The sequence below is a fragment of the Streptomyces sp. NPDC031210 genome (assembly GCF_055570395.1).
On the sequence record NZ_JBVIHH010000015.1, the window covers coordinates 1 to 56,687 of the forward strand.

Sequence of the window (56,687 nt, forward strand, 5' to 3'; positions counted from 1 at the left end):
CTCTCCCCAGTCCCCCCCTGCCCGGATCCCCCCTCGCCAACCACCCCCCCCCCCCCCCCCCCCCCCCCCCACCCCCCCCCCCCGGCTGCCGAGGTGCGTGCGCCCTGGGGAGCGCCGGAGTCCCTAGGACAGGAACGAGTTGATCTCGATGGTCTCGTTGCGGCCGGGGCCGACACCGATCGCGGAGATCGGGGCGCCGGACATCTCCTCCAGCGCCTTGACGTACGCCCGCGCGTTCTTGGGCAGGTCGGAGAAGGTCTGCGCCTTGCTGATGTCCTCGGTCCAGCCCGGCAGCATCTCGTAGACCGGCTTCGCGTGGTGGAAGTCGGTCTGCGAGTACGGCAGCTCCTCGACTCGCTTGCCGTCGATCTCGTACGCCACGCAGACCGGGATCTGCTCCCAGCCGGTGAGCACGTCCAGCTTGGTGAGGAAGAAGTCCGTCAGGCCGTTGACGCGGGTGGCGTAGCGGGCGATGACGGCGTCGAACCAGCCGCAGCGGCGGTCGCGGCCGGTGGTGACGCCCCGCTCGCCGCCGATGCGGCGCAGCGCCTCGCCGTCCTCGTCGAACAGCTCGGTGGGGAAGGGACCCGCGCCGACCCGGGTGGTGTACGCCTTGAGGATGCCGATGACCCGGGAGATCTTCGTCGGGCCGACGCCCGCGCCGGTGCAGGCGCCGCCCGCGGTCGGGTTGGAGGACGTGACGAAGGGATAGGTGCCGTGGTCGACGTCCAGCAGCGTGCCCTGGCCGCCTTCGAAGAGCACGACCTTGCCATCGTCGATGGCGTCGTTCAGGATCAGCGTGGTGTCGGCGACGTAGCCACGGATCTGGTCCGCGTAGCCGAGCATCTCCTCGACGACCTGGTCCGCGACGATCGCGCGGTGGTTGTAGAGCTTGGCAAGGACCTGGTTCTTGTAGTCCAGGGCCGCCTCGACCTTCTGGTGCAGGATCGACTCGTCGAAGAGGTCCTGCACACGGATGCCGGTGCGGTTGATCTTGTCGGCGTAGGTCGGGCCGATACCGCGGCCGGTCGTGCCGATCTTCCGCTTGCCGAGGAACCGTTCCGTCACCTTGTCGACCGTGATGTTGTACGGCGTGATCAGGTGAGCGTTACCGCTGAGCAGCAGCTTGGACGTGTCGACGCCGCGCTCGTTGAGTCCGCTCAGCTCGGAGAGCAGGACCGCGGGGTCGACGACGACACCGTTGCCGATGACCGGGGTGCACCCCGGCGAGAGGATTCCGGAAGGGAGAAGGTGCAGTGCGTACTTCTGGTCGCCTACGACGACCGTGTGGCCGGCGTTGTTGCCGCCCTGATAGCGCACCACATAGTCAACGGACCCACCGAGCAGATCGGTGGCCTTTCCCTTGCCCTCATCACCCCACTGAGCACCGAGCAGCACAAGTGCGGGCACAGGCGTACACCCCTTCCGGGCGGGGCATGTCCAACGTGCGGGGATGGCGTCGGCGTGCGTGTTCACGCGGACGTCATCGCTGGAGCCGTTGGACCGGTGCCCCGGAATAGACGAAGCCCCTGGCGCAATAGCGCAAGGGGCTCTTGCACCGAGATGCTACCTGAGGAAGGACCGAGGTGTCGGCGCAGCCTTCTGGGCACTCCCCCGCAGACTCCGTTCGGGGGTACCCCCTGCTCGTGGTCATCGACCCGGCGGCCCGCAGGACGGACGGCGAGTCCGTACGGATCGCGAAGGATGTCCTGTGCGCGGGCGCGGGAACGAAAATCTGCCTTCCCGAAGGGCCCGAGGAATTCGCCCGGGCTCTGGCCCGGCGCGGGCACCGCCGGCCGGTGGTGATCGGGGACGACCGGGCACTGCTGCGCGTCGTGGGCCTGCTCCACAAGGAGCGGGTGCTGGCGCGGGTGGCGGTGGCGATGGTCCCGGTGGGCGCCCCCGCCGCCGTGGCGCTGAGCCGCGCGCTGGGCGTGCCCACGGACACGGTGGCCGCCGCGCGGACCGTCCTGGACGGCGGGCAGCGGGCGATGGACCTGCTCACCGACGACAGCGACGGCATCGTGCTGGGCGGGCTGCGGATTCCCTGCGGGGGCGACGGGCCCGGGCCGGCGCAGGGGCCGGGTGTGTCCGGTGCGGCGTATCGGGGCTATCCCGGATATCCGACGTATCCGGGGCATGGAGCGGACGGCGGGCGCCCCGGAGCCGGCACCGTGGACACGGTCGACGGCCACCGGCCGTGGTGGGAGCCGGCCGCGCGGACCGCGCGGACGGCGCTGTCGCTGCTGGCGGCCCCGGCGGCCGGGCGGTGGGGGGCGCCGCGGCCGGGCGGGCGGGTGCCGCCGCAGCGCCTGCGGCTGCGGATCGAGGCGGACGGCGTCCTGCTGGCGGACCTGGACCGGCCGGTGCGGGCCGTCTCGGTGACGCCGGGCGGGCGGGGTGAGGCCGAGTCGGCGGAGCCGGGCGGGACGCGGCCCACCGGTGAGGGCGGCGGCGGGCTGGCCGAGGTCGTGGTGCACCGGCACGGCGACGCGCGTCCCATACGCGCCCGCGCCCGGGCGGTGACGGTGTCCGGACCGGACTTCCACTACCGGGCGGACGCGCTGGTCGGCGGCCCGGTCAGGACCCGTACGTGGACGCTCCAGGAGGCGGCCTGGCGGCTGACGCTGCCGCGGTAGGGAGCCGGGGGCGCGTCCCCGGTCGCCACGGCGCGCACCTCCCGTCACTTCATCCACAGCCTGTGGATGAAGTGCCCTCCCCGGCACGGGACCGCCGCGGGCGGCGCTCAGCCGCCCGGCGTCACCAGCCGCGCCTCGTAGGCGAAGACCGCCGCCTGCGTACGGTCGCGCAGGCCGAGCTTCACCAGGATCCGGCTCACATGCGTCTTCACCGTCGATTCGGCGACGACCAGGCGGGCGGCGATCTCGCCGTTGGACAGGCCCTGGGCGACCAGCACCAGCACCTCCGTCTCGCGTTCGGTCAGGTCGCCGATCCGTTCCTGGGCCGGGGCGCGCGGGGTGCCCAGGCGGGAGAACTCCGAGATCAGGCGCTTGGTGACGGTGGGGGCGAGCAGGGCCTCCCCGGAGGCGACGATGCGGACGCCGTCGGCGAGCTGGCCGGCCGAGGCGTCCTTGAGCAGGAAGCCGCTCGCTCCGGCGCGCAGCGCTTGGTAGACGTACTCGTCCAGATCGAAGGTGGTCAGGACCAGGACCTTGGCGTCCGCGTCGGCGGCGACGATCTCGCGGGTCGCCTCCAGGCCGTTCATCTCCGGCATCCGGATGTCCATCAGCACGACGTCGGGCTTGAGGAGCGCGACCTTGCGCACCGCCTCGCGGCCGTCGACGGCCTCCCCGACGACCTCGATGTCCGGCATGGCGTTCATCAGGACGGAGAAGCCCTCGCGGACCATGACCTGGTCGTCGACGATCAGTACGCGGATCATGCGGTCCTCCCCCCGGGCGCCGGCTCCCCCGCCGCCCCGTTCGCGACCGGGATGAACGCGGCGACCTCGAAGCCGCCGTCCTCGGTGTGCTCGGCCGTCATCTCGCCGCCCAGCATCTGTACCCGCTCGCGCATGCCCAGCACGCCGTGTCCGGCGCCCGGGGACGGCTTGGCGAGGCGGCTGGGGGCGCCGTTGACGATGCGCAGGCCGATCCCGCCCAGGACGTAGGAGATCTCCACCCGCGCGTCGGCGCCGGGCGAGTGCCGCAGCGCGTTGCTCAGCGCCTCCTGCACGATGCGGTAGGCGGACAGTTCGACGCCCTGCGGCAGCGGCCGGGCCGCCCCGGTGATCACGGCGTCCACGGTCAGCCCGGCGCTCCTGACGCTGGCCAGCAGCGAGTCGAGATGGGCCAGCGTCGGCTGCGGGGCCTCGGGGGCACCGCCGGCGAAGGCGTCGGGGTCCTCGGAGCGCACCACGCCCAGGATGCGCCGCAGTTCGGTGAGCGCGGCGACGGCGTTCTCGCGGATCGTCGCGAAGGACGTGGCGAGCTCCGGCGGGGTGTTCTCGACGCGGTACGGAGCGGCCTCGGCCTGGATGGCGATCACGGACATGTGGTGCGCGACGACGTCGTGCAGCTCGCGGGCGATGGTGGCGCGCTCCTCCAGCAGTGTGCGGCGGGAACGCTCCGCCTCGGTGACCGTCTGCGTCTCGACGACGTGCCGGCGTTCCTCCCGCCAGGCGCGGACCGCGGCGGCGGAGACCAGCACGACGGCGGAGAACACCGCCACCGGCGGCAGATCGGACGTCCCACCGCCGAACAGCGTCGACAGCACGGCTCCCACGGCGAACGTGACCACCCACATCTCCACGGCCAGCCGGGGGCGGGTGCGCAGCACGACGAGGGTCATCACGGCGAGGTGGGTGGCGAACGCGCTCCCCGAGAGGGGGTTGGAGCCGTAGGAGGAGGCCACCACGTCCCCGGCCGGCGCCAGGACGACCGCCAGCAGCGACAGCCAGAAGGCGCCCACCGGGCGGAACAGGGTGATCACCGGGGGCACGGCGACCAGCAGGGACAAGCCGGTCGTCAGGACGCCGCTCAGCGGACCGGCGTAGTAGGTCATGGTGAAGGTCGCCAGGAAGACCAGGGTGGCGAACATGACGACGGCGGTGTGCGGCAGCCAGCGCGCCCAGTGGCGGATCTTCTCCGGCAGCCAGGGCACCCACCGGGACACCTTGGCGTCCTCCAGCGGCGGCAGCGGACGGAAGGCGAAAGCGTCGACGAACAGGTCCTGGCGCAAGCGGTGCAGCGCGCCACGGGCTATCCGGGCCTCGGAGCGCAGGGTGCCCTGCGCCTGGGTCTTCTGGTTCACGGTGACAACGGTAAGCAGCGGGAGCGGTGGTGGCGTCCCCATCAGTGGGGATCTGCGGGGGTCCTTCTCAGGGACTACGGGGGGTGAGGGGTGCTGGGGGTGCGGGCCCCGGCGTCGGGGGCCCGGTGCCGGGGGCCGTCACCGGCCGTCGTCGAGGAGCAGGGCCAGCAGGGTGCGGAACGGGGCGGTGCCGGGGGTGACGGGGGCGTAGTGGCCGACGCCGGGCAGCTCCAGGAGGGTGGTGGCGGCGGGGCCTGCGGCGGTGGCCTCGGCGTAGCGGCGGGAGATGTCCAGCGGGACGTCCGGGTCGTCGGTGCCGTGCAGGAGCGTGACGGGGACGCCGGGGGGCGGCCGGCGGGCGGGATCTGCCGCGGCGATCCGGGCGGCGAGTTCGCCCTGGCCGGGGGCCCGTCCGCGGTCGAACAGCTCGGCGACCGCGCCGTCGCCGAGGCTCAGCTCGTGGGCGCGGGTGAGGTCGGCGACCGGGGAGACGGCGATGACGTGGGTGGCGGGGGTGCCGGGGCGGGTGGCGGTGAGGAGCGCGAGGTGGCCGCCCGCGGAGTGGCCCACGAGGACCAGGCCGCGGGCCGGGCCCGTACCGGCCGCCGTGCCGGGCCCCGTACCGGCCGCGGCCGTCCGGACGGCCACGGCCACGTCGTCGAAGGTCCGCGGCGCGCCGCCGCCCGCGCCGACCCTGCGGTACTCGGCGAGCGCGACCGGCAGCCCGTGCCCGGCCAGCGCGGCGGCGAGCGGCGAAAGGTGGGTGCGGTCGTAGGCCGCGCGCCAGAACCCGCCGTGCAGCAGGACGACCAGCGGGCCGGGCGCGGCGACCGGACCGGCGCCGCCCTCGCCGTGCGGGCCGCCGTCGCCGTGCGGATCGTAGAAATCGACGATCTGGTCCGGGTGCGGCCCGTAGGCCACCGTGCGGTCCGGCGCCACCGGGGCGAGCCCCAGCAGCGCCGGCTCCTCGTCCGCAGCGCTCACCCGCCGTCCCCGGACGGCCCCGGCGCCACATCGGGCAGCGCGCGCAGCACCTGCCCGAGCACCCACGCCGCCCGCTCCGCGTCCGCGAAGGAGGTGTAGAGCGGGGTGAAGCCGAAGCGCAGCACGTCGGGCCGGCGGAAGTCGCCGACCACGCCGCGCCGGATCAGCTCGTCCATCACCGTGCCGGCGAGCGGGGTCCCGCTCTGTTCGAACGCGGCGGAGAGCCGCGGCGAGCATTCCAGCGACACCTGGCTGCCCCGCCGCGCGTGCTCCTTGGGGGTGATCGAGCGGACCCGGTCGGGCGGCGCGTAGGCGTCCACGCAGTCGAGGAAGAAGTCGGTCAGCGCCAGGCTCTTGCGGCGTACGTCCTCGATGGACACGCCGTCCCAGACCTCCAGCGCCGCCTCCAGGGCCAGCATGGACAGGATGTCGGGCGTGCCGACCCGGCCGCGCGCGATGCCCTCGGCCGGCTCGTAGCCGGGGGCCATGCCGAACGGTTCGGCGTGCGAGTTCCAGCCGGGCAGCGGCGAGTCGAACCGCTCCTGGAGGCTCTCGCGCACATAGAGGTACGCGGGCGAACCCGGGCCGCCGTTGAGGTACTTGTACGTGCAGCCGACGGCGAGGTCGACGCCGTGGGCGTCCAGACCGACCGGCAGGGCGCCGGCGCTGTGGCACAGGTCCCAGACCGCGAGCGCCCCGGCGGAGTGCAGCGCGGTGGTGATGCCGGGCAGGTCGTTGAGCCGGCCGGTGCGGTAGTCGACGTGGTTGACCAGTGCGAGCGCGGTCCGCTCGGTGACCTCGTCGGCGATCCGCGCCGGCTCGACCGGACGCACCGCCAGGCCCGTCATGCGCGCCGCCGACCTGGCGATGTAGCCGTCGGTGGGGAAGGTCGTCGCGTCGACGAGGATCTCCGTGCAGCCCTTGCCTGCCATGCGGATGCCGCCGACGACGGCCTTGAAGATGTTGACGCTGGTGGAGTCGCCGACCACGACGCGGCCCGGGCCGGCCCCGAGCAGCGGCGCGATCTTGTCGCCGATCCGCTCGGGCGCGGTCCACCAGCCCGATTCGGACCAGGACCGGATGCGCAGCTCGCCCCACTCGCGGGCGATGACATCGGCTATCCGGCCGGGCACGGCGGCGGGCAGCGCGCCGAGGGAGTTGCCGTCGAGGTAGATGTCGGCGTCGCCGGACACCTGGTCGGGCGCGACGCCGAGCAGGAAGCGGTCACGGAGTGCGGCGAGCGGGTCGGCGGCGTCCCACCGCTCGGCGCGGGCGGCGTGTTCGGCCCGGTCGGCGTGCCGGGGGGCGTCGGCGAGGTCGGCGGCCACGAAGTTCTCAGGGGTCTCAGACATGGCTGCGCGCCGTCCACAGCTCGGGGAAGACGCTCTTGCGGGCCCGCTTCTCCAGCCAGGCCACGCCCGCCGAGCCGCCGGTGCCCATCTTGGCGCCCATGGCGCGCCGGGTCGCCACCAGGTGGTCGTTGCGCCAGCGCCAGACCAGCTCGGCGACGTCCGTCAGGGCCTCGCCCAGCCGGACCAGGTCGGATTCCTGCGAGCCGGCGTAGACCTCGGCCCACGCGGCTTCGACGGCCGGGTCCGGTTCGTAGCGCTCGGCCGGATCGCGCCGGAGCACGGCGGAGGGGATGGCGTAGCCGCGGCGGGCGAGCAGCCGCAGCACCTCGTCCCACAGGCTCGGCTCCTGGAGTGCCTTCTCCAGTTCGGCGTGCTCGCGCGGCGCACCGCGGTGCGGCACCAGCATCGACGCGGACTTCTCGCCGAGCAGGAACTCCAGCCGCCGAAACATCGCGGACTGGAATCCCGAGCCCTCGCCCAACGCGTCGCGGTAGGCGTTGAACTGCGCCGGAGTCAGCCGGGCCAGCGGCTTCCAGGCGGCGTTCAGCGCTTCCAGCTCGTAGGTGGAGCGCTTGAGCGCGTCCATGGCGACGGTGAGGTCGTCGCGGCGCAGCGCCTCGGAGGCGGTGTGCCACTCGTGGACGATGACGGTGAACCACAGCTCCATGACCTGGGTGGTGACCAGGAAGACCATCTCGCCGGGGTCGTCGGAGAGCGGATGCTGGAGGTGGGTGAGCACGCCCGCCTGGACGTAGTCCTCGTACGGGGTGGTGGTCCGGCTGCCGATGCTCAGATCGGGGGCGAAGGACGGGTCCGTCTCGGAGGACGCGCCCGCGCAGGCGGCGGGACCGTTTCCGGTTCCCTTCGCGGGGCCGTTCTCGGGCTCGTTCTCGGCGGATGGCCCGTTTCGGGCAGAAGGCTGCGACATGAGGGACTCCTCAGTGCGAACTACCGGGTAGCGGTCCGCCCCTTCCTTGTCGGCTCGGGAGCCCCGGTCCCCTCGGGCGCGGGATGGCCCGGCCCACGGAAATCATCCGTGCTCGGCCGCGACCGCGCAAGGCCGGCCGCGATCACGCGGCCGGCCCGTTGAACTGCCCGGCGGGGCGGCCGGCCACCACGTCGCGGCCGGTGCGCCCCGGTAAGGGTCCGCCGCCCGTCAGCCGAGGGTGTCGGCCGCGGTCGGCGAGGAGTCGCGCAGGAACGCCGAGCAGCGCTCGTACTCCTCCTGCTCGCCGATCGCCTGGGCGGCGCGGGCGAGGGCGTGCAGCGCCCGCAGGAACCCGCGGTTGGGCTCGTGCTCGAAGGGCACCGGGCCGTGACCCTTCCAGCCGGCCCGGCGCAGGGCGTCCAGGCCGCGGTGGTAGCCGGTGCGGGCGTAGGCGTACGACTCGACGGTGCGGCCGCCCTCGAACGCGTCGTCGGCGAGCTGGGCCCAGGCCAGGGAGGAGGTCGGGTACTTCGCGGCGACATCGGCCGGCGCCGTGCCCGCGGCGAGCAGCTCGCGGGGCTCGGGGTCGTCGGGCAGATGGGTCGGGGGCGGTCCCCCGAGAAGGTTCTCGTGAATGGCCATGACCCAAGTCTGCCCGGTCCGCGGCCCGGAGCGGGCAGCGGCCGGCGTCCGGAGGTGGGAAGTGCCTGGTGGGCGGGCCGGGATCGGGTCTTCGGCGGGGCCCGTCGGCCGCCCCGGGCGGCGTCGGCCACCCGACCGGCGTCGGCCACCCGACCGGCGTCGGCCACCCCGGCTACCGTCCGCCGCCCCGGCTACCGGCGTTCGCCGGCCTCGGCCGAGGCGCCCGGGGTCGCCGGGCGGGATTCTCCCGGGTCCAGCGGCGGTGCGCTGACCCCGCAGTGGTAGGTGCATTCCGGGTGACACGGCTCCTCGGTCGCCGTGCCGCGCAGCACATCGCGCCGTACGGTCAGCCAGGCCAGGAGCGCGCCGGCCAGCAGGACGCCCGCGCACAGCGGCATCGCCCGCCGGAACGCCGCCGCGAACTCCTCCGCCGAGCGGTAGGTGTCCGGGCCCATGCCCACCAGCAGCGGCAGCGCGGCCACCGCGACCAGCCCGGCGACGCGCGCCGCCGCGTTGTTGATGCCGCTGGCCAGGCCCGCCCGGCCGACGTCCACCGACGCCAGGACCGTTGAGGTGAGGGGCGCGACCAGCGTGACCATCCCCGCCCCCAGCACCACCATCGCCGGCAGCACGTCGACCGCGTAGGAGGCGCCCGGCCCGACCCGCGTCATCAGCAGCATCCCGGCCGCGCACAACACCGGGCCGACGGTCAGCGGCAGGCGCGGTCCGATGCGCTGCGCGAGCGCGCCGGAGCGGGCGGAGAGCAGCAGCATCAGCACGGTCGTGGGCAGCAGCGCGGTACCGGCCGCCAGCGCCGAATAGCCCGCCACGACCTGGAGCTGGAGCACGGACAGGAAGAAGAAGCCGCCGAACGCGGCGTAGACGCACACCGTCACGGCGTTGACGGCGCTGAACTGCCGGATGGTGAAGATCGCCGGGGGCAGCATCGGATCCGCCCGCCGCCGTTCGACGCCGAGGAAAACCACCCCCAGCAGCACCCCGGCCACGGCCGGCCCGACCACCGCGACCGTGGCGCCCCCGCCCGGCGCCGCGATCAGCGCGTACGTCACCCCGGCCAGCGCCAGCGCCCCCAGCACCGCGCCCGGCACGTCGAAACCGCGCCGCGCGGGGGTCTCGCGCAGCACGGTCTCCGGTACGTGGCGCAGCGCCACCGGTACGCAGAGCGCGGCCACCGGCACGTTCAGGAAGAACACCCAGCGCCAGCCGGGCCCGTCCACCAGCCAGCCGCCGACGAAGGGTCCGACGGCCGCGGCCACCCCGCCCAGGCCCGACCACGCGCCGACCGCCCGGGCGCGGTCGTCCGGATGGAACACCGCCTGGATCAGCGCGAGCGAGCCGGGGGTGAGCAGCGCCCCGCCGACGCCCTGGAGCGCACGGGCCGCGATCAGGACCCCGGCGTTCGGCGCCAGGCCGCACAGCAGCGAGGCCGCCGCGAACCAGATCACGCCGATCACGAAGACCTGGCGCCGGGCGGTCGGGGTCCCCGCGGCCGAGCGACGCCGCGACCGGGGGAGGTCGCCCAGCGCGCCGCCCGGCAGGATCAGCGCGGCGAGGGTGAGCAGGTACGCGGTCAGGGTCCATTGCAGGGCGGCGAGGTCGGCGTCCAAGTCCACGCCGATCCGGGGGAGGGCGACATTGACGACGGTGCTGTCGAGCATCGCCATGCCCGAACCCAGCACGGCGGTCAGCAGCACCCAGCGGCCCTGCGGCGAGGACAGGCGGACACCGCCGGCCGGGCTCGGATCGGTCATACGTCGAGCATGCCCGCACCAGGGGCCGGGCGCCCACCCCGGCGCTCCGCAGCCCGGCACGCCGAAGGGCTCCGCACCCTGACCGGATGCGGAGCCCTTCGTGAATCGCGGGGTGCGGTCGGCCGTGCCGCCCGCCCGCTTACTTGAGCTTGGTGCCCGTGGAGCGCAGGTTGGCGCACGCCTCGGTCACGCGCTTGGCCATGCCGGCCTCGGCCAGCTTGCCCCAGCTCCGCGGGTCGTAGGTCTTCTTGTTGCCGACCTCGCCGTCGACCTTCAGCACACCGTCGTAGTTACGGAACATGTGGTCCGCGACCGGGCGGGTGAAGGCGTACTGGGTGTCGGTGTCGAGGTTCATCTTCACGACGCCGTTCTCCAGCGCGGTGGCGATCTCCTGCTCGGTGGAGCCGGAGCCGCCGTGGAAGACGAAGTCGAACGGGGCGGCCTTGCCGTACTTGGTGGCGACGCCGTCCTGGAGGTCCTTCAGCAGCTCGGGACGGAGGACGACATTGCCCGGCTTGTAGACGCCGTGGACGTTGCCGAAGGAGGCGGCGAGCAGGTAGCGGCCCTTCTCGCCCAGGCCCAGCGCCTCGGCGGTGCGCAGCGCGTCATCGACCGTGGTGTAGAGCTCGTCGTTGATCTCGTGGGTGACGCCGTCTTCCTCGCCACCGGTCGGGGTGATCTCGACCTCAAGGATGATCTTGGCGGCGGCGGCCTTGGCGAGCAGCTCCTGGCCGATGGCCAGGTTGTCCGCGAGGGTCTCGGCCGAGCCGTCCCACATGTGGGACTGGAAGAGGGGGTTCAGGCCCTTGGCGACGCGCTCCGCGGAGATGTCCAGCAGCGGACGAACGTAGCCGTCGAGCTTGTCCTTGGGGCAGTGATCGGTGTGCAGCGCGACGGTGATGTCGTACTTCGCCGCCACGACGTGCGCGAACTCCGCCAGCGCGACGGCGCCGGTCACCATGTCCTTGTTGTGCTGGCCGCCCAGGAACTCCGCACCACCGGTCGAAATCTGGATGATGCCGTCGCTCTCGGCCTCGGCGAAACCACGCAGCGCTGCGTGCAGAGTCTGCGTCGAGGTCACGTTGATGGCCGGGTAGGCGAACTTGCCTGCCTTCGCCCGGTCGAGCATCTCGTTGTAGACCTCGGGGGTTGCGATGGGCATCTGTCCGCTCCTTGTGTGTGCGGGTGTGCGTTCTTGGCCCTGACCAGGGGGCGAGGACTTCGCCGAGGCACATCTTCCCAGACTCGGCGCTTTGCTCCACATCCCCCGCACGTCGCGGAAGAACGAGGGGACCGGTTTCACGTGAAACCGGCCCCCTCGTGAGTTTCACGTGAAACCTGCCCTCCGCGGACCTCAGTCCAGGCCGAGGTCGCCGAGCTGGTAGCCGGTGATGTACGGCAGCCCGGCCTCGGCGATGGCCGAGGCCGCGCCCCGGTCCACGATCGTCGCGACCGCAACGACCTCGGCGCCCGCCTCACGCGCCGCCTCGACTGCGGTCAGCGGCGAACCACCGGTCGTGGAGGTGTCCTCGACGACCAGCACCCGGCGGCCCTTGATGTCCGGACCCTCGATGCGGCGCTGCATCCCGTGCGCCTTCTGCGCCTTGCGCACGACGAAGGCGTCCAGCCGCTGTCCGCGCGCGGCGGCGGCGTGCAGCATCGACGTGGCGACGGGGTCGGCGCCCAGCGTCAGCCCGCCGACCGCGTCGTAGTCCAGGTCGGCGGTGATGTCCAGCATCAGCTTCCCGACCAGGGGCGCGGCCTGGCCGTCCAGCGTGATCCGGCGCAGGTCGATGTAGTAATCGGCCTCCTTACCGGATGACAGCGTCACCTTGCCGTGGACCACGGCCTTGTTCTTGATCTGCTCCAGCAGCGCGCCGCGCGTGCCCGACGGCCTTACTTCGTTGACGTCCTCGCTCATGCGCATGAGCTTAGGACAGCGACCGCCAGCTCCAGGTCGTGGAGATCTCCAGCGGATCGATCGGCGTGACCAGGCGCGGCAGTGTGTTCAGGCCGTTGGGCGGGCCGGACTGCGGCTCGACGCAGACCGCCTCCGCCTGCTCGTCGTAGACCACGACCCACTCGGCGCGGCTGGTCACCTTCAGCTCCAGGAGGCCCGGCCAGGTCAGCGTCACGTCGACGCCCTGCGGCATGCCGAAGCAGTCGTCCCACGGCCCGGGCTTCGGCGAGATGCGCCGGCCGGTCGGCAGATGGTCCGCGCCCCGCTCTTCCTGCCACTCGGGGGCGAAGTCGAGCAGGACGCCGTCGCCGGCCCGGGAGTCCGCTGCCGGTGCCTCGCCCGCAGCGTCGTCCTGGGGGGCGCCGAGATGCCGTACGAACCACGGGTGCCAGCCGACCTGCGCGGGAAAGGAGTCGGAGGTCGCCTCGACGCCCATGGTCAGGGTGAGCGAACCGCCATCCGCGGCGAGCTCGACCAACTGCGTGACGGTCCCGGCGTACGGCCAGGGAGCGGCCGGATCGGCGAGGTCGTAGACGAAGGCGGCCGCCGTGTCGCCGGCCCGCGCCGTGCGCCAGCCGACCTCGCGGCCGGTGCCGTGGATGGCGTGCGGCGCGGCGTTGACCGGCATCTGGTGCAGCGCACCGCCGGTGCGGAACCGCCCGTGGTCGAGCCGCCCGCACCACGGCACCATCGGGAAACAGCCGTACCCGGCACCCTGCCGCAGCAGCTCCCGGCCGCCGATCCGGAGGCTGCCGATGCGGCACCCGTCGTCCGGATGGACGGTCAGTTCGGCTTCCCCGGCGGCCAGTCGTACGCCGCTTCGCCGCGTCCGCGACACGTTCTGCGTGGTGTTGTCGGTGCTCACGGACCCGACCCTAGCGGTGCGCCGGAGCGGGCGGCCGGACGCCACCCGCCGCCGGGCGCACCGACCGCCGGGGAGCCCAGGTCAACGGCGGCGACGCAGCACCCGGCCGACGACCACCGCGGAGGCCAGCACGACCGCGGCGGCGGGAGCCGCCCAACGCAGCGTCGCGGAGGTCGCGTTCGTCTCGGGGGCCGGCACCGGCGCGTACCGCCCGCGCGGCGGGGCGTGGTCGACCTCCTCCGCGCTGCGCCCGATCATCGTGCGGCGGGCGTGCGCGGCCTCGGCGGGGACGTCGTCGTCCACGTCCTCGTCCAACTCGTCGTCGTAGGCGTCCATCGCGTCGTACGCGGCCGCCGCGTCGCCGGCGTCCACCGCCCCGAGCGACTCGTCCGCGCCGAGGGCTTCGTCGGCACCCAGCACGGCGTCGAGCGCTCCGCCCGCGTCACCGGCCTCGCCGGGGGCGTCGAGGACGGGCGGCGGCATCTCGGCGTCGAACAGCCGCGACCCGGCGGCCGCCGCGTCCTCGCCGGTCTGCCCGCTCCCGCCGGAATCCTCGTCCCCGGCCACCGGCCGCTGCTCCAGATCCAGCGCCAGGTTCTCCGCGAAGCGGTCCAGCAGGCGGCGGCCGGCGGCGGCCGCGGCCTGCTCGGTGGCCTCGGCGAGCCGACCGTCGCTGCGGACCGTGCCGGCACAGGTCAGTGTCGTGCCGGGCCCCGGCTCGGTGGCCGGCGACAGCCGAACGGTCAGCGCCAGCGAGGCGGTTCCCTCACCCCGCGCCTCTGTCCCCTCGGCCTCGACGGCCACCCGCGCACCCGACTCGTCGGCCACGGCAGCCGTCAGCGTGCCCCGGTAGGTGATGGTGGAGCTGCCGATGCGCAACCGCAGACGGCCCTCGGGCCGGTGCGGGGCCGTACCGGCGTCGAGCTGGACTCCTGGGACGCAGCGCGCCACGCGCTCCGGATCGGTGAGCGCCTGCCGCACGGTCCTGACGGGAAACGGAACGTACACCTCATGCTCCATGACATGGGAGCCTAATTCCTTCCCCCGCGCCCGTGCCCGCTCCGGCACAACTTTCCCCCACCCGCCGCGCCACCGCGCCACGGACCGCCGCCCACCGACCGGCCACCGGCCACCGGCGACCCGCATCCGCATCCCGCGGCCCGATGCGCCCACCGCTCTCACTCCGCGTACCGCGGGTGCATCAGCGTGGACGGCGGGAGGTCCGCGATCCGGCCACCGGCGACCCCGCGTTCGCCGGCCCGCAGCGTCCCGGGAGTGACGGCGGCCAGCGGCGGCGCGTCGGGGGCCACGGCGGGCCGCGGCGGTCGGCGCGCGGCCAGCAGGAACCCCCAGTACCGGACCCGGCCGGTCGCCGGCGCCGTCCCGGCACCCGCCGGAGGCACCCCCGCACCCGGGACCGGCGGCCGTCCCGGCGCGCCCGCCCCCTCCTGCCCATCCCGCACCGCCGCCCCGTCCGGCGCGCGGTCCGGTCCGTCGGAGAACTCCGTCAGCCGGCCCGGAAAGCGGTACGCGACGGTCGTCAGGCCCACCGACCGGAGGGTCGCGTCCACCGTCCAGTACGCGCGCCGCCGCGTGACCGGCGGCCCGGCGTGCACCACCAGGCGCCCGTCGACGGCCAGCGCCCGCGCCAGGAGGCCGTAGAACTCCTGGGAGTAGAGCTTGGTGCTCGCGGTGATCGCGGGATCGGGAAGGTCGGAGACGATCACGTCGTACGGCGCCGACCCGCCGTCCGGGGCCGGGCCGCCGCGCCGGCGCAGCCAGTTGAAGGCGTCGGCCGTCACCACCCGCACCCGCGGATCGCTCAGCGAACGGCGGTTGAGGGCCGTCAGCCCCGGATCGGTGCGCGCCAGCCGCACCAGGCCGGGGTCGAAATCGACGACGGTCACCGAACGGACCGCGCGGTAGCGCAGCACCTCGCGCACCGCCAGGCCGTCCCCGCCGCCGAGGACGAGCACCCGGCCGTGCGGCCCGCCCGCCATCGCCGGGTGCACCAGCGCTTCGTGGTAGCGGAACTCGTCGTCCGCGCTGACCCGCAGCCGCCCGTCGAGGTAGAGCGCCAGCGGTCGGCCGGAACCTTTCCTCCCATGTCCCGCACCGGTCGGGCCGCCCGTGCCGCCGGTCATCACCACCTCCTGCCGGCCGGTCTGCACGACGACCCGCGCCGCCGATCCGTACACCGCCTGCCGGGCCGCCCGCTCGAAGGGGGCGGCCCAGAGGGTGGCCGCGGCGAGCAGGGAGAGCACCACGACGTTCACGGCGAGCAGGGCCCAGCGCACCCGGACGGTCAGGTCGCGACGGAAGAGCCACAGCACCACCGCGCCGCCGGCCACGGCGTTGACCCCGCCGGTGACCAGGGCGCCGGTCAACTGGCCCAGCGCCGGCAGCAGAAGGAAGGGGAAGGCCAGGCCGCCGACGAGCGCGCCGATATAGTCCGCGGCGAAGAGGTCGGCGACCGCGCCGCCCGGGTCCTGGCGCCGGACCCGCTGGATGAGCGTCATCAGCAGCGGCACCTCGGCACCGATCAACACACCGATGACCAGGGAGAAGCCGACGAGCGCGGAGCGGGACTGGCCCAGCCAGGCGAAGCAGGCGTAGAGGGCCATCGCGGAGGTGCCGCCGACCAGCCCGAGGGCCGCCTCGACCGCGGCGAAGCCGACCGCCGCCCGGCATCGCAGCCGTTTGGCGAGCAGCGCGCCGACGCCCATCGCGAAGACCATCACGGACAGCACGACCGACGCCTGGGTGACGGAGTCGCCGCTCAAGTAGGAGGCCAGGGCGACCAGTTCGAGTTCGTAGACCAGTCCGCAGGCGGCGCAGACGAAGACGGCGGCGAGGACGAGCAGCCGGCCGAGCCCGGCCGGCACGGGCAGTCGCGCCGGCTTCATGGCCTCCGGCGGCCCGAGGGTGCCGGAGGAAGCGGGCTCTGGCGGCTCGATCATGAAATGAACGCTACGTGACGGTTCCGTGGCCCTTTGTCACCCACACGAGTGCACTCTGCGCTTTACACCTGGCAGCCGCTACGAATTCCGGCCACCACCGCCCTCACCGTCACCACCGCCCTCATCACCGCCACGACCACCCCCGCCACCACTCGCCGCACCCGCGCGCGCACCCGCCACCCGCCGCGCCGACCCCTCCCCTGGACGGCCTCCCGGACGGCCTCCCGGACCGCCCCCTGGACCGCTAGACCGCCGCGACCGCCGCCCGCACACCGACGCGCGTACGGGTGGCCACCAACCGGCCCTCCTGCGGGTAGGCGTGCCACGTCCGCCAGCGCACCTGCCCGTGCTGACGCTGCGCCAGCATGGCCGTGAAGGCGTGCGGCGACCCCGGGAACGTCCCGGCGAGGCCGTGCGGATGCTCGGCGACCAGAGCGAGCAACTCCTGGGCGCGCCCCGCGAACGAACCGCGCGAGAGCGTCTCCACATGGGCGGCGAACTCGTATTCCCAGTCGCCCAGCCGCTTGGCCACGCCCAGCGGCAGCGGCGTACTGCTGCCCGGCATGCAGGCGACGGTCTCCGAGCACGTGCCGTGCTCCTCCTCCAGGAGCACTTGGTGAGAGGCGCCGAGCAATCTCAACTGCACGTTCGCGTCATCGAGTTGGAGATCGAGGACGGCGAGGGCGGGCAGGGGTTCCCTGCCCAGCGCCCAGGCGAGGTCGGATGCACGGGTATCGGTATAGGCGGTTTTCAGGGTTCTGAGCATGGGTCGGCTCCGCAAGCACGCAGTGGATGGTGGGCCGGCCCGCCCCAGAAGGATCAGGGATGTACGACTGCCTGCCGGCTCGTGCCCACGCGGGGTCCGAGAACTGGGGGATTCTCATGGGAGAGGGAATCATGAATGCCCTCTCATCTACAGCCTTTTTACCCAACTTCGCCGGGTTTCCATCCCCTAGAGGGCCATGCAGTTCAGTTGTTCAACAACCAAGCCCCCAGCGGGTGTTGCCGCAGGTGGCACCCACTGCCGGGCGCATATGCGAGCGGGCATGAGCCGCGCGCATGTGTGTGCGCCGGCGGGTCCACGAGAGGCGGGTCGGCGACCCCGCGTACGGCCCGTCGCGCGGCCGTACGCGGGGGGAGCCGCACGGGCATCCGCACCGGCATCGGCACGGGCGTCCGCACGGCCCCGCTCAGGAACCGCCACCGCCACCGCAGCCGCCACCGCCGCCACCGCCCCCACCGCAGCCGCCTCCGCCACAGGAGTGACCGCCGCCGCACGAGTGCCCGCCGTGATGGCCGCCGTGATGACCGTGGTGACCACCGCCCGAGTCGGCCCCGCCGCCGGCCCACCAACTCCCGCCGCCGCCATGGGAAGAGCCGCCCCCGTAAGAGCGTCCACCGCGCCGCTTGGCGCGTCCGCCGCCGCTGGCCATCGACACCAGGCCGATGACCACGAAACAGATCACCAGGAAGAACACGAACCCCATCTGCCTCACACTCCTCTCGTTCCCCCGAAGCGAGGCATCCGCTCCGTCCGGCGCCCCGTGCGCCGCTCCGGCGCCGACCGGCGCCGCCGACCCCCGCCCCGGGGGTCTTCGTCTCTCCGTACTCCGTCTCTCCGTCACTTTCGTTCGCCGGGCTGATTCCCTGGCCCGAAAGGACTCAAAGCACAGTTGAGGAACTCCAGAGGTTCGGCGCAGGATGGCGCGCATGGACCGACCGCTGCTCAATCGCCGCCTAGCCGAATTCGGCACCACGATCTTCGCCGAGATGTCGGCACTCGCCGTGCGCACCGGCTCCATCAACCTGGGGCAGGGCTTTCCCGACGAGGACGGCCCCGAAGAGGTGCGGGAGGCGGCGGTCCGCGCCCTGCGCGACGGCCGCGGCAACCAGTACCCGCCGGGCCCCGGCATCCCCGAGCTGCGTACCGCCATCGCCGCCCACCAGCAGCGCTTCCACGGCCTGAGCTACGACCCCGCCACCGAGGTCCTGGTCACCGCCGGCGCCACCGAGGCCATCGCCGCCGCGCTGCTGGCCCTCCTGGAGCCGGGCGACGAGGTCATCGCCCTCGAACCGTTCTACGACTCCTACGCGGCCTGCATCGCCATGGCGGGCGGCACCCGCGTCCCGGTGACCCTGCGCCCCGACCCGGAGACCGGCTCGTACGCCCTCGACATGGACGAGCTGCGCGACGCCGTCACCGACCGCACCCGCCTCCTGCTCCTCAACACCCCGCACAACCCCACCGGCACCGTCCTCACCCGCGAGGAGCTGGCCGAGATCGCCCGCCTCGCCTGCGAGCGCGATCTGCTCGTCATCACCGACGAGGTCTACGAACACCTCGTGTTCGAAGGAGAGCACCTCCCGCTCGCGTCGTTCCCCGGCATGCGCGAGCGGACGGTCACCATCAGCTCGGCGGGCAAGACGTTCTCCTTCACCGGCTGGAAGGTCGGCTGGGTCACCGCCCGGCCCGAGCTGGTCACCGCCGTCCGCTCGGCCAAGCAGTACCTCACCTACGTCTCCGCCGGCCCCTTCCAGTACGCCGTCGCCGAGGCCCTCGCCCTGCCCGACAGCTACTTCACCGCCCTGCGCGACGACCTGCGCGCCAAGCGCGACGTCCTGGCACGCGGCCTGGCCGACGCCGGCTTCCAGGTCTACCGCCCCGCCGGCACCTACTTCATCACCACCGACATCCGCCCCCTCGGCGAAGACGACGGCTTCGCCTTCTGCCGCGCCCTGCCCGAACGCGTCGGCGTCGTCGCCATCCCCAACGCCGTCTTCTACGACCACAAGGACCAGGGCGCCCCGTTCGTCCGCTTCGCCTTCTGCAAGAAGGTCGAGCTGCTGGAGGAGGCGGCCGGCCGCCTGAAGCGCCTCTGACGGACCCCGGCAGGGAAGAGGCGTACAGGCACAAAGGGGGGTACAGCCGCAGGCGGCCGATGCGCTCGCCGCCCCCTGTCGCCCGCACGACGACGCGGACCCCCGGAGCCGCTCGCTCCAGGGGTCCGCGCGGTCACTGGCGGGACGGCGGGGATCAGTCCTCGTCGTCGCCGGGCTTGTCGTCCGTGTCGCCTTCGATCTCGGCCTCCAGGCCGAGCTGCTCGACGATCCACTTGTCGAACTCGATCGAAGCGCGGACCCAGCTAACCGTGCTCGAAACGAAGTGTTCGAGCGAGACGCCGGTGCCGATCAGCATCGATGCCTCACCGATCAGACGGACGGTGCCGTCGTCGTGGGTGTGGGTATAGGCCTTGGGCCAAAGCGTCCGGCGGTTCCAGTCGTCGATCGCCTCCAGCAGCTTGGACTTGTCCTCGATGCCGTGGGTGCGGTCGTAGAACGTACGGACGGAGAAGATCTGCTGCTCTTCCTCACCGCGGAACATGAAGTACGTGCGGAACTGCTCCCACGGGGCGGCGAGGTCACCCTCCTCGTCGACTACGTACTTCAGCTCCATCTGGTCGAGGAGCTGCTTGACCAGATCCTGGTCGGGCACGACGGGACCATCAGGCCCCGACGGCTGCGGTTCGGGCTGGCCCCCGAAATTCGGAATCGAGGACGGGTCGATGCTCACCGTGGAATTCCCTTCGTATGGTCTTCGCCATCCTCCACCATTCCCGCCCCGTCCTGGCAAGCCCGGTCGTCAGCGGTGTCATCGCGCCATCCGTCCCGGGCCGCCGGATCGCGGTGGAAGGGGGCGAGGGTGGCTCCAGGGGTGCGTTGAGCGGTCCTCCCCGGCCGGTGGGAGCCGTCCGCCCCGTCCGGCGCCGCCGTTTACGGACCGGGTGCCCAGTGCCCCCCGTCCGTACACCTGCCCGCTCGACCCCGGCCGGAGCCCGGACGGGCGGACGGACCGGCGGACGGACCGGACGATCCGAAAGCCGGTCCGGCCCGCCTCACCGCGCCGCCTCGACCGACAGCCGGTCGCCGTCCACGTCCACGTCCACCCGCACCGTGTCCCCGTCCAGCACCTCGCCCGCCAGGATGGCCCGCGCGAGCTGGTCGCCGATGGCCGTCTGGACCAGGCGGCGCAGGGGCCGGGCGCCATAGGAGAGGTCCGGCATCGGGGCGTCGGGGGCCGGCTCCTGGCCGAGCCAGGCGAGCCAGTCCAGGGCGCGGTCGGTGACGTCCAGCGTGAGCCGGCGGTCGGCGAGGCGGCGCTGGAGGTGGCCGATCTGGATGCCGGCGATCCGCCGTAGCTGGTCCGTACCGAGCGGGTGGAAGACCACCAGGTCGTCCAGCCGGTTGAGGAACTCCGGCCGGAAGGAGGAACGGACGATCTCCAGCACCTTCTCCTTCTTCTGCTCCTCCTTCAGCAGGGGGTCCATCAGGACATTCGAGCCGAGGTTGGAGGTGAGGATGAGGATGGTGTTACGGAAGTCGACCGTGCGGCCCTGGCCGTCGGTGAGCCGGCCGTCGTCGAGGACCTGGAGGAGGACGTCGAAGACCTCGTGGTGGGCCTTCTCCACCTCGTCCAGCAGCACGACGCTGTACGGACGCCGGCGGACCGCCTCCGTAAGCTGGCCGCCCTCCTCGTAGCCGACATAGCCGGGCGGGGCGCCGACCAGCCGGGCCACGCTGTGCTTCTCGCCGTATTCGCTCATGTCGAGGCGGACCATCGCCCGCTCGTCGTCGAAGAGGAAGTCCGCGAGCGCCTTGGCCAGCTCGGTCTTGCCGACGCCGGTCGGGCCGAGGAAGACGAACGAACCGGTGGGCCGGTCGGGGTCGGCGATCCCGGCCCGGCTGCGCCGTACGGCGTCCGACACGGCCCGCACCGCCTCGCCCTGCCCGATCAGCCGCCGGCCGAGCTCGTCCTCCATCCGCAGCAGCTTCTGCGTCTCGCCCTCCAGGAGGCGGCCGGCCGGAATGCCGGTCCAGGAGGCGACCACGTCCGCGATGTCGTCCGGACCGACCTCCTCCTTGACCATGGGGGCCTTGCCGTCCTTCGTCGCCTCCTGCTCGGCCTCCGCCTGGGCGGCCGCCTCCAGCTCCCGCTCCAGGCCCGGGATCTCGCCGTACAGCAGCTTGGAGGCGGTGTCGAAGTCACCGTCGCGCTGGGCGCGTTCGGCCTGGCCGCGCAGGTCGTCGAGCCGTTCCTTCAGCTCACCGACGCGGTTGAGGCCCTGCTTCTCCTTCTCCCAGCGGGCGGTCAGGCCGCGCAGCTCCTCCTCCTTGTCGGCGAGGTCCTTGCGCAGTTTCTCCAGCCGCTGGACGGAGCCGGCGTCGGTCTCGTTCTTGAGCGCCAGTTCCTCCATCTTCAGCCGGTCCACCGCGCGCTGGAGCTCGTCGATCTCGACGGGCGAGGAGTCGATCTCCATCCGCAGCCGGGACGCGGACTCGTCGACGAGGTCGATGGCCTTGTCCGGCAGGAAGCGGGAGGTGATGTAACGGTCGGAGAGGGTGGCGGCGGCCACCAGCGCGGAGTCGGCGATCTGGACCTTGTGGTGCGCCTCGTAGCGCCCCTTGAGGCCGCGCAGGATCGCGACGGTGTCCTCGACGTTCGGCTCGGCGACCAGCACCTGCTGGAAGCGCCGCTCCAGCGCCGCGTCCTTCTCGATCCGCTCGCGGTACTCGTCCAGCGTCGTCGCGCCGACCATCCGCAGCTCACCGCGGGCCAGCATCGGCTTGAGCATGTTGCCCGCGTCCATGGACGAGTCGCCGCCGGCGCCGGCGCCGACGACGGTGTGCAGCTCGTCGATGAAGGTGATGATCTGGCCGTCGCTGGACTTGATCTCCGCGAGGACGGTCTTGAGCCGCTCCTCGAACTCGCCGCGGTACTTCGCGCCGGCGACCATCGCGCCCAGGTCGAGCGCGACCAGCCGCTTGTCGCGCAGCGACTCGGGCACGTCGCCCTTGACGATCCGCTGGGCGAGCCCTTCGACCACCGCGGTCTTGCCGACGCCCGGCTCGCCGATCAGCACGGGGTTGTTCTTCGTACGCCGCGACAGCACCTGCACCACCCGGCGGATCTCCTGGTCCCGGCCGATGACCGGGTCCAGCCGGCCCTCGCGGGCGGCCGCGGTGAAGTCCGTGCCGAACTTCTCCAGCGCCTTGTACGTGCCCTCCGGGTCGGCGGTGGTCACCCGCTGCCCGCCCCGGCTCGCCTCGAAGGCGGTCAGCAGCTTCTTGGCGGTCGCGCCCTGCTGCTGGAGCAGCTCACCGGCCTTGCCGCCCTTGGCCGCGATGCCGATCAGGAGATGCTCGGTGGAGACGTAGGCGTCGCCCAGCTCCTTGGCGCGCCGCGTGGCGTCCGCGACGACGGCGAGCAGTTCGCGGTCCGGCTGCGGCGGCGCGACGGTCGAGCCCTGCACGCTCGGCAGCGCGGCGAGCTGCCGCTCGACGCCCGACCGCAGCGCGGCGGCGTCGGCGTCGACGGCCGAGAGCAGGTCCATGAGGTTCTCGTTGTCCTGCCCGGCCAGCAGCGCGAGCAGGAGGTGCGCGGACGTCATGTCCGCATGGCCGGCGGTGACGGCGCGCTCGTTGGCGGCGTTCAGCGCCTCCCGGCTCTTGTTGGTCAGCTCGGCGTCCACGTTCTCGCGCTCCTCCTCGTAGTCGTCCTCGTGCTGTATGACCGTGTGCCCTCTCGGGCGAATCCTGCTCACTGCAACGTGCGATAAGTTGAGTCTATTCCACTCAAGGTCGGTTTCGGGCATCAGCGCCCACATCCGGCTCCGCCACTCCCGAGTGAATCGGGCCGAACGCGCCTTCGCCACCGGCGGACGGTGGCAACACTGGCCTTGGACCACTTGGAGGTGCAGCATGACGGCTATGGCACACGAGCCGATGCCCACGCAGGAAGACCTCCTCCTTGAGAGCTTTCTGGCCCTTCAAACGCCGGAAGGCTTCAGGGCCGAGCTCATCGAGGGGGAGATTGTTGTGTCACCGCCAACCGACGGAGATCATGAGGACTACCTGGACATCATCAACGACCAGGTGAAATCGCGGTCCGCGACTCGCATGCAGATCTCCGGCGGGAAGGGACTGATCCTTCCCGGCTCGGGAACTCACCCCATGGACCATGTGATCCCCGACGCCACCATGGCTCCGCTCGCGCTGCGCCTCTTCCGTGGCGCTCCCCCTTGGATGCCCTGCGCCGGCATCGCCATGGTCGTCGAGGTGACGTCGAGCAAGCCCGACAAGGACCGCGTCGCCAAACGCCACGGCTACGCGCGGGCCGGCATCCCGCTCTACCTCCTTGTCGACCGCGAAACGTCCGCGGTCACCCTGTTCAGCGAGCCGGAGCGGGGCGACTACGGCGACGCCCACTCGCTGGCCTTCGGCAAACCCCTTCCCCTCCCGGCGCCCTTCTCCTTCGACCTCGACACCACCGACTTCCTGTGAGCCGGCGCCCCCCGCTTACGCTTGCCCCATGGCCCATGACCTGAGTGCCCTCAGCCCCGAGTACCTCGCCTTCTGGGACGAGTACCTCATGCCGACGCTGACGACCCTGCGTGCGAACGGCACGCCGCACGTCGTCCCGGTGGGCGTCACCTACGACCCCGCCCAGCGGATCGCGCGGATCATCACCCGCAAGGACAGCACCAAGGTCAAGAACATCCTCGCCGCCGGCGCCGACGGGGCCACCGTCGCGGTGTGCCAGGTGGACCGCGGGCGCTGGGCGACGCTGGAGGGCATCGCGCGGGTGCGGACGGACGAGGAAGCCGTGGCGGACGCGGTGCTCCGCTACGCCGGGCGCTACGGCCGGACGCCGACGCCCAACCCCGACCGCGTCATGATCGAGATCGCGGTGACCAAGGCCCTCGGCCGAGCCTGAGCCCGGCCCGCCGCCCGGCCACCCCGCCGCTCCGGCCGCCCCGGCCGCCCCGCCGCCCCGGCCGCCCCGCCGCCCGCCGGAGCACTCCGGATCCCGCCGGGGCACTCCGGGACCGGGCCCCCGCCCCCAACTCGCCCCCCAGCGCTGCCGCCTGACCGAAAACGCCTCCTCGCCACCCGCCGCCGGGCGCGTACCTGGTAACCAATAGCGGTAGGAACCGAACAGCTCCGCCCCCGCGCGGACATCATCGGACTTTTCTCAGGCACAAGACGGCAGTTGGAGGCCGCATGGCGTCGGCACCACACCCGACCACAACTGTTCCCCGCCACCCCGGACGCACCCGTACGCACCCGCGCGCCGAGCTCTGCCCGCGCTGCGGCGGCCAGCTCGCCGTCAATCAGGACGGCTGGAAGATCTGTCACGCCTGCGGTTACGCCTCGCCACCCGGTACAGCCCCTCCACCCAGGGCCGTCTGCGGGGGTATCGTCGCCCCCACAGTCGCCACGCCTCGGAGGGCACGATGAACTCGGTCCGAGTGACGGCGATCGCCTGCCTGATGCCGCTGTCCGAGCTGGACGAGGATCCGTTCCTGGTCGATGACCGCAGCCAGCACGACATGTGCAAACAGTGGGCGGCAGCCCGTGACTACCACCTCACCTGCCAGCTCAGCCTGCACCAACTGCGCGCCGACCACAGCGCGTTGTGGAGCGACGTCGAAGAGGGCCTGGTCGATGTGTTCGTGACGCCCAACCGCCGGGCGCTGGAGAACGCCATCAACGGGACCGACGAATTCAGCGCGCGCTGCGCGGCGGCCGGCGTACGCCTGGAGACCGCCGACCTGGACGAGCCGGTCTACACCCGTGCGATGAAGTCGCATGTGCACCGGCGCCTGTCGATGCCGACGGCCGGCTACAACGGCTGCTGAGCGGGGAGACGGCGCACCGGGAAACGGCGAAGGGCCGGGTCGCCCCGGCCCTTCGCCGCGTGGACACGTCGCGCAGAGGACGCGCCGGCCCCGGCCGCCCGCTACTCGGGCCGCTTGGGCCGCCACACCACCAGCGCGCTGGTCTGCTGCACATCCTGATACGGCACCAGATCGCGGCGGTAGGAGGCGTGCACCGCCGCCTCCCGCTGCTGCATCGCACTGGCCGCGCCCTCCAGGGCGCCCTGGAGCTCGGCGATCCGCTGCTGGAGGGCCGCGACCTGGTTCTCCAGCTCGATGATGCGCTTGATGCCGGCCAGATTGATGCCCTCGTCCTGGGACAACTGCTGCACCGTACGGAGCAGTTCGATGTCCCGGGCCGAATAGCGGCGGCCGCGCCCGGCGGTGCGGTCGGGCGAGACCAGGCCCAGCCGGTCGTACTGCCGCAGCGTCTGCGGATGCAGGCCGGAGAGCTGGGCCGCGACGGAGATGACATACACCGGCGACTCTTCGGTCAGTTCATACGGATTACGACGCTGCCCGCCCCGGCTGTCCATCTCAAGCTCCCTTCGCGGCCTGGAACAGCTCCGCCCGCGGGTCCTGACCCGCGGTCGCCTCGCGATAGGTCTCCAGCGACTCTCTCGCCTTGTCGCCGAGCTCCTTGGGAACGACCACCTCTATGGTGACCAGCAGGTCACCTCGGGTGCCGTCCTTGCGGGCCGCGCCCTTGCCCCGGGCCCGCATGGTGCGTCCGTTGGGAGTGCCGGCCGGCAGTTTCAGCGTGACCGGCGGTCCGCCCAGCGTCGGCACCTTGATCTCACCACCGAGCGCGGCCTCCGGGAAGGTGACCGGCACCGTCACGGTGAGGTTGTCGCCCTTACGGCCGAAGACCGGGTGGGCGTCGACATGCACCACGACGTAGAGGTCGCCCGCCGGGCCGCCGTGCTCGCCGGGCGTGCCCTTGCCGCGCAGCCGGATGCGCTGCCCGTTGGAGACACCCGCCGGGATGCGGACCTGCATGGTGCGCGCGCTCGTGGCCCGCCCGCTGCCCTTGCAGACCTCGCACGGGTCCTGGGCGATCAGGCCCCGGCCCTTGCAGTCGGCGCACGGGTCGGTCAGCGAGAAGCCGCCGCCGGCGCCCCGGCTGACCTGGCCGGTGCCGACGCAGGTCGGACAGACCCTGGGCGTACCGTGCTTGTCGCCGGTGCCCGAACACGCCTTGCACGGCGCCTGGCTGGACATCCGCAGCGGGACCGTGGCCCCGTCGACGGCCTCGGTGAAGCTGAGCGTCACCTCGGACTCGATGTCCTGGCCGCGGCGCGGCTGCGTACGCGTACCGGCGCCGCCGCGGTTGAACAGGCCGCCGAACACATCGCCCAGACCCCCGCCGAAGCCGCCGGCGCCGCCACCCTGACCGGGCGCGCCGCCGAAGAGGTCGCCCAGGTCGAAGTTGAAGCTGCCGCCGCCCCCGCCGGGGCCGGGCCGGAAGCCGCCGTTGCCGAACAGCGTCCGGGCCTCGTCGTACTCCTTGCGCCGCTTGGGGTCACCGAGGACGTCGTTCGCCTCGGAGATCTCCTTGAAGCGCTCCTCGGCCTTGGCGTCGCTCTTGTTGGCGTCCGGGTGGAACTCGCGGGCGAGCTTGCGGTACGCCTTCTTGATCTCCGCCTCGGTGGCGTCCTTCGGGACGCCGAGGACCTTGTAGTAGTCCTTCTCCACGAAGTCCTTTGTGCTCATCCCCGACGTCCCTCCTTTCGCGCGGTTTTCGTCTCTGTCCTCACGTCAGCCCTCGTCCGGGCCACCGTTCTCCTCGTCCGAAGCCTTGGCGTCCTCTTCGGAGGCGGACTTGGCGCCCTGGGCGCCCGGCTGCGGTTCGGCGACGGCGACCCGCGCTGGGCGGATCGTTCGTTCACCGATGCGATACCCGGGCTGCAGGATCGCCACGCACGTGGTCTCGGTGACATCCGGTGCGTAGGAATGCATCAGCGCTTCATGGATCGTCGGGTCGAAGGGCTCGCCCTCCTTGCCGAACTGCTGCAGACCCATCTTGGCGATGACGGTCTCCAGCGATTCGGCCACCGACTTGAAGCCGCCGACCAGTTCGCCGTGCTCACGTGCCCGGCCGATGTCGTCGAGGGTGGGAAGGAGCTCGGACAGGAGGTTCGCCGCGGCGATCTCCTTGACCGTGACCCGGTCCCGCTCCACCCGACGGCGGTAGTTCTGGTACTCGGCCTGGAGCCGCTGGAGGTCCGCGGTGCGCTCGTCGAGCGCCGTACGCACCTGGTCCAACTGCGCCGTGAGCGCCGTCTGCTGGGGGCTCTGGGTGCCCTTGCTGTCGTCCCCGGCCGGGGCCGAGCCCGCCGTTTCGGCGGACTCGGCACGCTGCGCCGTGTCGTCAGGGGTTCCTGCCGACTCGGCGGGGGAGGGGACGTCGGGCTTCTCCTCGAAGCCCGGGGTCTCCTCCGTCACGCGGCACCATCCTTCTTCGGCTTCTCGTCGTCGACGATCTCGGCGTCCACCACGTCATCGGCGTTGTCCGCGGACTGGCCCGCGTCGCCCGCCGCGGCACCCTCGGCGCCACCGGCGGCCTGGGCGTCGGCGTACATGGCCTGGCCCAGCTTCTGCGAGACGGCCGCGACCTTCTCCGTGGCGGTGCGGATGTCGGCGGTGTTGTCGCCGTCGCCCTTGAGCTTCTCCTTCAGCTCGCCGACCGCGGTCTCGACCTCGGTCTTGACGTCGCCGGGGACCTTCTCCTCGTTGTCCTTGAGGAACTTCTCGGTCTGGTAGACGAGCTGCTCGGCCTGGTTGCGGGTCTCGGCGGCCTCGCGGCGCTTCTGGTCCTCGTCCGCGTACTGCTCGGCCTCCTGGCGCATGCGGTCGACCTCGTCCTTCGGCAGCGAGGAGCCGCCGGTGACGGTCATCTTCTGCTCCTTGCCCGTGCCGAGGTCCTTGGCGGCGACGTGCATGATGCCGTTGGCGTCGATGTCGAAGGTGACCTCGATCTGCGGCACGCCGCGCGGGGCCGGCGGCAGACCCGTCAGCTCGAACATCCCGAGCTTCTTGTTGTACGCCGCGATCTCGCGCTCGCCCTGGTAGACCTGGATCTGCACGGACGGCTGGTTGTCCTCGGCCGTCGTGAAGATCTCGGAGCGCTTCGTCGGAATCGTGGTGTTCCGCTCGATGAGCTTGGTCATGATGCCGCCCTTGGTCTCGATACCGAGGGACAGCGGGGTGACGTCGAGGAGCAGGACGTCCTTGACCTCGCCCTTGAGGACACCGGCCTGCAGCGAGGCACCGATCGCGACGACCTCGTCCGGGTTGACGCCCTTGTTGGCGTCCTTGCCGCCGGTCAGCTCCTTGACGAGCTCGGCGACGGCCGGCATACGGGTCGAGCCACCGACCAGGACCACGTGGTCGATCTCGGAGAGCTGGATGCCCGCGTCCTTGATGACGTTGTGGAACGGGGTCTTGCAGCGCTCCAGGAGGTCGGCGGTGAGCTGCTGGAACTGCGAGCGCGTGAGCTTCTCGTCCAGGTGCAGCGGGCCCTCGGCGGAGGCGGTGATGTAGGGCAGGTTGATCGTCGTCTCGGTGGAGGACGACAGCTCGATCTTCGCCTTCTCGGCGGCCTCGCGCAGACGCTGGAGCGCCATCTTGTCCTTGGCCAGGTCGACGCCGTGGCCGTTCTGGAACTGCTTGACGAGGTAGTCGACGACGCGCTGGTCCCAGTCGTCACCACCGAGGTGGTTGTCACCGTTGGTGGCCTTCACCTCGACGACGCCGTCGCCGATCTCCAGCAGCGAGACGTCGAAGGTGCCGCCACCGAGGTCGAAGACCAGGATGGTCTGGTCGTCCTTCTCCAGGCCGTAGGCGAGGGCGGCCGCGGTCGGCTCGTTGACGATCCGCAGGACGTTCAGGCCCGCGATCTCGCCGGCCTCCTTGGTGGCCTGGCGCTCGGAGTCGTTGAAGTAGGCCGGGACGGTGATGACCGCGTCCACGACCTTCTCGCCCAGGTAGGACTCCGCGTCCCGCTTCAGCTTCTGCAGGATGAAGGCGCTCATCTGCTGCGGGTTGAAGTCCTTGCCATCGATGTTGATCTTCCAGTCGGTGCCCATGTGGCGCTTGACCGACCGGATGGTCCTGTCGACGTTCGTGACCGCCTGGCGCTTCGCGACCTCGCCGACCAGCACCTCGCCGTTCTTGGCGAAGGCGACAACGGACGGCGTGGTCCTGGCGCCCTCGGCGTTGGTGATGACGGTGGGCTCACCGCCTTCGAGAACACTGACGACGGAGTTCGTCGTGCCCAGGTCGATGCCGACCGCACGTGCCATTTCAATTCCTCCAGCTAACTTGAGTGGAACAGGCTCAAGCGTGCAACACGGAACGAAACCTGTCAACAGACATGAGTGGAGGGCACTCAAGTTTTATACGACGCTTATCGTCACCGACCCCTCACCGGGGACGCCACACCCCCGCACAGGGTTGCCTGCGCGACGCAGATCACCGGCCGCGTGACTTCATGGGGCCGGGGATACTGGGTAACCTCAGCGCATACCTGAAAAGTTACTGCTTAGTAATCGCTCCAGAACCCGTACGGCCTCCGTGCGGATCCCGTAACCCGTACCCCGCCCTCGCAGGCCCGAGGAGCCACCCATGCAACTCGCCGCGATCATCGTGTCGCTGGTCCTCACCGCGGTCGGCGTCGCGCTGCTCGGCCGCGCTGTCGCGCAGTTCGTGCGCTTCTTCAAGCTCGGATCGCCGGTCCCGGCGGGCAGCCGGACCGACAACCCCTACCAGCGCAGCGTCACCCTGGTCCGGGAGTTCCTCGGCCACACGCGCATGAACAAGTGGGGCATCGTCGGCATCGCCCACTGGTTCGTCGCCATCGGCTTCCTGACGCTGCCGCCGACGATCATCAACGCCTACGGTCAGCTCTTCAAGGCGGACTGGCAACTGCCGGTCCTCGGCGGCTTCCTGCCCTACGAGCTCTACATCGAGTTCATCGGCACGATGACGACGCTCGGCATCCTGACGCTGATGGTCATCCGGCTGCTGAACCTGCCCGGCCGGGCCGGACGCAAGTCGCGCTTCGCCGGGTCGACCGCCTGGCAGGCGTACTTCGTCGAGTACGTCATCTTCATCATCGGCCTGGCCATCATGATGCTGCGCGGCCTCGAAGGCTCCCTGCACGACGTCGACCACTACGAGCCCGCGTACTTCGCCTCGTACCCGATCGTCCTGCTCCTCAAGGGCCTGAGCGTCACCGCCCTGCAGAACCTCGTCTACGTCTTCGCGATGATCAAGCTCGGTACGACCATGATCTGGATGATCACGGTCAGCACGAACATCGACATGAGCATCGCCTGGCACCGGTTCCTCGCCTTCCCCAACATCTGGTTCAAGCGCGAGCGCAGCGGCGACGTCGCCCTCGGCGCGCTGCCGCCGATGACCAGCGCGGGCAAGCCGATCGACTTCGAGGACCCGGGCGAGGACGACCAGTTCGGCGTCTCGCAGATCGAGCACTTCTCCTGGAAGGGCCTGCTCGACTTCTCCACCTGCACCGAGTGCGGCCGCTGCCAGTCGCAGTGCCCCGCCTGGAACACCGGCAAGCCGCTGTCGCCCAAGCTGCTGATCATGGCGCTGCGCGACCATTCGCACGCCAAGGCGCCCTACCTCCTGGCCGGCGGCGGCAAGGACGAGGAGGGCAACGAGAAGGCGACCGCCGAGCAGCTCGCCGACGTGCCCGCCGCGGCGCTGGCCGAGGCCGAGCGCCCGCTGATCGGCACCCTCGAAGAGAACGGCGTCATCGACCCGGACGTGCTGTGGTCGTGCACCACCTGTGGCGCCTGCGTCGAGCAGTGCCCGGTCGACATCGAGCACATCGACCACATCGTCGACATGCGCCGCTACCAGGTCATGATCGAGTCGTCGTTCCCCTCCGAGGCCGGGACGATGCTCAAGAACCTGGAGAAGAAGGGCAACCCCTGGGGCCTGGCCAAGAAGCAGCGCCTGGCGTGGACCAAGGAGGTCGACTTCGAGGTCCCGGTCGTCGGCAAGGACATCGAGGACCTCTCCGAGGTCGAGTACCTCTACTGGGTCGGCTGCGCCGGAGCCCTGGAGGACCGCGCCAAGAAGACCACCAAGGCCTTCGCGGAGCTGCTGCACATCGCGGGCGTCAAGTTCGCGATCATGGGCGGCGACGAGGCGTGCACCGGTGACTCCGCCCGCCGCCTGGGCAACGAGTTCCTCTTCCAGCAGCTCGGCCAGCAGAACGTCGAGATGCTGAACGCGGCGTTCGGCGAGGACGCCGACGAGGGCGTGGTCGTCGAGAAGTCCAAGAAGAAGATCGTCGCGACCTGCCCGCACTGCTTCAACACGATCGCGAACGAGTACCCGCAGTTGGGCGGCGAGTTCGAGGTCATCCACCACACGCAGTTGCTCCAGCACCTCGTCGACGAGGGCAAGCTCGTCCCCGTCACCCCGGTCGAGGGTCTGATCACCTACCACGACCCCTGCTACCTGGGCCGCCACAACAAGGTCTACACCCCGCCGCGCGAGATCATCGCCAAGGTGCCGGGCCTGCGGAACGAGGAGATGCACCGCCACAAGGAGCGCGGCTTCTGCTGCGGCGCCGGCGGCGCGCGGATGTGGATGGAGGAGCGGATCGGCAAGCGCATCAACAACGAGCGCGTCGACGAGGCCCTCTCCCTCAACCCCGACATCGTCTCCACCGCCTGCCCGTTCTGCCTGGTCATGCTGACCGACTCGGTCAACGGCAAGAAGAACGAGGGCAAGGCCAAGGAGTCCGTCCAGGTCGTCGACGTCGCCCAGCTCCTGCTGGACTCCGTCAAGACCCCGGTGGACCCCGCCGGCGAGGAGGAGAGCGCCGACGCGCCGGAGCCCGAACCGGTGAAGTAGCGCCCCGCGGCGCAGCCGCACGAGCCGACGGCCGGTCCCTCCTCGGGGGGCCGGCCGTCGGCGTTTTCCGGCCATGCCCGGGACGCGCCATTGCGGGCGGCGCGGCCGCCGGGCAGCATCGGCCCCCGGTGGGACACCAGAGCGCGAGCGGTACGTCTGGGGGGCGTGGTGCGACGACGGATCGCGGCGGCGGGGCTCGGCTGCGCCCTGCTCCTGACCTCCTGCGGGCTGCTGGCGTCGACCGGCGGCCCCGCCGGCCCGGGCGCGGGACCCTCACGCGGCCCCCGCGCCGCCGGCCCGCCCCCGCGCCCCGTCCCGACCGGCCGGGGCAGCGACACCGCCCGCGACTTCAACGGCGACGGCCATCCGGACCTGGTCGTCGACAGCCTCCTCGCCCCTGGTGGCGGCCACGACGACGACCCGGGCATCGGCATCGTCTACGGCTCACCCAGCGGCCTCGACCCCGCCACCCGCGAGCTGCTCACCCCGGCCCGCAACGCGGCCGCCACCCGGCCCGCCGTCCCCGCCGCCTTCGACGCGGAGACCGCCTGCGACCTGGACCGGGACGGTTTCACCGACCTGGTCGTGACCACCGACCCGCCCTACGACGGCGTCGGCCGGCCCCCCGTCCCCGTCCAGATCCTCTTCGGCTCGCCCAAGGGCCTGGCCGGGGCCCGCGCTGTGAAACTGCGCATCCCCGGCCCGGCCAGGATCGGCGAGGAGTGGCCCGACCAGCCCGTCTGCGGCGACTTCGACGGTGACGGACGGCCCGACCTCGCCGTGACCGCCTCCGGCCCCCGCGTCAGCTACCTGCGCGGCCCCTTCACGCGGGCCGGCGCCCCCAAGGCGGCCGGCGCGCCGCTCGACGTCCCCGGCACCGCCCTGGCGACCACCGGCGCCCCTGTGGAGCCGCCCCTGGACGTCAACGGTGACGGTGCCGACGACCTCCTCGTACGCGCCGCCGACCCCGGCCACCGTGCCCGCAGCCGCCTCGCGCTCGGCGGCCCCCGGGGGCCGGCCCGCGCCGGCGCCGCCTTCCCGGCCGGGCACGCCGTGGTCTTCGGCCGTTTCGGCGGCACCCGTGGCGCCGGCCTGACCGCCGTCACCGCCGACACCGGGGGCCGGCTGTACGTCAGCGGACGGCCCGGCACCATGCGCACCGGCGCCGGCGGCGGCCGGCCCACCCTCGCCGCGGGCGACGTGAACGCCGACGGCCGCACCGACCTCGTGATCGGCGGGACCCGGCCGGCCCTGCTGCCCGGCACCACCGGCGGCCTGGCCGCCGCGCCCCGGCCGCTGCCCGGACGCCGCCTGCCCGGCACCGGTCGCGCGCACTCCACCGTCCTGGCCCTGACCGACTTCGACGGCGACCACCGCGCCGACCTCGCCCTCCTCACCCGTCGCGGCACCGCCGCCGACCAGGTGACGGTCTACGCCGGCACCCGATCGGGTCTGTCCCCCGCACCCGTCGCCGCCTTCTCCACGGCCGTCTTCAGCGCGTCCTGAAGCGCCGGGCCCGCGCGCCTGAAGCGCCCGGCCCGCCTCCCCCACGGCCTGCCGGCACCGCCCCGCCCGCCCGGGACCGGCCGTGACCCACGCCACCACCAACACCCCTCCTGCCTCACCCATATGACGGCGCGGCGGAAGACCACCGGGCCCCACCGCCACGGCCGCCCCACCGCCCTGTCCTCCGCACGGCTGAATCTCGCCCCAGGTATCCCCTAGGGGATGTCACAGCTCGGCAGCAAACCCCCGCACCGTGGCCGGTGCCGCCACCGAGCCCGTGCGGACCAGGTACTTTCGATGACGTGGCTGGATTCAGGATGGGTCGCGGACGGGATCCCCGCTCCGCACAGGACGGGCAGCAGCAGGGGCAGCGGGCGCCGTACGGACAGCAAGGGCCGTACGGAGCGCAGCCCCCGCCTCCGCACGGGCAGTGGCAGGCGCCGCAGCCCCCGCAGCACTACGGGGGCGGCCCCCACGGACAACCGCACGGGCAGCACGACGAGCCGGAGTATTTCGGCGACGGCGGGTACCAGCCCCAGCAGCAGTCCTACGCGCCGTACACGAACGACAACAACCCCGGCCACACCCAGCAGTTCAGCATCGGTGAGGCGCCGGACGCCTACGACGCACAGGGCGCGCCCGGCGGGCCGTACGCCGACCAGTACGGCGACGGGCCCGACGGCCGGTACGCCGACGGCGGCGTCTACCGCGCCGGGCAGACCAGCGCCCCGCCGGCCGGCCCCCGGCTCCACTGGAAGCAACTGCTGTCCGGCATGGTGCTGCGCCCCGCGCCCACCTTCTGGCAGATGCGCGACCACCAGGTGTGGGCCCCGGCGCTGGTCATCACGTTCGTCTACGGCCTGCTCGCCGTCTTCGGCTTCGACAAGGCCCGCGAGGACGTGCTCAACGCCACGCTCTCCAACAGCATCCCGTGGGTGCTGATCACCGCCGTGATGTTCATCATCGGCAGCCTGATCCTGGGCGCGGTGACCCACACCATGGCCCGTCAGCTCGGCGGGGACGGCGCGTGGGCGCCCACCATCGGCCTGTCCATGCTGATCATGACGATCTCGGACGCGCCGCGACTGCTCTTCGCGATGTTCCTCGGCGGCGACAGCCCGCTGGTGCAGGTGCTGGGCTGGCTGACCTGGCTCGGGGCCGGCTTCCTGCTGACGTCCATGGTGAACAAGTCGCACGACCTGCCGTGGCCCAAGGCGCTGGGCGCCGCCGCGATCCAGCTCGTCGCGCTGCTGGCCCTGGTGAAGCTCGGCACGCTGTAGCCCCACCCGCACCCGCCGTACGCCGAAGGGCCCCGCTCCGGATTTCCGGAACGGGGCCCTTCGTCATCCGGGCTCAGGCGGAGGAGCCTTCCCCGCGCCCGCCGTCAGACGAACCGCTGCCCCGCCGTCAGGCGAGCCGTCACCCGCCGTCCGGCGAAACCGTTGTCCGCCGTCAGACGAACCGCTGCCCCGCCGACCCGTCGCACGCCGCCAGCCGCAGCGGGTCCTTCGCCGCGCCCAGCGTCAGGCAAAGCCGCTGCGCCGCGGCCGGCCGCAGCGTGCCGCCGCCGCCCCGTACGAACTGCTGGTTGGCCGCGCCCGAGCAGTTCCACAGCACCATCGCGGCGCCCGGTTCGTAGCGCGCGCCCGGCACGTCCAGGCACCGGTCGTGGGTGAGCTCCACGTGCACCGACCGCCGCTCCGCGTCGTACCACCAGCTCTGGTTGCGCTGCCCGTTGCAGTCCCAGCCGCCGACCGCCGTCCCGTTACGGCTCAGGCCGCCGGTCGCGTCCACACAACTGCCCGTACCGGCGTTCTTCAGCGGCCGGTAGACGTCGTCCCAGGCACCCGCGTACAGCTTCGGCTCCCCGGTGCTCGACGGGTCGGCGCAGGACGCCTCGCGCAGCCCCGACGCGTAGAGCTGCGTCAGGCACGACGCGAAGGCGCGGTGGCCGCGCGCGTTGGGGTGGAAGGACTGGCGCACCGAATTGGCGTCCGGCGGGAAGGGGTTGGCGACGTTGACGTACAGTCCGCGGGCCCAGGTGTCCTCCATGCACACCTCGTGTCCGTGGAAGAGCCGCGAGGCGTCGAGGTACGTCGCGCCCGTGTCCCGCGCCACCGCGCGCACGCCCTTCTCGAACGCCGGGACGGCGGAATTGCGGCCCCAGCCCGCGTCGGAGGTGTAGCCGGTGCAGCCGCCCGGCAGCTTCCCCGGGTAGTTCGGGTTGTCCTCCACGTCCGGCCCGATCGGGCTCGGATACGACATCACCACGAGCCGGTAGTCGCCGTCGGCGTAACCCGCGTCCCGCATCACCGTCCGCAGGTCGTTCACGGTCTGCGTGACCTTGGGCACCAGTCCGTCGACCCGCGCCTGCCACCCCGGCCGGTACTTCGGCTCGCAGGTGCCCTGGAGGAGGAACCAGCGCTGCACACAGTCCGTCATCACCGGGCCGAACTGGAGGTCGTCGTTGGCGCCGGCCACCAACAGGACCATTTTCAGCCGGGTGTTGCGGGCCGCGATGGCCAGACTGTCGCTCTGCACCAACTCGTCGGCGTACTGCTTGCTCCCGCCGATACGGATGTTGCCGCTGTACGCGCCGGAGCAGGCGACGTTGTACGTCACGTCCGCCGCGATCGAGGTCCGGTGGATCGCCGCGTCGGGCGACCGGTGGCACCAGTTGTCCGGCCCGTCCGTCCCCGGCTCGTACGTGCCCACGCCCTCGCCGGAGATCTCGCTGTCCCCCAGGGAGATCAGCGACGTCTTGCGTTCCCCGACCGGCCGCTGCGCGGGGTCACCGTAGAGCTCTCTCGCCCGCGCCGCGCGGATCTTCTCCAACTCGGGCGGCAGGGGCTTGCCCGCCACGGAGGGCGAACCGCCCCCCGCCCCGTCCCCACCCGTACCGGCCGCGCCCGCGGGCCCGCCCACCGCCACGGTGAGCGCCATCGTCACGGCCGCCGTCACGACCGCGCCCACCAACCTCGGCCGCCGCACACGTCTCGCACGCACCACTGGGCCTCCCCTCCGGTCTGCTGTTACCGCCGGTTTCTACTCGGAGGTAGTCACAGGCGGAACACCCGGAACGGGATTGGCCGAAAGCCGACGGCAGGGCGTCATGCGCGGTCCCATCCCGTCCACCGCCGACCCAGGCAGAGCCGAGCAGGCGTGGTTCATGGCGGACGGGATGGGAGCTGGGGAGGGTGGTGGGTTGAGGAGGGAGGATGCTGCCGTGGCAGATGAATCCAGGCGCCAGGCACCGAGTCACATGAACCGGAGCAGCACCACCAGGGCAATCGGCGCGGGGAGCACAGCACGTACCAGCCACCACTGGACGTCCTCGCGCACGACGAGTGCCAGGAACGCGAGTGAGTACGGAGCCGCCATCGGAATCGCCGATATCAGACCTACAGTCGGCGACACGTGATTACCGAAGACCAAGATCGCCCGCAGGGCTGCCCACCCGGCCATCCCGGCCGTGAGTACCTGAACCGTGAGCAGCCGGTGCCGGATGCGACCTGCAGTCACGCGGGACTCGGCGATCGTCTCGCGGACGATCATGACGCCCGTCCATGCGAAGAGCGTTGCGACAGCCAGGATGATAAGCAGCCCGAAGGCGGCGAGCCCGCCGTCACCGAGGATCGAGTCCGGGTGCCAGAGAATCTCAATGAAGATCCAGGCAGGAACGCCCAAAACGATGCCTGCTGCCCATGTGGAGACGATCTCCTTGCCCAGACGGTCCGACCACCACTCTTGCACGGTCCGCCCCCACAGCAAGATCTTGCGCAGGCTCTCGCCCATACGTCCGTCCTCCCCTGGCCGCTCGGCATCCTAGGCCGACCTCCGAGAGTGTGGCGGATGCAGGGGTGCCTATCTGTCAAGAGCGCTTGCTGGGGCTGACACCAGCGCCTGACGCCAACAAGAGCGAACAACAGCGGTTCGCGCCGCACGCGAGTGGATTCACGTTCACGGTTCTCGGCGGGTAGACCGACGTCGGCCTCTCCGCATGATCGACCTGATAAGGATGAGGCTCCGCTTCAAAGCCTGAGAGCTCCAAAACGAAGATTCCCGGCCTTCCGAGGCCGGGAATCTTCGCAGAGCAGCAGGTCAGAGCGCTTCCTTCGACGGAGTAAGCGGCTCCCCCGACTTACGTACTACAGGCAAGACACTCCACGGGAAGTTGATCCACTCATCCGTGCGCTTCCACACGTACTCGCACTTCACCAGCGACTGCGACTTCTCGTAGATGACCGCGCTGCGGACCTCCGCCACGGTCCCCTGGCAGAAGTCGTGCACCAGCTTCAGCGTCTTGCCGGTGTCGGCGACGTCGTCCGCGATCAGCACCTTCTTCTGCGAGAAGTCGATCGCGTTCGGCACCGGCGCGAGCATGACCGGCATCTCCAGCGTGGTGCCGACCCCGGTGTAGAACTCCACGTTCACCAGGTGGATGTTCTTGCAGTCCAGCGCGTACGCCAGGCCGCCCGCCACGAAGACGCCGCCCCGGGCGATCGACAGCACGACATCGGGCTCGTACCCGTCGTCCGCGATCGTCTGCGCCAGCTCACGGATCGCCCCGCCGAAGCGCTCGTACGTCAGGTTCTCGCGCACGTCACTCACGTATCTCTCCGACCTTCTCTTCCCACATCCACACGCCACCCATCGGCGCGTCCCCACACCACCCGCGGCGCACGCGCCGCTACCGCCTCAGACCTGCGTGCGGTGAAAGTTCATGAACGACCGGGACGGCGTCGGGCCGCGCTGCCCCTGGTAGCGGCTGCCGTAGTGCGCGGAGCCGTAGGGGTGCTCGGCCGGCGAGGTCAGCCGGAACATGCAGAGCTGCCCGATCTTCATGCCCGGCCACAGCTTTATGGGCAGCGTGGCGACGTTGCTCAGCTCCAGCGTGACGTGCCCGCTGAACCCGGGGTCGATGAACCCGGCGGTCGAATGCGTCAGCAGCCCCAGCCGCCCCAGCGAGCTCTTCCCCTCCAGACGGGAGGCGAGATCGTCGGGCAGCGTGATGACCTCGTACGTCGAGGCGAGCACGAACTCCCCGGGGTGCAGGATGAACGCCTCATCCCCCTCCGGCACCACCTCGCGGGTCAGGTCGGACTGCTCCACGGCGGGGTCGATGTGCGGATAGCGGTGATTCTCGAACACCCGGAAAAAGCGGTCGAGCCGCACGTCAATGCTCGACGGCTGCACCATCGACTCGTCATAGGGGTCGATGCGCACCCGACCTGCGTCGATCTCGGCCCGGATGTCCTTGTCAGAGAGAAGCACGCAGACGAGGATACGCGCCCACGCCACCCCCACAGCACGGCGAGGGCCCGGCCCCACCGGGGAACCGGGCCACACGCCACGGCGGGGGCCCGGCCCCCATCAGGGAACCGGGCCCACACACCGACACCGCCGGCGTCCGCACTTCCTCCAGATCCTCCGACAGCCCCGCCACCTCAGTGACGCCCCCGGCCGCCGCTACTTCCGCTCCACTCCCCCATCACCTACCGCCACTGCTCCCCCTACCGCTCCCCTTTACCGCTACGGCTACCGCTACCGCTTCGCGTGCTCCACGGGCACCGAGTGCCGCAGCCGAGCACAGCGCGGGCAGCGCAGCAGCCGTCCGGGTCCGAGCCGGTCGGTGGTCTGCATCGGGAACGAAGCGGTGCTGAACACGTGGCCCTCGGCACAACGTACGACGGTGCGTCCCATCAAGTCCCTCTCCCAACTGCGTGGACAACAAAAGCCACATTAGGGGATGAACTCCGCGCCACCACAAGCGGCACTCCGACTGCCACCGTACGCCCCAACTCCCGCCCCCCACACACCCATCCCACCCCACCCACACCCCGCCCACCGGGCACGCCGAACACACCGTCCGGCAGCCATGGGGTAGAGTGTGCGACGATGAACCGCCCTCATCAGGGGCGGCTTACGCGGGTGTAGTTTAATGGTAGAACATGAGCTTCCCAAGCTCAGAGCGCGGGTTCGATTCCCGTCACCCGCTCCATGAAAAAGCCCCAGGCCAAGCGCCCGGGGCTTCTTTGTTGTCTGGACCAGCTCAGGCATCCCGTGCCCGTTGCGTGCCCGATCCCTGATCGTTTGGCTTCTTCGCCACCTTCTCCCGCTCCACCTGGACCAGCCTGTCCAGCCCTGCGGCCACCCCGTGCTGCCGCTCCTGGTCACCGCTCTGGGCAACGCGCCCCACACCGAGCCCACACCCGCACCGGCCCCCGACTACGTCCACCTGAAGAACTCGCTCATCGCCACCGAACCCGTCGGACTGTTCGAAGCGGCCACCGCCCACGGCACCGGCATCGGCCTCAGTTCCCTCTCCCCGACCGGAACCGCCCACGCAGCCCTCGTCACCGACGAGCACCTCATCGCCGACGAGACCGAATCGCCGGCGCTCGAAGCCCTACGCGCTTTGATCCACCAGTGGCGGGAAGCGGGATCTCCTCGCACCCACGAACTCCAAGCGCGACTCGCCCGCGACGGTGATCTCTGGCACGCTCGGGTCAGTCACGCCTAGCACTCCAGCAGCGTTTCTCCATTTGCGCTGGCCAGGAGACCTGTTTGGAGTTTAACGGGCTGATGTCTTGTCAGGTTGGCGGTCGTTCGTTACTCACCTGATCGGGGTGCGTTGAACCTGGCACGGCGACGGGTGTTGAAGCAGGGGTGTGGGCCGCCGAGTTGGAGTCGTTGCTGCTGCGGGTGGGCGAGCGTTTCACCCGGGTGGAGTCGAGACGTCGGATGCGGGACTACGTTCGCGGACTGCTGGGCCCAGTCGGGCGCAAGAACGGTTGGCAGTTGGCCGAGTATGTCGGCCACGAGACCCCCGACGGGCTGCAACGACTCCTCGCGTCGTCCCGGTGGGAGCCCGACGAGGTCCGCGACGACCTGCAGGAATACGTCGCTCAGACCCTGGGCCGCTCGGACGGAGTCCTGATCCTTGATGACACCGGCTTCCTGAAGAAGGGCATCACGTCGGCCGGGGTCCAGCGGCAGTATTCGGGCACCGCTGGGCCGCACCGAGCACTGCCAGATCGGCGTGTTCGCCGCCTAAGCCTCGTCGAAGGGACGGGCTTTAGTGGACCGCGAGTTGTATCTGCCCAAGTCCTGGACCGAGGATCCGGACCGGTGCCGTGCGGCGAAGATTCCCGCTGCCCTGGATTGCGCCACCAAGCCGGAGCTGGCCCGGACGATTGTCCTGCGTGCCCTGGCGTCCGCTCTGCCCATCGCCTGGGTCACCGCGGACGCCGCCTACGGCATGGGAACGACTGTAGTGCGGGGAAGGGGCCAAGGGCCCGCGTGTCTACGACTGGGCCGCCGCAAAGCTGCCCGAGGCCGAGGGCCCGGCAGTGGGCAGGCCACCCATCATCGCTGGGTGCTCGCCCGCCGCAGCCTGAGCCGGCCCGATGAGGTCGCCTATTACCTCGCCTACGCACCCTGCGAGACGACCGTGGCAGAGCTGGTGCGCGTGGCCGGCTCCCGCTGGGCCATCGAGGAATGCTTCCAGGCCGCGAAGAACGAATGCGGCCTGGACCAGTACGAAGTCCGCCGCTATGCCGGTTGGTACCGGCACATCACACTAGCCATGCTCGCCCATGCCTTCCTTGCCGCGATGGCCGCCCGCGCCTTCGAAAGGGGGGCCGAAGAATCGGTTCGATCGCCCTCGCGCCCGTCACCGTGGCAGAAATCCGGCGACTCCTGGACCTTGCCCATTCCCCGAAGGCACGACCACCGCGTTCCTTGCGCCCCGAGCACAGACTCCACTGGTCCAACTGGCGACGCCACCACCAAGCCATCGCCCACACCTGCCACTACCAACGCCGCACGCACCCCGATCAGGTGAGTAACGAACGACCGCCAACCTGACAGGACATCAGCCCGCTAGACTCCAAACAGACCTCCTGACCGGCGCAAATAGAGAAACGCTGCTGGAGAACCAGTACTGCAACGGTGTTTGCTGTGACGGTTGGGCAGGCCGGTCGTTGGTCTGGTCATGGCGGAGGGCCGGGCTGTGAACCACCGACGGTGTGTCGACGAGCTGGTAGAACTCGGTCCGGTAGTCCCAGCCGTCGGCCGACCAGTCGCACCATCCGAGCAGCCGCGGCCGGGGCACGGCAGAAGGCACGGACCGTTCCGCCTCCTTGGGGCCCTCCCACAGCTTCCCGCCCGCTTTGCCTTCGGTTTCGCTGACCAGCCGCAGCCACGCGGTGCTGTCCGGGGCCTTGACGGCCCCTGACAGCGTCCGGTCGGCGTATCCCCACACCTCGCCGCCCGCGGCGTCGGCGAGGCCCAAGCCAGCTCGGCGAGGCCCTGGGTCCAGAAGCACGGCATCAGCCGCCAGGAGGCGCTGCCTGCCGTCAACTCGCCCAATTCAGTGCTGAAGTCCTCCGACAGCAGCAGCTCGTCCGTGACGAGCTGCTCCCGGGTGAGGACCATGACACTCGACGCTGTCCCTGCGCATGCGCACCCACAACGAGGACGCGGCCGGATTGCTGTACACCGCGCGGATGCGAACCGGCGTCGAACCGATCCCCGTGGAGGAATACCGCCAGACCGGCCGGACCTGGGCATACGAGTAGGCCGCTGACACCACAGGGGTTGGCCTCACATTCCGGCCAACCTCAGTTCCGCAGGTCCTGGGCATCAGCATCACTCCGCCCCTGCAACGGACCCGCCGCGCCGCCCGCGACGGGAGCGCCTACCTGGCCAGCCCTCTGTTAAGTCAACATGCCCGGCGCTGGCCGGCTGGGTGCTCCCGGTAGCAGCTGATCAAGTCGTCAGGTGCGAAAGCGCCGTGCGGTGTCGCGCAGTGCGGCTGCGAAGTGGTCGGTGTGGTGGGCCAGGGTGAACAGTGCGGGGGTTACCCGTACGCAGTCGCCACCTGCGGGGCCGCCTCTGCGGACGGTCAGGATGCGGTGACGGTCGAAGAGGTACTGGGCGATGGCGGTGTTGTCGGTCTCGGTGGTGTGCCCCCGCACGCGGAAGGACGTGATCGCGCTGTATGAGCTGGGGTTGTCGGGGGTGAGGATGTCGAGGTTCTCGATGTCCCTTACCTGGCGGACCCAGTGGTCGCGCAGGTAGCGGAGCCGGGCCTGTTTGGCGGGGGCGCCCAGGGCCTGGTGGAAGTCCAGTGCGGCGGGGATGGTGAGGACGGAGGCGGCGTCGAGGGTGCCGGAGTGGACGCGGGAGCGGATGTCGTCGGCGGGGTAGGTCTCGTCGGCAAAGGCGCGGTCGATGTCCTTGAGCCGGTGCTTGCGGATGTAGAGGAAGCCGGTGCCCAGCGGTGCGCCCATCCATTTGTGGAGGGAGCAGATGACGAAGTCGGCGCCGAGGTCGGGGAGGGTGAAGTCGAGCTGGCCCCAGGAGTGGGCCGCGTCCGCGATGACGTCGACTCCCCGGTCGCGGGCGGCGGTGGCGATCTCGCGCACCGGCAGGGCCAGTCCGGTGACGTTGTTGACGTGGGTGAGCAGGAGCAGTTTGACCTGGGGGTGGCGGTCCAGGGCTTGTGTGTAGGTGTCGACGACTGCCTGGGGAGTGGCAGGTTCGGGGATGGTGATGCGGACGACGTTGATGCTGCGGCGGTCTTTGAGCCAGTTCATGGCGTAGCGGGCGCTGTGGTAGTCGAGGTCGGCGTACATGACGGCGTCACCGGGGCGCAGGATGCGGTAGCCGCCGATGAGGTTTTGCAGGGCTTCGGTGCCGCCTCTGGTGAAGGCGATCTCTTCCTTGTCGACGCCGGCGAGGGCAGCGGTGCGTTCCCGTACCAAATCGGCTTCGGCCTTGTAGGTGGTGCGCAGGAGGTAGGAGCTGAGGGTGTTGAGGCGGTCCGCGTTGCGGCGGTAGGCGTGCTGGACCGGGGTGGGCGTGACTCCGTAGTAGCCGTTCTCCAGGTTGGTGAACTGTGCGCTCACCCGGTACTGGCGGGCGATATCACGCCAGAACTTCTCGTCCTGGGCGAGCTGGCGAGGGTTGCGGCCCGCGGAGGCAATCACTGGATCAGGTGATTCTGGCGGCGCGGTGCTGACCGACAGCGGGATGGCGGCGGCACCAAGTCCGGTGACCACGCGGCGCCGGGAAAGAGCCATCGGACCTCCATGGCAGCGGCTTCCTGGGTGCCGGGCCCGGCCGGGAAGCGTGGGGTGGGCGGCGCCAGAGGCGTTACGGGGCTCGGCCGTTTGCGACATTAACAGGCACTTTGCGTGTGTGGATGCGTACCGTATGTGACGTGTCGGTGTCGGTGAGGTCCCGTGGCCAGCTGTCGGCGGGCTGGAGTGCGGCGACGTTGGCCGTGATCCTGGTCGCGCTGGTGCACGTGCTGGGCTGCGCGCACGGACCGCACGCCGGCGGCGCGCGGATCGATTCCCTGCCGCAGGCCCTCTGGACCGCCCCCGCCGTGCCGGTACAGCTTCCTCTGGCATCGCCTCCGCCGGCCGACGGCCATTCTTCCGCCGAGTGCGCGGGGGTGGATGAGGCAAGTGTGGCCAGTCAGCGAGCGACCGTTACTACGCCCGCCGCGGCCTGCGCCGTAGCCCAGGAACCGGAGGGCGGGGCGACAGCGGGGCAGCAGGCCGGGGAGGTGGCTGCCCGCTCTCGGGAGGGGCCAGGGGGCGGGCAGTGGCGGGCGGCGCTGGGGGTGTGGCGCACCTGATCGGGCCCGCCTGCCAGGCGCCCGCGGGCGCCGTCGCGGTCACCGCGCAGCGGCAGGTTTCAGCGCCCTGATCATCTCTACCGCGCGGCCTTGCCCTGCACTGTTCTCGCGAACGGTCGCGGGACGCGCCGCTGGAGACCTGTGCGATGAACACTCTGAACTCCCTCAGCATCACCTGCCCTTCTTCTCTTCCCTTGTCGCCGGCCCAGGTGCTCAGCGCCGGCACCCGACCCGCATATACCCCCGCAGGGCTGGTGGGCGACACTCCTCTGCTGTGGATCGGTGAGCCGTTCGCCCGTTCCGGCCATGGCTTCTGGGCGAAACTGGAAGGCCGCAACCCCGGCGGGATCAAGGACCGCACCGCCCTGCACATGGTGGCCAAGGCGCGCGAGCGCGGTGAACTGCTGCCGGGCGCGCCGATCGTGGAATCCACCTCCGGTACCCTCGGCCTGGGGCTGGCACTCGCGGGAATGACCTTCGGGCACCCCGTCACGGTGGTCACCGACCCGGGCATGGAACCTCTGATGATCGGCCTGCTAGCCGCCTACGGCGCCGAAGTGCAGATGGTCGAACGGCCGCATCCGGTCGGCGGGTGGCAGCAGGCCCGCCGGGAGAAAGTCGAGAAGCTGCTGGACCAGCGGGCGGGTGCCTGGTGCCCGGACCAGTACAACAACCCCGACAACGTCACCGCCTACCGGCCTCTGGCTCTCGAACTGATCGCCCAGCTGGGCCGGATCGATTGTCTGGTGGTCAGCGTCGGCACCGGCGGCCACTCTGCGGGCATCGCCTCGGTCCTGCGCGGCTTTTTCCCCCACCTGTACGTGGTGGGGGTGGACACCACCGGTTCCACCATCTTCGGGCAGCCCGCCGCCCCGCGCCTGATGCGGGGGCTGGGTTCGAGCATCTATCCCCGGAACGTCGACTACGGCCTCTTCGACGAGGTTCACTGGGTGGCCGCCCCCGAGGCAGTGTGGGCAGCCCGCGCCCTGGCCCGCAACCAGTACGCCACCGGTGGCTGGAGCGTCGGCGCGGTCGCCCTGGCCGCACGCCACCTGGCCCACGTGCGCCCGGCCGAGGAGAGGATTGTGGCCGTCTTCCCCGACGGCCCCCAGCGGTACATCGGCACCGTCTTCAACGACGCCTACTGCCAAGAGCACAACCTGCTGGGTCAAGTGCCCGCCGAGGCCCCTGACCACCTCGCCCACCCGGGCGAGCGCACCGTGACCCGGTGGACCCGGTGCACCACCGTCCTCGACCCCCTCACTCCAGCCCCCGCCCCTGGTGGGACGGACGCGGGCACGCTTCGCCTGGCGGGAGCGGCACGGTGAAAACCTTGTGGACCAGCACCCGGTCGTTCCCGCCCGCCGTACAGCTGTTGATGGCCAACCAGTTCGCTATCAACCTGGCCTTCTACATGCTCATGCCCTACCTCGCCGCCCACCTCTCCAGTGACCTGGGTCTCGCCGCCTGGGCAGTCGGGCTGGTGCTGGGGGTTCGCAACTTCTCCCAGCAGGGCATGTTCCTCATCGGCGGCACCCTCGCGGACCGCTACGGCTACAAAGCCCCCATCCTCGCCGGCTGCCTACTGCGCACCGCAGGCTTCGCCCTGCTCGGCTGGGTCGACAGCCTCCCCGCACTGATCGCCGCCTCGGCGGCCACCGGCTTTGCCGGCGCGTTGTTCAACCCGGCCGTACGGGCTTACCTCGCTGCCGGGGCGGGCGAGCGTCGCGTGGAGGCGTTCGCGACGTTCAACGTCTACTACCAGGCCGGCATGCTGTTGGGCCCGCTCGTCGGCCTCGCGCTCCTGGCCGCCGACTTCTCCGCCGTGTGCACCGTCGCTGCCGCGATCTTCGCCGCACTGGCTGTGCTGCAATGGCGCGCCCTGCCCGCCCTCCACAGTGACCAGGCCGCCCCCGGCGGCAAGCCGGTCGGAGTGTGGAGGCAGTGGCGGACCGTTGCGGCCAACCGGCCGTTCCTGCTGTTCTCCCTAGCGATGACCGGTTCCTACGTCCTGGCCTACCAGATCTATCTCGCCCTGCCCCTGGCCGCCGGGAGTGCCCTCGGGCCAGCGGGGACGAAGACCACCAGTGGCCTGTTCATCGTCTCCGCTGCGGTGACGGTGGCCGGGCAACTGCGGCTGACCGGCTGGGCCAAGGCCCGCTGGGACACCTCCCGTTCCCTGGTCGGCGGGCTGACTGCCATGGGGCTGGCCTTCCTCCCTCTCAGCCTCCTGCCAGACGCGGACAGCCTGGCCGCCCAGGTAGTGCTGATCGCGGCGCTGACGGCGGCGGTGGTCCTGCTCGCCGTGGGCAGCGCGGTGGTCTACCCCGTCGAGATGGACACCGTCGTCCGTCTCTCCGGTGACCGCTTGGTCGCCACCCACTACGGCCTCTACAACACCGTCACCGGACTGGGCATCACCGCAGGCAACCTCGCCACCGGAGCCCTGTGGGACTACGCGACGGCCCACCACACCCTCTGGCTGGTCTGGGCCACTCTCACCGCCACCGGCCTCGCCTGCGCGGCAGCGGTGTGGACCCTGGCCCGCACCGGACGCCTGACCATGCCCACCCCCCTGCCCCAAGCGGCCTGACGGTCCCGGCTCGGAGGAAACCCGCGTGCGCATCACCCCGCCCAGTCCGGGGCTGGCCTCACAGTCCTCAGGCGTCACGCAGCAGGGGGCTGAACGTCTCGCATCCGATCTCCTCGGCACGCCTCTGGCCGACGATGGCACCCTTCACCCGCGGGTGCGCCTGTGCCCAGGCGCGGGCGGATGCCTCGCTGGCGAAGAAGTTCAACGCGTCGCAGCACACCGCGGCCGCCGGTCCCGCGTCTTGGCGGCGGCCGACGAACACCACCGCGCTCGCCGGCGCCCACACCGCCGTGCCGCCTCTCACCATGACGGTGACCGGCTCCGCGGTGACCGGGTCCGAGGAGCTGATCACCACGTCCTGGCCGAGCATGGCCGCGATGCCCAGCGCGTCGATCGCGCACATCGCCCACACCTGCACCCCGTCCGCGAGGCGCACCCGGTGCCGGGTAGCGACGGCGGAGAACGGATACGCGGCCAGGACGTGTCCGCTCTCGTCGAGAGTCAGGAAGTCCTCGCGGTCCAGCTCGGCCAACACCTCGTCGGCCGCCCGGCCGGACGAGGCGGCCACCGGCACCAACACATCCGGCTCCGGGGCGGCGCCGGTGGCGGCGAAGTGCCGCAGCACCTGCTGGTGCACCGCCCTCAGCCCACGGTCGGCGGGTGCGCGGCGCCCCCGGCCGGCCCGGCCGACAACGTCCAGCCCGTCCGTCGTACAGCAGTCGTCCGAGGACACCTGCCCCGAGGGGGCCGCGCCGGTGAAAGCCTCGCGCATGGCGGCCTCGCTCGGCGCCCCGGTCACCGTGCCGTCGGCCTCCCGGTACAGGCGGCACGACAGGCTCGGCACCGCCCCGGCGGGCGCGAACTGGTCCACCCCGTCAATCAGGATCGTCGGCGATCCGAGCATTCCGCGCCGGACGGCCTCCGCCGGCTCGTCCACCTCGATCAGCTCCACCTCGGCGTCCCGGCCGGCCAGCGCGGCGGTGACCCGCTTCATCGCCAGTGGCGCGTTCGGGCACTCCGGAACCGTCAGCACCGTGATCCGCATCCAGCTCGCCTCCCAGCTCATCTCCTGTACCGCAGACGGTAGACCTTCCAGCGCACTGGAAGGTCAAGGACTAGCCTGAGAGACATGCGCATCGGCGACCTCGCCGCCCTCAGCGGGCTGACCACCAAGACCATCCGTTTCTACGAACAGACCGGCCTGCTGCCCGCGCCGCCCCGCACTCCCGGCGGCTACCGCGACTACCCCGCGCATGCCGCCACCCGGCTCGGCTTCATCCGTGACGCCCAGCGCGCCGGCCTCACCCTCGCCGAGGTCCGCTCCGTCCTGGCCCTGCGCGACAGCGGCCAAGCACCCTGCGCCCATGTCACCGCACTGATCAACGAGCACCTGGCCGACATCGACCGGCGCATGGCCGAGCTGGCCGCCACCCGGGAGGCACTGCGCGGCCTCGCAGACCGTGCCGCGGCGACCAACCCGGCCGCCTGCACCGAGGACGACATCTGCTCCATCCTCGCCCCGGACGCCGCGCAGCCCTCCGCGTGCTCTCGCAAAATGACCAGTTGCGAAAATTCTGCGAGCCCCCCGGAACGTGTCCGTTCTAACCAAGCAGGGGCTCGCGGAACTCCGGCGTCCTGAGAGGCGTTTCCGAGAGACTTCCCGGGTATATCTGACGCCCAATCAAGCCGCAAACGCGGCAGAACGTAACGACCGTCCGAAGCGTGAGGCCCGGCCGGCGGCTCCCTGCCGCACCCGCAGAGGTAAGACGGCGACGCCACGCCGCTCGTTTCATCCTCATCGGACCACGCCCTGTCCGCGCCCGAATCACCGGACGCGGGAGCGGCATTGGTCCGGACTGATGGGGCCCATCCAGTGGCAGGTGCTGGACCAGTGGCAGGTGCTGGACGGGAAGGCCGGTAGGTGACCGCCCCAGTGATCAACAGTCCATGGTTTTCTGAATTCAGGATCGCGTGTACTGTCGGTCTGGTGTTGACTGTTGCCTCCGACATCGAGGTGCTGGCCCGGTTCGGTCGCGCGCTCGCCGACCCGATCCGCTGCCGGCTCCTGCTCACCCTGCGTGAAGCCCCCGCCTATCCCTCCGACCTTGCCGACGCGCTGGGGATCTCCCGTACCCGACTGTCGAATCACCTGGCGTGTCTGCGCGACTGCGGCCTGGTCGTCACCGTGCCCGACGGGCGCCGCACCCGCTACGAACTGGCCGACGAACGCCTGGGCCACGCACTCGACGACCTGCGCACCGCCGTGGTGTCCGTCGAGACGGACCGTACCTGTGTGGATGCCGAGGAGAAGGGCTGCTGCTGACCATGACCGCGGACGTATCCATATCCCTCGACCCCGGCCCGGCCCGCCGCGACGCGCTCGCGAAGCGGATACGCCTGCTGGTCGCCGCGACGATCACCTACAACGTCATCGAGGCGATCATCGCGATCACCGCCGGGACGATCGCGTCCTCCACCGCGCTGATCGGCTTCGGCCTGGACTCGATCATCGAGGTCTCCTCCGCCGCCGCGGTCGCCTGGCAGTTCTCCGCCCGCGAGCACGCGGTGCGCGAAGCGCGGGAGAAGACCACGCTGCGGATCATCGCCGTGTCCTTCTTCGGGCTCGCCGCGTACGTCGCCGTCGACGCCGTCCGGGCCCTGGCCGGCACCGGGGAAGCCGCACGGTCGATCCCCGGCATCGTGCTCGCCGCCCTGTCCCTGGCCGTGATGCCGTTCCTGTCCGCCGCCCAGCGCAAGGCCGGGCGCGAGCTCCACTCCGCCAGCGCGGTTGCGGACTCCAAGCAGACCCTCCTGTGCACCTACCTGTCCGCCGTGCTCCTGGTTGGCCTGGTCCTCAACGCCACCCTCGGCTGGTCCTGGGCTGACCCGATCGCCGCCATCGTCATCGCCGCCGTCGCCGTCAAGGAGGGCCGCGACGCCTGGCAGGGCAAGGGCTGCTGCGCTCCCTCGGCGGCCGGACCCGCTACCCCGGCCACCGAGTCGGACGCGTGCGGCTGCCAACCCGGATGCGACTGCTGCATCTGACCCCCGCGCACGACACAGATGAGGCGCCGGCGCCGCCGGCACAGCGTCGCTCCGGTCCGCACACAGTCCGCAAGACACTCGCTCAGGACCGTGGCACCCCATCGCCAGCAATCGGGAAAAGGCCAGGTCAGCGACCTGCAACGACATTGCCGCAGGTCACCGACCCGACCCCTCACTAGGACAGCGAGAAGCCCACTGAGCCAGCGACTGTGGCGGTCGTCTGACCCCGAGCATGACCAAGCCCCTGGGTGACCCAGGGGCTTCGTCGTATTCGATGTGAGAACTCGTCCACAGCACAGGCAGGTGCCACGCCTTCGCTCGACTGGCACCCCTTCGCACAAGCAGTGCCGGCAAGCCCACCCTCCTCCGCCCGTCCGTGTCGAGCAACGCGGCGTACTTTCGCCCGCGTCGACGAGGGCATCTGCCTCCGACAGTCTTGCCGAACCGCTCCCGAGCTCATCGTCAGCCCGCGTTACGACGGTCGCCGGACCGCCGGGCGGATATCCGTCGCTGGCCTTCAGACAAGCTTGGTCATGGTCTTTCCGCAGCAGCAGGTCGGATCCTGCTGTCCCTGGCAGGTGGGCGGAGCGCCCTTGGTCACGGTGACCTCGCATCCACATGCCGGGTCGGGACAGCGGTAGACATCGCCCTGGGTGAATGGCATCGCAGTCACCTCCTCCCCCGACGCTAGAACCTTGCCCATGGAGAAAGGTCAAGGCGGATTAGGCAAGGCACCAAAACGCCGAGGTCAGGAGCCCGGGGTGGTGGACTGACCGTCGGCCGCGTCGCCAAGCAGACCTGCGCGTCTTGTGCAGTGCGGATCGAGCGGAAGCTGAACAAGCTGCCCAGCGTGAGTGCGTCGGTGAACTTCGTCACCGCCGGCGCCCGCATCACCCACGGCGATGAGGTGTCGCCGCACGACCTGATCGATGTGGTGAAGGACATGGGATACGGGGCCAGCCTGCCCGCATCCCCGTCCGCACCCGCCGCAGCCGAGGCCCCGGCCGCTTCCGACGGCGGACGAGCGGCCGGCGACGGGGGCGACAAGGGGGAGCACCATGTGCGGGCGCTGCGGAACCGGCTGTTGGCGTCCGCGGGGCTCGCGGCCCCGGTGGTGGTGCTGTCGATGGTGCCGGCCGCGCAGTTCCGGTTCTGGCAGTGGCCGGCCTTCGCGCTGGCCTCGCCGGTGGCGCTGTGGGGCGCGTGGCCCTTCCACCGCGCGGCGCTGCTGAATCTGCGCCACCGTGCCTCGACCATGGACACCCTGGTCTCACTCGGCGTGCTGGCGGCCTGGCTGTGGAGCGTGTACGCGCTGTTCCTCGGTGGGGCGGGCGAGCCCGGAATGAGCATGGGGTTCTCGCTCCTGCCTCGTGCGGACGAGCACGCCGGGTCGGCCGAGATCTACCTCGAAGTCGCCGCGGCGCTGACCACGTTCATCCTGGCCGGCCGCTTCTTCGAGGCGCGCGCCCGCAGACGTGCCGGTGAGGCGATACGCGCGCTGATGGACCTGGGTGCCAAGGACGTCACCGTGCTCCGCGACGGGCGTGAAGTCCGCGTGCCGATCGAGCAGTTGGCGGTCGGGGACGAGTTCGTGGTCCGGCCGGGCGAGAAGATCGCCACCGACGGGGTGGTGGTCGAGGGTTCGTCGGCGGTGGATGAGTCGCTGCTGACCGGTGAGTCGCTGCCGGTGGAGGTCGGCCCGGGTGACGCGGTCACCGGAGCGACCGTCAACGCCGGAGGCCGGCTCGTCGTGCGGGCCACGCGCGTGGGTTCGGACACCAAGCTCGCCCAGATCGCCCGCCTGGTGGAGGAAGCGCAGACCGGGAAGGCGGAGGTGCAGCGGCTGGCGGACCGGATATCGGCGATCTTCGTCCCGATCGTCATCCTGCTCGCCGTCGAGACCCTGTTCGGCTGGCTGGTCCTGGGCTACCCGTCGGCCGTCGCGCTGACCGCGGCGGTGGCGGTGCTCATCATCGCCTGCCCGTGCTCGTTGGGACTGGCGACCCCGACCGCGCTGATGGTCGGCACCGGCCGCGGCGCCCAACTCGGACTGCTCATCCGCGGGCCTGAGGTGCTGGAGTCCACCCGCCGTATCGACACGATCGTGCTGGACAAGACCGGAACCGTCACCGAGGGCCGTATGCGCCTGGCCGACGTGGTCGCCACCGAGGGAGAGGACCGGACCGAGATCCTGCGCCTGGCGGGCGCGGTGGAGCACGCCAGCGAGCACCCGATCGCCAAGGCCATCGCCGGTGCCGCCGCCGACGAGCTCGGCGCCCTGGCGCCCTTGACAGAGTTCGCCAACCACGCCGGGCGCGGCGTCACCGGCACCGTCGAGGGGCATGGCGTGATGGCCGGACGGGCGAGCTGGCTCGCTGAACAGTGGGGTCTCAAGGTCCCGTCCATGCTGGCCGAGGCCCAGCGCAAGGCCGAACGGGCCGGGCGTACCGTCGTCTTCGTCGCTTGGGAGGAACGCGTACGCGCCGCGCTCGTGGTCGCCGACACCGTCAAGCCGACCAGCGCCGAAGTCGTCGCCCAGCTCAAGCAGCTCGGCCTGACGCCCGTGTTGCTGACCGGAGACAACACCGCTGCCGCCGAACACGTCGCGGCCGAGGTCGGCATCGAGAAGGTCATCGCCGAGGTCCACCCCGAGGACAAGGTCGCCGAAGTCAAGCGGCTGCAGGACCAGGGCAAGGTCGTGGCCATGGTCGGCGACGGCGTCAACGACGCTGCCGCGCTGGCCCAGGCCGACCTGGGACTGGCGATGGGCACCGGCACCGACGCCGCCATCGCAGCCGCCGACCTCAGCCTCGTCAAGGGCGACCTGCGTGGCGCCGCCGACGCGATCCGCCTCGCCCGCAAGACGCTGACCACCATCAAGGGCAACCTCTTCTGGGCCTTCGCCTACAACGTCGCCGCCCTGCCCCTGGCCGCGCTCGGCCTGCTCAACCCGCTCATCGCCGGGGCAGCCATGGCCAGCTCCTCGGTGTTCGTCGTCTCCAACAGCCTCCGCCTGCGCCGCTTCCAGCCGACCAACCAGCGCTGAACCGCCGCCACCCGAGTCGCCCCACGCCCCTGCTCCACGAACGCGCCATCAGGGGCGCACCCGCACAGAAGAGGACCACGTCATGGCACGTGCCATCCAGCACCGCACCGCCCTCGCCATCGCCGCGACCGCGGTGACCGTCGGGGTCGCGGGCGTCGTCGCCATCGCCGCGATCACCGGGGCCGGCCCGGACAAGTCGGCCGCATCCCACAGCGCCCCCTCGCCTTCCTCTTCCTCTTCCTCTTCCTCTTCCTCTTCCTCTTCCTCTTCCTCTTCCTCTTCCTCTTCCTCGGCGCCCTCCGTGTCCCCCTCCCCGTCGACCGCCCCGCATCGCGACAACCTCAGCCCGACACCCAGCAACCGCACACCGGACAAGGGCACGGGCGACAGGAACAGGGAGACGCAGATGCGCTCCGGGGACACGTCCGACACGACGAACAACAACCAAGCTCCCCGCAACAACGCCACGCCATCGCCGACCGCCACCGCTCAGACGCCGGACGCCATGCAGCAGAACGGCAAGGCGGAGCGACGGCTCCGGCATGGGTGGCATGGGCATAGCCACGGGCGGCACGGCATGAGCATCTGAGGGAGCACGCCTGATACCACCTGTTCTACGGCGTACCGACGGGCTTCCGGGCGGCGAGGCGCTCGACGATGCCGAGCTTGAACCGGTCCCGCTGCTCGATCTCCAGGCCCGCCGCCTGGACGCGCCGAAGGGGACGGCGCAGGAAGTGCTCGCCGCCGAGCGGAACAGTGACGAGTTCGGAGATCCTCTGGAAGGCGCGGACGGGCCAGGCGGTGCTGGGGACGTGATCCAGCAGGAGGAGCCTGCCGCCGGGCTTGAGTACGCGGATCATCTCGGCGACGGCGCGCCGGTCGTCGGGGATGGCGCACAGGGACAGCGTGCAGACCACGGTGTCGAAGGAGGCGTCAGGGAACGGAAGCGCCTGGGCGTCGGCTTCCCGCAGGTTTGCCGTCTGACCGAGCTCGTCGGCCCGGCGGCGGGCGATGGCCAGCATCTTCGGGCTCCACTCGATCCCGGTCAGCCGGACGCCCGGCGGATAGAGGGGAAGGTTGAGGCCAGTGCCGATGGCGACCTCCAGCACGTCCCCGGCGGCCTGGGAGCAGACCCACCTACGGCTCTCGCCGAACAGGGTCCGGTCGAAGAACCGCATCTCCCGGTCGTACGAGCGGGCGTGCTTGTCCCAGTAGCGACGCAACCGCTCGGTGTTCCTCGGCTCAGGCACACCTCCATCCTCCCGGCCACCGGCGTCCACCGCACCCGCGACTGCTACGGCGAACGGCCCGGCCGGGGAATCCCCCGACCGGGCCGCTCCCCAGCCCCAGATCAGTCGACCTGTCGGGCCTTGTACTCGCCGGCCTGTTCCACCGCTGCGACGAGAGCCGCGACATCGACGTCGGCGCCTTCCTCAAGGCGGACGGTTGTGCGTTCAGCCTTCATGTCGGTGGTGGAGGAGCGGACGCCGGGGATGTCCTCCAGCTCGTCGTCGATCAGCAGGCCGCAGCTGGAGCAGTGCATGCCCTCGACGAGCAGCACCACCTGCCCACCGGTCTCGGCGTCGGCGTCCTTCTTGCGGTTGAAGAGCTTCATGCCTTGTCTCCCTGGAAGTTGATGGTGCCGGTCTGCATGCCCATGGCGCACGAGAAGCGGAGGGTGCCGGGCTTGCGGGTGCCCAGGTCGACCTTGGTGTCGCCATTGCGCTGGACGATCTCGGAGACGCCGAGTTCGGGGATGGTGAAGGCGCGGGCGCAGCCCCCGGCCTCCTCGCCGTGCAGCACGAGCGTGGTCGGGACGCCCGCTTTCGCGGTGAACTGGGTGGGGCCGTAGAAGTCCGTCACGGTCAGCGTGACGACCTGCTTGCCGGAGGCGTCGATCCGCACCGGCGCGGCGGGCGCCGCCGCCTGCCCTCCACCCGAACTCTTCTCCGGCCCGCCTTGAGATCCGCCCTCGACGGTGAACGGTTCACTCGCCGCGGCCGGCTTGCCCGGAGAGCTGAAGGAGACCCAGCCTCCGGCTTGCATTGCGGAGGCCATCGTCCACACGGCGACGGCCAGCACCACCACACCGGTGAGCGCGGCCAGTCGGCCGGACAGCGCCCGGCTCGTACGGCGGAAGAGATAGCCGAGCGCGGCGAACAGCGGCGCGGTGCCGACCACGAACCCGGCCATCACCGCGGCACCGGCCACCGCGGATCCGGACGTGATCGCGACCAGCTCCATCGACAGCGTCACCCCGCAGGGCACCAGGACGGTGGCGAACCCGATCAGGGCCGGGGTGACGACCGAGTCGGTCTTGGCGCTGCGCCGCAGCAGCCGGCCGAACGAGGCCGGCGGCCGGGGCACCAGCCGGGCCACAGCCTTGACGCCGAACAGGTCGAGCGCGAACAGCACCATGAGCAGCCCGGCCACCAGCAGCAGCACCGCCTGCGTACGAGGGCTGGGCTGCAGGGCATCGCCGAAGACCCCGAGCAGGGCGCCGAGGAGGGTGTGGGACAGCAGCTTCCCGGCAAGGAACGCGCCAACCGGCGCCAGGTTCCTGGCCGTGAGTTCCAAGGACGCGGCGGAAGCGCCGCGCCGGGCGTCCGCACTGCGCGCGGAGGCCGGTCGCTTTGCAGAGGACTTGGCGGACGAGGAGGACGTGGAAGTGGTGGCGGCGGGGACCGGGGCCCGATCGCGGCGGGTAACCGCGCCGGCCAGCAGCCCCCCTTGAACGGCGGCGCACGAGGCGCCACCGGCGAGCAGACCGGTGCTCACACCGCTGATGAGCAAAGCGATGGACGACGGCATGCGTCGTGACTCCTGTTCGGATACGACGGCACACGCACCGAGTGACGGGATTACGGGCGTGCCGAGGCGGACGTGAGGAAGATCGGCGTCCCGCAAGGCAGCAACAAGGGCTACCCCGCAGGCGTCGAACCATCACGTCCGCGACACGCACAACTGGTGGAGCTCAGGAGGGGGCAGCGCCGGAGGCGGCGCATTGGGCTGCGCAACTACCCCAGCGGGAGAGCAGGCCATCGCGGTCGGCAGACCGGCAAGCGCCGGGCCCGGCTGGACATCGTGGAGAAGGGTGGCCTTGGGGGCGCTGCACTGCTGCTCGGCCATCGGACAGTGCGGCGCGCTGTCCGACGAACCGGACGCGATCGGCGCCGCGGACGGCCCGGCGCCGTGGGCCGACAGGTGCCCGGCCGCATGCCCACCCGCCATGGCCGAAGGCGTCTCCATCGGGCCCGGCGTCGCCATCGCCGTCGCCATGGCAGGCCGGGCCAGCCCTCCCAGGCAGAGCATGAGCGCGCACACCAGAAGCGCCCCGGTCCAAACCCGGAGCGCCGACGGTACGCGTCGCGTCATGCGGGCAATGCTAAGGCACGTCCATCGTCCCGCATCGAAGGCCCGGCCGGACCTCGGCAGCCTGCCTCGGCGAGTGGCTCTCCCGGCCGCTGACCTGCGGCTTTACTCGCCCTTCGGCCAGTTGTAGCTGCTGGGCACCTTGGCCTTCTGGCCGACCGGCCCATACACGAGCGCAATCTCGTCGTGCGCAGTGAACTCGACCGCGGCCGGGTTACCCGGGGTCTCCTTGCCGTTGACGTAGGCGTGGAATTCCTTGCCACCGCCGGCCTTCAGCCCGCCCATGGAGTTCTGCGTCAGGGCGACATTCCACTCGGTCATGAACTGACCGAGGGAGAAGGTGGCCTTGACCGGGGACTCGATGTGGATCACGCCATTCGCGTCGTGCGTGTGCAGCGGGCTGATCTTCTGCGTCCGCTGGTCGATGCCGATGTCAGCGGGAACGGAAACCGGCTTGCCGTCCACGAGAACGTCCAGGTGAGCATGAATGTGCTCCACGTTCCCCTCCGCGCCGAGCATGGGCAGCCCGGCCGCCTTCACCCGCGCGGAAGGACCACCTGGCGCATCCCACGGCGGAGGCGTCGTACGGCCCGAGGCGGTCTTCAAGGGGGTGGACGGGATGCCCGCCTCCGC

The 56,687-nt window shown here is 71.2% G+C and carries 49 protein-coding genes, 1 tRNA gene and 1 pseudogene (1 of these 51 running past the window's edge); 17 read left to right on the plus strand and 34 right to left on the minus strand.

The genetic code is table 11. The annotated features are described in order from the left end of the window. Positions 1-123: 123 nt before the first annotated feature. Positions 124-1,410, minus strand: coding sequence for an adenylosuccinate synthase (locus ACZ45Z_RS25220; protein WP_468366542.1), 1,287 nt, complete (start codon positions 1,408-1,410; stop codon positions 124-126). Between the two features lie 236 nt (positions 1,411-1,646). Between ACZ45Z_RS25220 and ACZ45Z_RS25225 the strand changes: the two genes are divergently transcribed. Continuing rightward, a complete protein-coding gene (locus ACZ45Z_RS25225) occupies positions 1,647-2,639 on the plus strand; it encodes a diacylglycerol kinase catalytic domain-containing protein (RefSeq protein WP_468366545.1) in 993 nt (330 codons plus the stop codon). A 107-nt stretch (positions 2,640-2,746) separates the two neighbouring features. Here ACZ45Z_RS25225 and ACZ45Z_RS25230 read toward each other — a convergent pair whose 3' ends face one another. From ACZ45Z_RS25230 to ACZ45Z_RS25290, 13 genes are all read right to left on the minus strand, one after another. Continuing rightward, positions 2,747-3,403: a response regulator gene (locus ACZ45Z_RS25230; RefSeq protein WP_468366548.1), complete on the minus strand. Its 657-nt coding sequence runs from the start codon at positions 3,401-3,403 to the stop codon at positions 2,747-2,749. Further along, positions 3,400-4,815 (minus strand): sensor histidine kinase, encoded by a 1,416-nt coding sequence (locus ACZ45Z_RS25235; protein WP_468366551.1) that lies wholly within the window; start codon positions 4,813-4,815, stop codon positions 3,400-3,402. Before ACZ45Z_RS25235 ends, ACZ45Z_RS25230 begins: the two co-directional genes overlap by 4 nt. A 96-nt stretch (positions 4,816-4,911) precedes the next feature. After that, positions 4,912-5,757: an alpha/beta hydrolase gene (locus ACZ45Z_RS25240; protein WP_468366553.1), complete on the minus strand. Its 846-nt coding sequence runs from the start codon at positions 5,755-5,757 to the stop codon at positions 4,912-4,914. After that, on the minus strand, positions 5,754-7,109 hold the full coding sequence (kynU, locus tag ACZ45Z_RS25245) for a kynureninase (RefSeq protein WP_468366555.1): 1,356 nt from the start codon (positions 7,107-7,109) through the stop codon (positions 5,754-5,756). Before kynU ends, ACZ45Z_RS25240 begins: the two co-directional genes overlap by 4 nt. Then, positions 7,102-8,037 (minus strand): tryptophan 2,3-dioxygenase family protein, encoded by a 936-nt coding sequence (locus tag ACZ45Z_RS25250; protein ID WP_468366557.1) that lies wholly within the window; start codon positions 8,035-8,037, stop codon positions 7,102-7,104. Before ACZ45Z_RS25250 ends, kynU begins: the two co-directional genes overlap by 8 nt. Positions 8,038-8,265: 228 nt before the next feature. After that, positions 8,266-8,679, minus strand: a complete 414-nt coding sequence (locus ACZ45Z_RS25255) for a DUF3151 domain-containing protein (protein WP_468366559.1) — start codon at positions 8,677-8,679, stop codon at positions 8,266-8,268. A gap of 191 nt (positions 8,680-8,870) precedes the next feature. Beyond that, a complete protein-coding gene (locus ACZ45Z_RS25260) occupies positions 8,871-10,451 on the minus strand; it encodes an MFS transporter (protein WP_468366562.1) in 1,581 nt (526 codons plus the stop codon). A 139-nt stretch (positions 10,452-10,590) separates the two neighbouring features. Beyond that, complete coding sequence (gene fbaA / locus ACZ45Z_RS25265; protein ID WP_468366565.1) at positions 10,591-11,613, minus strand: class II fructose-bisphosphate aldolase; 1,023 nt, start codon at positions 11,611-11,613, stop codon at positions 10,591-10,593. 192 nt (positions 11,614-11,805) lie between these two features. Further along, positions 11,806-12,372, minus strand: coding sequence for an orotate phosphoribosyltransferase (gene pyrE, locus ACZ45Z_RS25270; RefSeq protein WP_468366568.1), 567 nt, complete (start codon positions 12,370-12,372; stop codon positions 11,806-11,808). A gap of 10 nt (positions 12,373-12,382) precedes the next feature. Further along, positions 12,383-13,276, minus strand: coding sequence for an aldose epimerase family protein (locus ACZ45Z_RS25275; RefSeq protein ID WP_468366570.1), 894 nt, complete (start codon positions 13,274-13,276; stop codon positions 12,383-12,385). An 81-nt stretch (positions 13,277-13,357) separates the two neighbouring features. Next, positions 13,358-14,296, minus strand: a complete 939-nt coding sequence (locus ACZ45Z_RS25280; protein WP_468366573.1) for an SRPBCC domain-containing protein — start codon at positions 14,294-14,296, stop codon at positions 13,358-13,360. 158 nt (positions 14,297-14,454) lie between these two features. Then, the gene (locus ACZ45Z_RS25285) at positions 14,455-16,236 is read right to left on the minus strand and encodes a polyamine aminopropyltransferase (RefSeq protein ID WP_468366575.1); all 1,782 of its coding nucleotides are present in this window, start codon (positions 16,234-16,236) and stop codon (positions 14,455-14,457) included. Between the two features lie 244 nt (positions 16,237-16,480). Further along, a complete protein-coding gene (locus tag ACZ45Z_RS25290) occupies positions 16,481-17,002 on the minus strand; it encodes a DUF2617 family protein (protein WP_468366578.1) in 522 nt (173 codons plus the stop codon). Positions 17,003-17,946: 944 nt separating this feature from the next. On the opposite strand from ACZ45Z_RS25290, the gene ACZ45Z_RS25295 reads away from it, so the two are divergent. Next, a complete protein-coding gene (locus ACZ45Z_RS25295; RefSeq protein WP_468366582.1) occupies positions 17,947-19,116 on the plus strand; it encodes a pyridoxal phosphate-dependent aminotransferase in 1,170 nt (389 codons plus the stop codon). 154 nt (positions 19,117-19,270) lie between these two features. On the opposite strand, the gene ACZ45Z_RS25300 is transcribed toward ACZ45Z_RS25295, so the two are convergent. Together ACZ45Z_RS25300 and clpB are read right to left on the minus strand one after the other, a co-directional pair. Beyond that, positions 19,271-19,807, minus strand: a complete 537-nt coding sequence (locus ACZ45Z_RS25300; RefSeq protein WP_468366583.1) for a YbjN domain-containing protein — start codon at positions 19,805-19,807, stop codon at positions 19,271-19,273. Between the two features lie 322 nt (positions 19,808-20,129). Beyond that, complete coding sequence (gene clpB, locus ACZ45Z_RS25305) at positions 20,130-22,763, minus strand: ATP-dependent chaperone ClpB (RefSeq protein WP_468367007.1); 2,634 nt, start codon at positions 22,761-22,763, stop codon at positions 20,130-20,132. Between the two features lie 229 nt (positions 22,764-22,992). On the opposite strand from clpB, the gene ACZ45Z_RS25310 reads away from it, so the two are divergent. The 3 genes from ACZ45Z_RS25310 to ACZ45Z_RS25320 all read left to right on the plus strand — a co-directional run bounded on the left by ACZ45Z_RS25310 (position 22,993) and on the right by ACZ45Z_RS25320 (position 24,932). After that, positions 22,993-23,574 carry a Uma2 family endonuclease gene (locus ACZ45Z_RS25310; protein WP_468366585.1) on the plus strand — a complete coding sequence of 194 codons (582 nt, stop codon included), beginning with the start codon at positions 22,993-22,995 and terminating at the stop codon, positions 23,572-23,574. Between the two features lie 28 nt (positions 23,575-23,602). Then, complete coding sequence (locus ACZ45Z_RS25315; protein WP_468366587.1) at positions 23,603-24,007, plus strand: pyridoxamine 5'-phosphate oxidase family protein; 405 nt, start codon at positions 23,603-23,605, stop codon at positions 24,005-24,007. A 520-nt stretch (positions 24,008-24,527) separates the two neighbouring features. Continuing rightward, positions 24,528-24,932 (plus strand): hypothetical protein, encoded by a 405-nt coding sequence (locus ACZ45Z_RS25320; protein ID WP_468366588.1) that lies wholly within the window; start codon positions 24,528-24,530, stop codon positions 24,930-24,932. A 101-nt stretch (positions 24,933-25,033) separates the two neighbouring features. Here the strand turns inward: ACZ45Z_RS25320 and ACZ45Z_RS25325 are convergent, their stop codons facing one another. From ACZ45Z_RS25325 to dnaK, 4 genes are read right to left on the minus strand one after another with little or no spacing between them, the layout of a single operon-like run. Continuing rightward, positions 25,034-25,486: a heat shock protein transcriptional repressor HspR gene (locus tag ACZ45Z_RS25325; RefSeq protein ID WP_468366591.1), complete on the minus strand. Its 453-nt coding sequence runs from the start codon at positions 25,484-25,486 to the stop codon at positions 25,034-25,036. Between the two features lies 1 nt (position 25,487). Beyond that, positions 25,488-26,663: a molecular chaperone DnaJ gene (gene dnaJ / locus ACZ45Z_RS25330; protein ID WP_468366593.1), complete on the minus strand. Its 1,176-nt coding sequence runs from the start codon at positions 26,661-26,663 to the stop codon at positions 25,488-25,490. A 45-nt stretch (positions 26,664-26,708) separates the two neighbouring features. Next, on the minus strand, positions 26,709-27,395 hold the full coding sequence (gene grpE, locus ACZ45Z_RS25335) for a nucleotide exchange factor GrpE (protein WP_468366595.1): 687 nt from the start codon (positions 27,393-27,395) through the stop codon (positions 26,709-26,711). Beyond that, positions 27,392-29,254, minus strand: coding sequence for a molecular chaperone DnaK (gene dnaK / locus ACZ45Z_RS25340; RefSeq protein ID WP_468366598.1), 1,863 nt, complete (start codon positions 29,252-29,254; stop codon positions 27,392-27,394). Before dnaK ends, grpE begins: the two co-directional genes overlap by 4 nt. Before the next feature lie 322 nt (positions 29,255-29,576). Here dnaK and ACZ45Z_RS25345 point away from each other — a divergent pair, with 322 nt between their 5' ends. From ACZ45Z_RS25345 to ACZ45Z_RS25355, 3 genes are all read left to right on the plus strand, one after another. Beyond that, complete coding sequence (locus ACZ45Z_RS25345) at positions 29,577-31,841, plus strand: heterodisulfide reductase-related iron-sulfur binding cluster (protein ID WP_468366600.1); 2,265 nt, start codon at positions 29,577-29,579, stop codon at positions 31,839-31,841. Between the two features lie 168 nt (positions 31,842-32,009). Beyond that, positions 32,010-33,347, plus strand: a complete 1,338-nt coding sequence (locus ACZ45Z_RS25350) for an FG-GAP repeat domain-containing protein (protein ID WP_468366603.1) — start codon at positions 32,010-32,012, stop codon at positions 33,345-33,347. A gap of 317 nt (positions 33,348-33,664) precedes the next feature. After that, complete coding sequence (locus ACZ45Z_RS25355; protein ID WP_468367009.1) at positions 33,665-34,627, plus strand: Yip1 family protein; 963 nt, start codon at positions 33,665-33,667, stop codon at positions 34,625-34,627. A gap of 172 nt (positions 34,628-34,799) precedes the next feature. On the opposite strand, the gene ACZ45Z_RS25360 is transcribed toward ACZ45Z_RS25355, so the two are convergent. The 4 genes from ACZ45Z_RS25360 to dcd all read right to left on the minus strand — a co-directional run bounded on the left by ACZ45Z_RS25360 (position 34,800) and on the right by dcd (position 38,621). Next, positions 34,800-36,290 carry a ricin-type beta-trefoil lectin domain protein gene (locus ACZ45Z_RS25360; RefSeq protein WP_468367012.1) on the minus strand — a complete coding sequence of 497 codons (1,491 nt, stop codon included), beginning with the start codon at positions 36,288-36,290 and terminating at the stop codon, positions 34,800-34,802. A 315-nt stretch (positions 36,291-36,605) separates the two neighbouring features. Continuing rightward, entirely contained in the window at positions 36,606-37,142 is a 537-nt protein-coding gene (locus ACZ45Z_RS25365; protein WP_468366605.1) for a hypothetical protein, read from the minus strand. Positions 37,143-37,448: 306 nt separating this feature from the next. Beyond that, positions 37,449-37,949 (minus strand): phosphoribosyltransferase, encoded by a 501-nt coding sequence (locus ACZ45Z_RS25370; RefSeq protein WP_468367016.1) that lies wholly within the window; start codon positions 37,947-37,949, stop codon positions 37,449-37,451. Positions 37,950-38,045: 96 nt separating this feature from the next. Next, complete coding sequence (gene dcd, locus ACZ45Z_RS25375) at positions 38,046-38,621, minus strand: dCTP deaminase (protein WP_468366607.1); 576 nt, start codon at positions 38,619-38,621, stop codon at positions 38,046-38,048. Between the two features lie 653 nt (positions 38,622-39,274). Here dcd and ACZ45Z_RS25380 point away from each other — a divergent pair. The 3 genes and pseudogenes from ACZ45Z_RS25380 to ACZ45Z_RS25390 all read left to right on the plus strand — a co-directional run bounded on the left by ACZ45Z_RS25380 (position 39,275) and on the right by ACZ45Z_RS25390 (position 41,193). Next, positions 39,275-39,348 (plus strand) — tRNA-Gly (locus ACZ45Z_RS25380). A 69-nt stretch (positions 39,349-39,417) separates the two neighbouring features. Next, entirely contained in the window at positions 39,418-39,870 is a 453-nt protein-coding gene (locus ACZ45Z_RS25385) for a hypothetical protein (RefSeq protein ID WP_468366610.1), read from the plus strand. A 146-nt stretch (positions 39,871-40,016) separates the two neighbouring features. Then, positions 40,017-41,193, plus strand: a pseudogene (locus tag ACZ45Z_RS25390) (IS701 family transposase). A gap of 30 nt (positions 41,194-41,223) precedes the next feature. Here the strand turns inward: ACZ45Z_RS25390 and ACZ45Z_RS25395 are convergent. After that, positions 41,224-41,643, minus strand: a complete 420-nt coding sequence (locus ACZ45Z_RS25395; RefSeq protein ID WP_468366613.1) for a hypothetical protein — start codon at positions 41,641-41,643, stop codon at positions 41,224-41,226. Positions 41,644-42,127: 484 nt separating this feature from the next. Continuing rightward, positions 42,128-43,342, minus strand: coding sequence for an aminotransferase class V-fold PLP-dependent enzyme (locus tag ACZ45Z_RS25400; protein ID WP_468366615.1), 1,215 nt, complete (start codon positions 43,340-43,342; stop codon positions 42,128-42,130). 802 nt (positions 43,343-44,144) lie between these two features. Here ACZ45Z_RS25400 and ACZ45Z_RS25405 point away from each other — a divergent pair. Together ACZ45Z_RS25405 and ACZ45Z_RS25410 are read left to right on the plus strand one after the other, a co-directional pair. Then, the gene (locus tag ACZ45Z_RS25405; RefSeq protein WP_468366617.1) at positions 44,145-45,326 is read left to right on the plus strand and encodes a PLP-dependent cysteine synthase family protein; all 1,182 of its coding nucleotides are present in this window, start codon (positions 44,145-44,147) and stop codon (positions 45,324-45,326) included. Then, a complete protein-coding gene (locus ACZ45Z_RS25410) occupies positions 45,323-46,591 on the plus strand; it encodes an MFS transporter (RefSeq protein ID WP_468366620.1) in 1,269 nt (422 codons plus the stop codon). The genes ACZ45Z_RS25405 and ACZ45Z_RS25410 overlap by 4 nt, the downstream gene beginning before the upstream one ends. 67 nt (positions 46,592-46,658) lie before the next feature. On the opposite strand, the gene merB is transcribed toward ACZ45Z_RS25410, so the two are convergent. Further along, positions 46,659-47,657 (minus strand): organomercurial lyase, encoded by a 999-nt coding sequence (merB, locus tag ACZ45Z_RS25415; RefSeq protein ID WP_468366623.1) that lies wholly within the window; start codon positions 47,655-47,657, stop codon positions 46,659-46,661. Positions 47,658-47,720: 63 nt separating this feature from the next. Here merB and ACZ45Z_RS25420 point away from each other — a divergent pair, with 63 nt between their 5' ends. From ACZ45Z_RS25420 to ACZ45Z_RS25430, 3 genes are all read left to right on the plus strand, one after another. Then, a complete protein-coding gene (locus ACZ45Z_RS25420; RefSeq protein ID WP_468366625.1) occupies positions 47,721-48,230 on the plus strand; it encodes a heavy metal-responsive transcriptional regulator in 510 nt (169 codons plus the stop codon). A 348-nt stretch (positions 48,231-48,578) separates the two neighbouring features. Beyond that, entirely contained in the window at positions 48,579-48,914 is a 336-nt protein-coding gene (locus ACZ45Z_RS25425) for an ArsR/SmtB family transcription factor (RefSeq protein ID WP_468366628.1), read from the plus strand. 2 nt (positions 48,915-48,916) lie between these two features. Beyond that, positions 48,917-49,636 (plus strand): cation efflux transmembrane domain-containing protein, encoded by a 720-nt coding sequence (locus tag ACZ45Z_RS25430; protein WP_468366631.1) that lies wholly within the window; start codon positions 48,917-48,919, stop codon positions 49,634-49,636. Positions 49,637-50,153: 517 nt separating this feature from the next. Here ACZ45Z_RS25430 and ACZ45Z_RS25435 read toward each other — a convergent pair. Then, complete coding sequence (locus tag ACZ45Z_RS25435; RefSeq protein WP_468366633.1) at positions 50,154-50,300, minus strand: hypothetical protein; 147 nt, start codon at positions 50,298-50,300, stop codon at positions 50,154-50,156. A gap of 105 nt (positions 50,301-50,405) precedes the next feature. Here ACZ45Z_RS25435 and ACZ45Z_RS25440 point away from each other — a divergent pair, with 105 nt between their 5' ends. Beyond that, positions 50,406-52,682, plus strand: a complete 2,277-nt coding sequence (locus tag ACZ45Z_RS25440; protein WP_468367018.1) for a heavy metal translocating P-type ATPase — start codon at positions 50,406-50,408, stop codon at positions 52,680-52,682. A gap of 48 nt (positions 52,683-52,730) precedes the next feature. On the opposite strand, the gene ACZ45Z_RS25445 is transcribed toward ACZ45Z_RS25440, so the two are convergent. The 6 genes from ACZ45Z_RS25445 to ACZ45Z_RS25470 form a co-directional block, all read right to left on the minus strand. Beyond that, positions 52,731-53,168: a hypothetical protein gene (locus tag ACZ45Z_RS25445; protein ID WP_468366636.1), complete on the minus strand. Its 438-nt coding sequence runs from the start codon at positions 53,166-53,168 to the stop codon at positions 52,731-52,733. A 128-nt stretch (positions 53,169-53,296) separates the two neighbouring features. Continuing rightward, positions 53,297-53,932 carry a class I SAM-dependent methyltransferase gene (locus ACZ45Z_RS25450; protein WP_468366639.1) on the minus strand — a complete coding sequence of 212 codons (636 nt, stop codon included), beginning with the start codon at positions 53,930-53,932 and terminating at the stop codon, positions 53,297-53,299. A gap of 101 nt (positions 53,933-54,033) precedes the next feature. Continuing rightward, entirely contained in the window at positions 54,034-54,297 is a 264-nt protein-coding gene (locus ACZ45Z_RS25455; protein WP_468366641.1) for a cation transporter, read from the minus strand. Next, positions 54,294-55,493: a sulfite exporter TauE/SafE family protein gene (locus ACZ45Z_RS25460; RefSeq protein ID WP_468366643.1), complete on the minus strand. Its 1,200-nt coding sequence runs from the start codon at positions 55,491-55,493 to the stop codon at positions 54,294-54,296. Before ACZ45Z_RS25460 ends, ACZ45Z_RS25455 begins: the two co-directional genes overlap by 4 nt. 132 nt (positions 55,494-55,625) lie before the next feature. Continuing rightward, on the minus strand, positions 55,626-56,057 hold the full coding sequence (locus tag ACZ45Z_RS25465; protein ID WP_468366645.1) for a hypothetical protein: 432 nt from the start codon (positions 56,055-56,057) through the stop codon (positions 55,626-55,628). 102 nt (positions 56,058-56,159) lie between these two features. Beyond that, on the minus strand, positions 56,160-56,687 hold the 3' portion of the coding sequence (locus ACZ45Z_RS25470; RefSeq protein WP_468366648.1) for a hypothetical protein. Its footprint extends 201 nt past the window's final position; the window shows 528 of its 729 coding nt (coding positions 202-729); its start codon lies beyond the right edge, outside the window; its stop codon occupies positions 56,160-56,162.

Bases quoted from the DNA above. Each gene is read 5' to 3' on its own strand.
- ACZ45Z_RS25230 (WP_468366548.1), bottom strand. From the start codon at position 3,403: ATGATCCGCGTACTGATCGTCGACGACCAGGTCATGGTCCGCGAGGGC.
- ACZ45Z_RS25235 (WP_468366551.1), bottom strand. From the start codon at position 4,815: ATGGGGACGCCACCACCGCTCCCGCTGCTTACCGTTGTCACCGTGAAC.
- kynU (WP_468366555.1), bottom strand. From the start codon at position 7,109: ATGTCTGAGACCCCTGAGAACTTCGTGGCCGCCGACCTCGCCGACGCC.
- ACZ45Z_RS25250 (WP_468366557.1), bottom strand. From the start codon at position 8,037: ATGTCGCAGCCTTCTGCCCGAAACGGGCCATCCGCCGAGAACGAGCCC.
- ACZ45Z_RS25255 (WP_468366559.1), bottom strand. From the start codon at position 8,679: ATGGCCATTCACGAGAACCTTCTCGGGGGACCGCCCCCGACCCATCTG.
- ACZ45Z_RS25260 (WP_468366562.1), bottom strand. From the start codon at position 10,451: ATGACCGATCCGAGCCCGGCCGGCGGTGTCCGCCTGTCCTCGCCGCAG.
- fbaA (WP_468366565.1), bottom strand. From the start codon at position 11,613: ATGCCCATCGCAACCCCCGAGGTCTACAACGAGATGCTCGACCGGGCG.
- pyrE (WP_468366568.1), bottom strand. From the start codon at position 12,372: ATGAGCGAGGACGTCAACGAAGTAAGGCCGTCGGGCACGCGCGGCGCG.
- ACZ45Z_RS25280 (WP_468366573.1), bottom strand. From the start codon at position 14,296: ATGGAGCATGAGGTGTACGTTCCGTTTCCCGTCAGGACCGTGCGGCAG.
- ACZ45Z_RS25285 (WP_468366575.1), bottom strand. From the start codon at position 16,236: ATGATCGAGCCGCCAGAGCCCGCTTCCTCCGGCACCCTCGGGCCGCCG.
- ACZ45Z_RS25290 (WP_468366578.1), bottom strand. From the start codon at position 17,002: ATGCTCAGAACCCTGAAAACCGCCTATACCGATACCCGTGCATCCGAC.
- ACZ45Z_RS25295 (WP_468366582.1), top strand. From the start codon at position 17,947: ATGGACCGACCGCTGCTCAATCGCCGCCTAGCCGAATTCGGCACCACG.
- ACZ45Z_RS25310 (WP_468366585.1), top strand. From the start codon at position 22,993: ATGACGGCTATGGCACACGAGCCGATGCCCACGCAGGAAGACCTCCTC.
- ACZ45Z_RS25315 (WP_468366587.1), top strand. From the start codon at position 23,603: ATGGCCCATGACCTGAGTGCCCTCAGCCCCGAGTACCTCGCCTTCTGG.
- ACZ45Z_RS25320 (WP_468366588.1), top strand. From the start codon at position 24,528: ATGAACTCGGTCCGAGTGACGGCGATCGCCTGCCTGATGCCGCTGTCC.
- ACZ45Z_RS25325 (WP_468366591.1), bottom strand. From the start codon at position 25,486: ATGGACAGCCGGGGCGGGCAGCGTCGTAATCCGTATGAACTGACCGAA.
- dnaJ (WP_468366593.1), bottom strand. From the start codon at position 26,663: ATGAGCACAAAGGACTTCGTGGAGAAGGACTACTACAAGGTCCTCGGC.
- dnaK (WP_468366598.1), bottom strand. From the start codon at position 29,254: ATGGCACGTGCGGTCGGCATCGACCTGGGCACGACGAACTCCGTCGTC.
- ACZ45Z_RS25345 (WP_468366600.1), top strand. From the start codon at position 29,577: ATGCAACTCGCCGCGATCATCGTGTCGCTGGTCCTCACCGCGGTCGGC.
- ACZ45Z_RS25355 (WP_468367009.1), top strand. From the start codon at position 33,665: ATGGGTCGCGGACGGGATCCCCGCTCCGCACAGGACGGGCAGCAGCAG.
- ACZ45Z_RS25360 (WP_468367012.1), bottom strand. From the start codon at position 36,290: ATGGCGCTCACCGTGGCGGTGGGCGGGCCCGCGGGCGCGGCCGGTACG.
- ACZ45Z_RS25365 (WP_468366605.1), bottom strand. From the start codon at position 37,142: ATGGGCGAGAGCCTGCGCAAGATCTTGCTGTGGGGGCGGACCGTGCAA.
- ACZ45Z_RS25405 (WP_468366617.1), top strand. From the start codon at position 44,145: ATGAACACTCTGAACTCCCTCAGCATCACCTGCCCTTCTTCTCTTCCC.
- merB (WP_468366623.1), bottom strand. From the start codon at position 47,657: ATGAGCTGGGAGGCGAGCTGGATGCGGATCACGGTGCTGACGGTTCCG.
- ACZ45Z_RS25420 (WP_468366625.1), top strand. From the start codon at position 47,721: ATGCGCATCGGCGACCTCGCCGCCCTCAGCGGGCTGACCACCAAGACC.
- ACZ45Z_RS25430 (WP_468366631.1), top strand. From the start codon at position 48,917: ATGACCGCGGACGTATCCATATCCCTCGACCCCGGCCCGGCCCGCCGC.
- ACZ45Z_RS25435 (WP_468366633.1), bottom strand. From the start codon at position 50,300: ATGCCATTCACCCAGGGCGATGTCTACCGCTGTCCCGACCCGGCATGT.
- ACZ45Z_RS25455 (WP_468366641.1), bottom strand. From the start codon at position 54,297: ATGAAGCTCTTCAACCGCAAGAAGGACGCCGACGCCGAGACCGGTGGG.
- ACZ45Z_RS25460 (WP_468366643.1), bottom strand. From the start codon at position 55,493: ATGCCGTCGTCCATCGCTTTGCTCATCAGCGGTGTGAGCACCGGTCTG.
- ACZ45Z_RS25465 (WP_468366645.1), bottom strand. From the start codon at position 56,057: ATGACGCGACGCGTACCGTCGGCGCTCCGGGTTTGGACCGGGGCGCTT.